The organism is Kribbella sp. NPDC026611 (assembly GCF_040638345.1).
Taxonomy (GTDB): domain Bacteria; phylum Actinomycetota; class Actinomycetes; order Propionibacteriales; family Kribbellaceae; genus Kribbella.
The window spans coordinates 1-54,887 of record NZ_JBEZYC010000006.1; the positions used below are offsets into that span (position 1 = coordinate 1).

At 68.7% G+C, this 54,887-nt stretch carries 55 protein-coding genes and 1 pseudogene (1 of these 56 running past the window's edge); 41 read left to right on the plus strand and 15 right to left on the minus strand.

Going from position 1 to position 54,887, the window contains the following annotated elements; translation table 11 throughout:
• Positions 1-433, plus strand: a pseudogene (locus AB0E69_RS24195) (hypothetical protein); the annotation flags it as partial.
• A gap of 49 nt (positions 434-482) precedes the next feature.
• Here AB0E69_RS24195 and AB0E69_RS24200 read toward each other — a convergent pair.
• The gene (locus tag AB0E69_RS24200; RefSeq protein ID WP_360150105.1) at positions 483-1,460 is read right to left on the minus strand and encodes an NmrA/HSCARG family protein; all 978 of its coding nucleotides are present in this window, start codon (positions 1,458-1,460) and stop codon (positions 483-485) included.
• A gap of 87 nt (positions 1,461-1,547) precedes the next feature.
• Here AB0E69_RS24200 and AB0E69_RS24205 point away from each other — a divergent pair, with 87 nt between their 5' ends.
• The 7 genes from AB0E69_RS24205 to AB0E69_RS24235 all read left to right on the plus strand — a co-directional run bounded on the left by AB0E69_RS24205 (position 1,548) and on the right by AB0E69_RS24235 (position 10,403).
• Positions 1,548-2,048: a MarR family winged helix-turn-helix transcriptional regulator gene (locus AB0E69_RS24205; RefSeq protein ID WP_360150108.1), complete on the plus strand. Its 501-nt coding sequence runs from the start codon at positions 1,548-1,550 to the stop codon at positions 2,046-2,048.
• A 100-nt stretch (positions 2,049-2,148) separates the two neighbouring features.
• Positions 2,149-2,427: a hypothetical protein gene (locus tag AB0E69_RS24210; RefSeq protein ID WP_360150111.1), complete on the plus strand. Its 279-nt coding sequence runs from the start codon at positions 2,149-2,151 to the stop codon at positions 2,425-2,427.
• Positions 2,424-3,332, plus strand: coding sequence for an FAD:protein FMN transferase (locus AB0E69_RS24215; protein ID WP_360150114.1), 909 nt, complete (start codon positions 2,424-2,426; stop codon positions 3,330-3,332). Before AB0E69_RS24210 ends, AB0E69_RS24215 begins: the two co-directional genes overlap by 4 nt.
• Entirely contained in the window at positions 3,332-3,871 is a 540-nt protein-coding gene (locus tag AB0E69_RS24220) for a hypothetical protein (protein WP_360150117.1), read from the plus strand. Before AB0E69_RS24215 ends, AB0E69_RS24220 begins: the two co-directional genes overlap by 1 nt.
• Complete coding sequence (locus AB0E69_RS24225; protein WP_360150120.1) at positions 3,868-5,064, plus strand: NADH-ubiquinone oxidoreductase-F iron-sulfur binding region domain-containing protein; 1,197 nt, start codon at positions 3,868-3,870, stop codon at positions 5,062-5,064. The genes AB0E69_RS24220 and AB0E69_RS24225 overlap by 4 nt, the downstream gene beginning before the upstream one ends.
• Entirely contained in the window at positions 5,061-5,267 is a 207-nt protein-coding gene (locus AB0E69_RS24230) for a ferredoxin (RefSeq protein ID WP_360150123.1), read from the plus strand. Before AB0E69_RS24225 ends, AB0E69_RS24230 begins: the two co-directional genes overlap by 4 nt.
• Positions 5,268-5,540: 273 nt before the next feature.
• Positions 5,541-10,403, plus strand: a complete 4,863-nt coding sequence (locus AB0E69_RS24235; RefSeq protein WP_360150126.1) for an NAD-glutamate dehydrogenase — start codon at positions 5,541-5,543, stop codon at positions 10,401-10,403.
• 44 nt (positions 10,404-10,447) lie between these two features.
• On the opposite strand, the gene AB0E69_RS24240 is transcribed toward AB0E69_RS24235, so the two are convergent.
• Entirely contained in the window at positions 10,448-11,185 is a 738-nt protein-coding gene (locus AB0E69_RS24240) for a GntR family transcriptional regulator (protein WP_360150129.1), read from the minus strand.
• Between the two features lie 149 nt (positions 11,186-11,334).
• Here AB0E69_RS24240 and AB0E69_RS24245 point away from each other — a divergent pair, with 149 nt between their 5' ends.
• The 13 genes from AB0E69_RS24245 to AB0E69_RS24305 all read left to right on the plus strand — a co-directional run bounded on the left by AB0E69_RS24245 (position 11,335) and on the right by AB0E69_RS24305 (position 25,721).
• Entirely contained in the window at positions 11,335-12,333 is a 999-nt protein-coding gene (locus AB0E69_RS24245) for a Gfo/Idh/MocA family oxidoreductase (protein ID WP_360150132.1), read from the plus strand.
• A 44-nt stretch (positions 12,334-12,377) separates the two neighbouring features.
• Positions 12,378-13,262, plus strand: coding sequence for a sugar phosphate isomerase/epimerase (locus tag AB0E69_RS24250; protein ID WP_360150135.1), 885 nt, complete (start codon positions 12,378-12,380; stop codon positions 13,260-13,262).
• Positions 13,259-13,381: a hypothetical protein gene (locus AB0E69_RS24255; protein ID WP_360150138.1), complete on the plus strand. Its 123-nt coding sequence runs from the start codon at positions 13,259-13,261 to the stop codon at positions 13,379-13,381. Before AB0E69_RS24250 ends, AB0E69_RS24255 begins: the two co-directional genes overlap by 4 nt.
• Positions 13,381-14,322 (plus strand): 5-dehydro-2-deoxygluconokinase, encoded by a 942-nt coding sequence (gene iolC / locus AB0E69_RS24260; protein ID WP_360150141.1) that lies wholly within the window; start codon positions 13,381-13,383, stop codon positions 14,320-14,322. Before AB0E69_RS24255 ends, iolC begins: the two co-directional genes overlap by 1 nt.
• 1,232 nt (positions 14,323-15,554) lie before the next feature.
• Positions 15,555-16,439, plus strand: coding sequence for a deoxyribose-phosphate aldolase (locus AB0E69_RS24265; protein ID WP_360151639.1), 885 nt, complete (start codon positions 15,555-15,557; stop codon positions 16,437-16,439).
• A complete protein-coding gene (gene iolB, locus AB0E69_RS24270) occupies positions 16,436-17,329 on the plus strand; it encodes a 5-deoxy-glucuronate isomerase (RefSeq protein ID WP_360150144.1) in 894 nt (297 codons plus the stop codon). Before AB0E69_RS24265 ends, iolB begins: the two co-directional genes overlap by 4 nt.
• Complete coding sequence (gene iolD, locus AB0E69_RS24275; RefSeq protein WP_360150147.1) at positions 17,326-19,239, plus strand: 3D-(3,5/4)-trihydroxycyclohexane-1,2-dione acylhydrolase (decyclizing); 1,914 nt, start codon at positions 17,326-17,328, stop codon at positions 19,237-19,239. Before iolB ends, iolD begins: the two co-directional genes overlap by 4 nt.
• The gene (locus tag AB0E69_RS24280) at positions 19,239-20,123 is read left to right on the plus strand and encodes a TIM barrel protein (protein WP_360150150.1); all 885 of its coding nucleotides are present in this window, start codon (positions 19,239-19,241) and stop codon (positions 20,121-20,123) included. Before iolD ends, AB0E69_RS24280 begins: the two co-directional genes overlap by 1 nt.
• 80 nt (positions 20,124-20,203) lie before the next feature.
• A complete protein-coding gene (locus AB0E69_RS24285; RefSeq protein ID WP_360150153.1) occupies positions 20,204-21,199 on the plus strand; it encodes a sugar ABC transporter substrate-binding protein in 996 nt (331 codons plus the stop codon).
• A gap of 8 nt (positions 21,200-21,207) precedes the next feature.
• A complete protein-coding gene (locus AB0E69_RS24290; RefSeq protein ID WP_360150156.1) occupies positions 21,208-22,254 on the plus strand; it encodes an ABC transporter permease in 1,047 nt (348 codons plus the stop codon).
• A complete protein-coding gene (locus AB0E69_RS24295; protein ID WP_360150159.1) occupies positions 22,251-23,123 on the plus strand; it encodes an ATP-binding cassette domain-containing protein in 873 nt (290 codons plus the stop codon). The genes AB0E69_RS24290 and AB0E69_RS24295 overlap by 4 nt, the downstream gene beginning before the upstream one ends.
• Entirely contained in the window at positions 23,120-24,184 is a 1,065-nt protein-coding gene (locus AB0E69_RS24300) for a Gfo/Idh/MocA family oxidoreductase (RefSeq protein WP_360150162.1), read from the plus strand. The genes AB0E69_RS24295 and AB0E69_RS24300 overlap by 4 nt, the downstream gene beginning before the upstream one ends.
• A gap of 34 nt (positions 24,185-24,218) precedes the next feature.
• A complete protein-coding gene (locus tag AB0E69_RS24305; RefSeq protein ID WP_360150165.1) occupies positions 24,219-25,721 on the plus strand; it encodes a CoA-acylating methylmalonate-semialdehyde dehydrogenase in 1,503 nt (500 codons plus the stop codon).
• A gap of 20 nt (positions 25,722-25,741) precedes the next feature.
• On the opposite strand, the gene AB0E69_RS24310 is transcribed toward AB0E69_RS24305, so the two are convergent.
• Complete coding sequence (locus tag AB0E69_RS24310; protein ID WP_360150168.1) at positions 25,742-26,395, minus strand: response regulator transcription factor; 654 nt, start codon at positions 26,393-26,395, stop codon at positions 25,742-25,744.
• Positions 26,392-27,534, minus strand: a complete 1,143-nt coding sequence (locus AB0E69_RS24315) for a histidine kinase (protein ID WP_360150171.1) — start codon at positions 27,532-27,534, stop codon at positions 26,392-26,394. Before AB0E69_RS24315 ends, AB0E69_RS24310 begins: the two co-directional genes overlap by 4 nt.
• A 154-nt stretch (positions 27,535-27,688) precedes the next feature.
• Here AB0E69_RS24315 and AB0E69_RS24320 point away from each other — a divergent pair, with 154 nt between their 5' ends.
• Both AB0E69_RS24320 and AB0E69_RS24325 read left to right on the plus strand, forming a co-directional pair.
• The gene (locus AB0E69_RS24320) at positions 27,689-29,755 is read left to right on the plus strand and encodes an MMPL family transporter (protein ID WP_360150174.1); all 2,067 of its coding nucleotides are present in this window, start codon (positions 27,689-27,691) and stop codon (positions 29,753-29,755) included.
• Between the two features lie 158 nt (positions 29,756-29,913).
• Positions 29,914-31,065 carry a phosphotransferase gene (locus AB0E69_RS24325; RefSeq protein WP_360150177.1) on the plus strand — a complete coding sequence of 384 codons (1,152 nt, stop codon included), beginning with the start codon at positions 29,914-29,916 and terminating at the stop codon, positions 31,063-31,065.
• Here the strand turns inward: AB0E69_RS24325 and AB0E69_RS24330 are convergent.
• Entirely contained in the window at positions 31,062-31,919 is an 858-nt protein-coding gene (locus tag AB0E69_RS24330) for a LysR family transcriptional regulator (RefSeq protein ID WP_360150180.1), read from the minus strand. The two genes, AB0E69_RS24325 and AB0E69_RS24330, sit on opposite strands and share 4 nt — an antisense overlap.
• Positions 31,920-31,994: 75 nt before the next feature.
• On the opposite strand from AB0E69_RS24330, the gene AB0E69_RS24335 reads away from it, so the two are divergent.
• Complete coding sequence (locus AB0E69_RS24335) at positions 31,995-32,729, plus strand: hypothetical protein (protein WP_360150183.1); 735 nt, start codon at positions 31,995-31,997, stop codon at positions 32,727-32,729.
• Here AB0E69_RS24335 and AB0E69_RS24340 read toward each other — a convergent pair.
• Positions 32,684-33,685 carry a Gfo/Idh/MocA family oxidoreductase gene (locus AB0E69_RS24340; RefSeq protein ID WP_360150186.1) on the minus strand — a complete coding sequence of 334 codons (1,002 nt, stop codon included), beginning with the start codon at positions 33,683-33,685 and terminating at the stop codon, positions 32,684-32,686. The two genes, AB0E69_RS24335 and AB0E69_RS24340, sit on opposite strands and share 46 nt — an antisense overlap.
• 247 nt (positions 33,686-33,932) lie before the next feature.
• Between AB0E69_RS24340 and AB0E69_RS24345 the strand changes: the two genes are divergently transcribed.
• Positions 33,933-34,676: a GntR family transcriptional regulator gene (locus tag AB0E69_RS24345; protein ID WP_360150189.1), complete on the plus strand. Its 744-nt coding sequence runs from the start codon at positions 33,933-33,935 to the stop codon at positions 34,674-34,676.
• Positions 34,677-34,686: 10 nt separating this feature from the next.
• On the opposite strand, the gene AB0E69_RS24350 is transcribed toward AB0E69_RS24345, so the two are convergent.
• Together AB0E69_RS24350 and AB0E69_RS24355 are read right to left on the minus strand one after the other, a co-directional pair.
• Positions 34,687-35,379: a hypothetical protein gene (locus AB0E69_RS24350; protein WP_360150192.1), complete on the minus strand. Its 693-nt coding sequence runs from the start codon at positions 35,377-35,379 to the stop codon at positions 34,687-34,689.
• 15 nt (positions 35,380-35,394) lie between these two features.
• Positions 35,395-35,901: a SigE family RNA polymerase sigma factor gene (locus AB0E69_RS24355; protein WP_360150195.1), complete on the minus strand. Its 507-nt coding sequence runs from the start codon at positions 35,899-35,901 to the stop codon at positions 35,395-35,397.
• A 177-nt stretch (positions 35,902-36,078) separates the two neighbouring features.
• Between AB0E69_RS24355 and AB0E69_RS24360 the strand changes: the two genes are divergently transcribed.
• From AB0E69_RS24360 to AB0E69_RS24390, 7 genes are read left to right on the plus strand one after another with little or no spacing between them, the layout of a single operon-like run.
• A complete protein-coding gene (locus AB0E69_RS24360; RefSeq protein WP_360150198.1) occupies positions 36,079-37,356 on the plus strand; it encodes an ATPase, T2SS/T4P/T4SS family in 1,278 nt (425 codons plus the stop codon).
• Entirely contained in the window at positions 37,356-38,216 is an 861-nt protein-coding gene (locus AB0E69_RS24365; protein ID WP_360150201.1) for a type II secretion system F family protein, read from the plus strand. Before AB0E69_RS24360 ends, AB0E69_RS24365 begins: the two co-directional genes overlap by 1 nt.
• A complete protein-coding gene (locus tag AB0E69_RS24370) occupies positions 38,213-39,151 on the plus strand; it encodes a type II secretion system F family protein (protein WP_360150204.1) in 939 nt (312 codons plus the stop codon). The genes AB0E69_RS24365 and AB0E69_RS24370 overlap by 4 nt, the downstream gene beginning before the upstream one ends.
• 17 nt (positions 39,152-39,168) lie before the next feature.
• Positions 39,169-39,366, plus strand: coding sequence for a hypothetical protein (locus tag AB0E69_RS24375; protein WP_360150207.1), 198 nt, complete (start codon positions 39,169-39,171; stop codon positions 39,364-39,366).
• Between the two features lie 3 nt (positions 39,367-39,369).
• Entirely contained in the window at positions 39,370-39,753 is a 384-nt protein-coding gene (locus AB0E69_RS24380) for a TadE family protein (protein WP_360150210.1), read from the plus strand.
• The gene (locus AB0E69_RS24385) at positions 39,750-40,199 is read left to right on the plus strand and encodes a hypothetical protein (RefSeq protein WP_360150213.1); all 450 of its coding nucleotides are present in this window, start codon (positions 39,750-39,752) and stop codon (positions 40,197-40,199) included. Before AB0E69_RS24380 ends, AB0E69_RS24385 begins: the two co-directional genes overlap by 4 nt.
• Positions 40,196-40,621 (plus strand): Tad domain-containing protein, encoded by a 426-nt coding sequence (locus tag AB0E69_RS24390; protein WP_360150216.1) that lies wholly within the window; start codon positions 40,196-40,198, stop codon positions 40,619-40,621. The genes AB0E69_RS24385 and AB0E69_RS24390 overlap by 4 nt, the downstream gene beginning before the upstream one ends.
• A 40-nt stretch (positions 40,622-40,661) precedes the next feature.
• On the opposite strand, the gene AB0E69_RS24395 is transcribed toward AB0E69_RS24390, so the two are convergent.
• Positions 40,662-41,462, minus strand: coding sequence for an NAD(P)H-binding protein (locus tag AB0E69_RS24395; RefSeq protein ID WP_360150219.1), 801 nt, complete (start codon positions 41,460-41,462; stop codon positions 40,662-40,664).
• 69 nt (positions 41,463-41,531) lie between these two features.
• Between AB0E69_RS24395 and AB0E69_RS24400 the strand changes: the two genes are divergently transcribed.
• From AB0E69_RS24400 to AB0E69_RS24410, 3 genes are read left to right on the plus strand one after another with little or no spacing between them, the layout of a single operon-like run.
• Positions 41,532-42,143, plus strand: coding sequence for a helix-turn-helix domain-containing protein (locus AB0E69_RS24400; RefSeq protein WP_360150222.1), 612 nt, complete (start codon positions 41,532-41,534; stop codon positions 42,141-42,143).
• 16 nt (positions 42,144-42,159) lie between these two features.
• A complete protein-coding gene (gene prfB / locus AB0E69_RS24405) occupies positions 42,160-43,281 on the plus strand; it encodes a peptide chain release factor 2 (protein ID WP_360150225.1) in 1,122 nt (373 codons plus the stop codon).
• Complete coding sequence (locus AB0E69_RS24410) at positions 43,265-44,032, plus strand: pentapeptide repeat-containing protein (protein ID WP_360150228.1); 768 nt, start codon at positions 43,265-43,267, stop codon at positions 44,030-44,032. The genes prfB and AB0E69_RS24410 overlap by 17 nt, the downstream gene beginning before the upstream one ends.
• On the opposite strand, the gene AB0E69_RS24415 is transcribed toward AB0E69_RS24410, so the two are convergent.
• Both AB0E69_RS24415 and AB0E69_RS24420 read right to left on the minus strand, forming a co-directional pair.
• Entirely contained in the window at positions 44,021-44,710 is a 690-nt protein-coding gene (locus tag AB0E69_RS24415; protein WP_360150231.1) for a polysaccharide lyase family 8 super-sandwich domain-containing protein, read from the minus strand. The genes AB0E69_RS24410 and AB0E69_RS24415 overlap by 12 nt on opposite strands.
• Positions 44,631-46,352: a polysaccharide lyase 8 family protein gene (locus AB0E69_RS24420; protein WP_360150234.1), complete on the minus strand. Its 1,722-nt coding sequence runs from the start codon at positions 46,350-46,352 to the stop codon at positions 44,631-44,633. Before AB0E69_RS24420 ends, AB0E69_RS24415 begins: the two co-directional genes overlap by 80 nt.
• A 126-nt stretch (positions 46,353-46,478) precedes the next feature.
• Here AB0E69_RS24420 and AB0E69_RS24425 point away from each other — a divergent pair, with 126 nt between their 5' ends.
• On the plus strand, positions 46,479-47,483 hold the full coding sequence (locus AB0E69_RS24425) for a LacI family DNA-binding transcriptional regulator (RefSeq protein WP_360150237.1): 1,005 nt from the start codon (positions 46,479-46,481) through the stop codon (positions 47,481-47,483).
• On the opposite strand, the gene AB0E69_RS24430 is transcribed toward AB0E69_RS24425, so the two are convergent.
• Entirely contained in the window at positions 47,480-48,910 is a 1,431-nt protein-coding gene (locus AB0E69_RS24430) for an MFS transporter (protein WP_360150240.1), read from the minus strand. The two genes, AB0E69_RS24425 and AB0E69_RS24430, sit on opposite strands and share 4 nt — an antisense overlap.
• Positions 48,911-49,011: 101 nt before the next feature.
• Between AB0E69_RS24430 and AB0E69_RS24435 the strand changes: the two genes are divergently transcribed.
• Positions 49,012-49,896 (plus strand): helix-turn-helix transcriptional regulator, encoded by an 885-nt coding sequence (locus AB0E69_RS24435; RefSeq protein WP_360150243.1) that lies wholly within the window; start codon positions 49,012-49,014, stop codon positions 49,894-49,896.
• Here the strand turns inward: AB0E69_RS24435 and AB0E69_RS24440 are convergent, their stop codons facing one another.
• Positions 49,897-50,802 carry a LysR family transcriptional regulator gene (locus tag AB0E69_RS24440; protein ID WP_360150246.1) on the minus strand — a complete coding sequence of 302 codons (906 nt, stop codon included), beginning with the start codon at positions 50,800-50,802 and terminating at the stop codon, positions 49,897-49,899. It lies immediately after the preceding gene.
• A 73-nt stretch (positions 50,803-50,875) separates the two neighbouring features.
• Between AB0E69_RS24440 and AB0E69_RS24445 the strand changes: the two genes are divergently transcribed.
• On the plus strand, positions 50,876-51,781 hold the full coding sequence (locus tag AB0E69_RS24445; RefSeq protein ID WP_360150249.1) for an EamA family transporter: 906 nt from the start codon (positions 50,876-50,878) through the stop codon (positions 51,779-51,781).
• A gap of 23 nt (positions 51,782-51,804) precedes the next feature.
• The gene (locus tag AB0E69_RS24450; protein ID WP_360150252.1) at positions 51,805-52,941 is read left to right on the plus strand and encodes a serpin family protein; all 1,137 of its coding nucleotides are present in this window, start codon (positions 51,805-51,807) and stop codon (positions 52,939-52,941) included.
• Here AB0E69_RS24450 and AB0E69_RS24455 read toward each other — a convergent pair.
• Both AB0E69_RS24455 and AB0E69_RS24460 read right to left on the minus strand, forming a co-directional pair.
• Positions 52,925-53,470, minus strand: coding sequence for a TetR family transcriptional regulator (locus AB0E69_RS24455; protein ID WP_360150255.1), 546 nt, complete (start codon positions 53,468-53,470; stop codon positions 52,925-52,927). The genes AB0E69_RS24450 and AB0E69_RS24455 overlap by 17 nt on opposite strands.
• 76 nt (positions 53,471-53,546) lie before the next feature.
• Entirely contained in the window at positions 53,547-53,960 is a 414-nt protein-coding gene (locus tag AB0E69_RS24460; RefSeq protein ID WP_360150258.1) for an SRPBCC family protein, read from the minus strand.
• Positions 53,961-54,056: 96 nt separating this feature from the next.
• Between AB0E69_RS24460 and AB0E69_RS24465 the strand changes: the two genes are divergently transcribed.
• Together AB0E69_RS24465 and AB0E69_RS24470 are read left to right on the plus strand one after the other, a co-directional pair.
• Positions 54,057-54,248, plus strand: coding sequence for a hypothetical protein (locus tag AB0E69_RS24465; RefSeq protein WP_360150260.1), 192 nt, complete (start codon positions 54,057-54,059; stop codon positions 54,246-54,248).
• Between the two features lie 89 nt (positions 54,249-54,337).
• On the plus strand, positions 54,338-54,887 hold the 5' portion of the coding sequence (locus AB0E69_RS24470) for a nitrilase-related carbon-nitrogen hydrolase (protein WP_360150263.1). It continues 293 nt past the right edge of the window; only the first 550 of its 843 coding nucleotides appear in the window; its start codon is at positions 54,338-54,340; the stop codon falls past the right edge of the window.

Genomic DNA, 54,887 nt, shown 5'->3' on the forward strand with positions numbered 1-54,887 from the left:
CGACGACCCGTCGACCTTCGCCCGGGTGGCGACCACGCTGCTGAAAGGACTCGAGCAACATCCATCGATCCGGCTCATCGTCATCGGCGGAACCGTGGAGATCAGCCCTGGCGTGGTCATGGCCGACCAGGCCCAGCAGATGCGTGCTGATCTGGAGAAGATCGGACTGCCGGGCGACTATATGGTCGCGGTCGAGGGACACCGGGCCGCGCTGAACACCTATCGCGTCTCCAACCGGCTCTGGACCTATCTCAGCCCGCCGGAGTATGCCTACCCCGGCGAACGCACAGGCCGCTTCCGGCTCGGTGGGGACCAACTGCTCACCGACTCGAACGGCCAGAGCCGCATCTCCTTCGAAGACCTCGCAGTCGCAGTGATCGACGAGGCCGAGCTGCCAACTCACACTCAACGGCGATTCACCGTCGCCTACTAGCAGTGGCGATCTCGGTGCTCAGGCCGCCCGCCGGGTGCAGCTGGAAGCCCTACTTTTGTGCGGCTTTCAGCTCCTCCGTGTGCTCACCGAGCCACGTTGCGAACGACTGCAGGTTCGGGTGCAGCTCGCGGACCTTGGCCAGGTCGCGGTCGCCGGTGAAGCGGGCGTTGTTTTCGGCGTAGTACTGGAACATGTTGGCCATTTCGACGGCGGTGGGGAAGCCGTAGGTGCGGAACTCGTCCCAGGTGGGGGGTTGGTAGGTGACGGGCTCGCCGAGGGCTTCGGTGAGGGCGGCGGCGTACTCGTCGCCGGTCAGGTGGTCGCCGGCGATGCTGACGGTTTCGCCGATCAGGTCGGGGTGCTTGAAGATCTCCAGGGCGGTGCGGCCGATGTCCTCGGAGGCGACGCCGGACAAGGGCTTGTCGGCCATCGGCATCGAGATCGTCAGCTTGCCGTCGGCGCCGCGGGTCGGGCCCATCGCGTTCAGGAACGCGTCGAAGTAGAATGTGGTCCGCAGGAACGTCGTCGGTACGCCGTACTTCGTGAACAGCTCGTCCGCCTCGCCCTTCGCGTCGAAGTGCGGGACCTTGTAGCGCCCGTCGTCCAGGCTCGGTACGTCGTCGCGCTCGCCGAAGAACTGCCGGGTGTCCTCGAGCGTCGACCAGATCACGTGCTTCACCCCGGCGTCGCGGGCGGCCTGCGCGGCGATGTCGGCCTGCGCCAGCTCCATCTCGGCGCGGGTCCGGGCGGCCTCCTCCTCGGGTGTCCGCTTGACCCAGTAGTCCGTCACGACGAACGCGCCGTACACGCCGTCGAACGCGGCTCGCACGCTGGCCTCGTCGTCGAGGTCGGCCGTGACCACCTCGGCGCCGGCCGCGGCCAGCTCCTTGGCCTTGGCCGAGTTCGCGTTCCGGGTCAGCGCCCGGACGGCGAACTCGCCGGACCGATCGGCCAGGATCGCGCGGACCAGGCCGCCACCCTGCGCCCCGGTCGCACCGACGACGGCGATCAGCTTCTTCTCACTCATAACAGAACTCCCGGAAGAGATTGAGTTGATGTGTCAACTCGTCCGAGAGTACTCCGTCGGGTTGATGTGTCAACCCGACCCGGTAGGATGGGTCTCGTGAGCAAGGAACCGTGGCTCGACGACGACGAGCAGAAGGCGTGGCGCAGCTATCTGCTGATGAACCGGACCCTGGAGACGCATCTCGAGCGGCACCTCCAGCGGGAGTTCGGCCTGTCCAAGTCGGACTTCGAGATCCTGGTCAACCTGTCCGAGTCGCAGTCCGGCCGGATGCGCGCCTTCGAGCTGAGTCGCGCGACGCAGTGGGAGAAGAGCCGGCTGTCGCACCACCTCAGCCGGATGGAGAAGCGCGGCCTGATCCGCAAGGAGTCCTGCGAGGCCCGCTACCCCGAGATCGCGATCACCGAGGAGGGTATGGCCGCGATCAAGGAATGCGCTCCGGCGCACGCGGCCCGGGTCCGCGAGTTCTTCGTGGACGTCTTCGGCCCCGACCGGCTGGCCGTCCTCGGCGAGGTCTCCGACGAGATCGTCGAAACCATCACCGCGCACTGCGACAACGACTGCCCACCCGAGGTCAGCGGTCAAAGCTGAACACCCCGTCCACTGTTCTCAGAGAGCTTTCAGGAAGACTTGACGGTCGCTTGATCTTCTCTTGGAGTGGGGCTTAGAGGGCTCGGGCGAGGGTGATTGCATGATCACCCCACAGGCATCCCAGTCACATCGGCGGAGCTGGTTGCGGCGCGCGTCGGCCGCCGCGATCGCGATCGCGACCGCGGTCCTCGGCCTCGGCGCCACCGGCATCTCGGTCGCGGTCGCGTCCAAGCACTCGAGCTCCGGTACGACGGCAACGTCGACCAGCTCGGACGACAACGGGTCCAGCAGCTCCAGCTCCAGCTCCGACGACGACTCGAGCGGCTTGGGTACGGCGGACTCCGGCTCGAGCTCGCAAGGCGGGAGCAACGGGTCATGAGTGCCTCCCGGACCTGGTCCGCCTGGAGCTGCACCGTCCGGTTGACCGTCGACGACCCCGCCGTACTGGGAGCAGCATGCGCCGAGCTCGAGGCGCTGATGGACCGCGTCGACAAGGCCGCCAGCCGCTTCCGTCCGGACTCCGAGCTGTCCCGGGTGAACGCTCGCCCCGGCGCGCTGATCCCGGTCTCCCGCCTGCTCGTCGACCTCGTCGACGTCAGCCTCGTCGCCGCACAGATGAGTGGCGGAGCGGTCGACCCGACCGTGGGCTCGGCGGTGATCGCCGCCGGCTACGACGCGGACATCGAAGAGGTACGGCGCCGCTTCCCGCAACCACCGGCTGAGCCGAAGCCGGTCGCCGGCTGGCAGCAGGTACGGCTCAACCGGAAGCTGGCGCTCCTCGGCGTACCCGAGCACGCTGCCCTCGACCTGGGCGCCACTGCTAAGGCCTGGACGGCGGACCGCGCCGCCAACGTGATCAGCAAGCGCTACGGCTGCGCAGTACTCGTCGAGATCGGCGGAGACCTCCGCGCTGCCGGCCAACCGGCCGAGCCGTGGGTCATCACGGTCGCGGAGCGCGCCGGCGAACCGGGTGTGAAGGTGACGCTCGCCCACGGCGGCCTGACCACCTCGACGCGGACGGTACGGCGCTGGCAGACCCCGACCGGCTACGCGCACCACGTGATCGACCCGCGCACCGGCCGCCCGGCCGAAGGCCCGTACCGCACCGCCTCCGTCTGGGCGCCCACCGCAGTACGCGCCAACACCTTCAGTACTGCGCTGGTCGCGACCGGCGAGGCTGCGCTCGGCCGGCTGAAGCTGGCTGGTCACCCGGCCCGGCTGATCGCCGACGACGGCGAGATCACCGAGTTGTCCGGCTGGCCAGCAGCAAGCAGGGCCGCCTGATGACGCTGTGGTACCTGGCCCGCGCCGCCGGCGTGGTCACGATGATCATGTTCACGGTCTCAGCAGCCCTGGGCATGGTCATGTCGCGTATCCGGCGGCCGGAGACTCGCTTCTGGCTGCAGTACGTCCACCGCTCGGCCGCAGTCACCGGCTTGATCCTCCTGGCCACCCACCTGGTCGCGGTGATCTCGGACAGCTACGTCAACATCGGTCTCTCGGTCCTGGCTTGGCCGTTCAGTTCTGGCTATAGGCCCTTCGCCATGGCCCTCGGTGCACTCGCCCTCTACAGCCTTGTACTAGCAGCAGTGGTCGGCGCAGCCCGCGGCCGTCTGGCCAGCTTTGAGACCTTCACCAAGTACTGGCGCAAGCTGCACATCGCGGCGTCGGTCGGCTGGCTCCTGTCCATCGGACACGCTCTGCTCGCCGGCACCGACCGCAGTACGCCGTGGATGCTCGCCATCACCGTCGCCTGTCTGACCGCCGTCGGAGCCGCCGGCGCGTACCGCCTGAACGCCGCGCCCGCTTGGAGGACCCAGTGAGAACCATCGAAGCCACCAGGGTGATCGGTGAGGCCAGAGTGCTCGCCGGCCTCGACCAGGGCCGCCTGGACCGCCAGCGTCACCTCTGGATCCACGGAGCGCCGCCCAGCCTGACCCGCGCGCAGTACACCGAGCTGGCCGAAGCCGTCGGTCTCCGAGGACGCGGTGGTGCCGCCTTCCCGGTCGCACTGAAGCTGAAGGACCTCCCGAACCGCGGTATCGAAGCAATAGTGGTCAACGGCTCGGAGAGCGAGCCGGTGAGCCGCAAGGACCGCCTGCTGCTTACCCAGTCGCCCCACCTCGTGCTGGATGGCGCGGTCGGTCTGGCTCACGCACTGGGAGCACCGCACGTGCTGCTCGCCATCCACGACGCCGCCGCGGCCACCTCGGTGCGCGAAGCGTTGATGGAACGCGACGACCGCTTGGCGGTCGAAGTGAGCGACACCCCGGGCCGGTTCGTCGCAGGGGAGGCCCGGGCCGTGCTCAGCGCGCTGGAGGGCGGTCCTGCCGTTCCACCTGGACGACGGGTGCTGCCGACGCGCAAGGGGTACCACCGGCGGCCGACGTTCCTGTCGAACGTGGAGACATTCGCGCAGCTCGCAGTACTCGCGCGGCTCGGGTCCCGCGGGTTCAGCAGCACCGGGCTGTCGAGCGAGCCGGGCACGCAGCTGCTCACGATCGACGGCGCCGTCCAGCGGCCAGGGGTGATCGAGACGCCGACCGGCGTACCTCTGGACACCGTGCTGCAGTTCGCGGGTGCGGAGCCCGGCCCGGTCCTGCTCGGTGGGTACCACGGCCGCTGGCTGCCGCAGACCGACGGGCTGACGCTCCAGCGACCGGAGGTGTCCGCTGGCATCGTCCTGGCGCTCGGCACCGACACCTGCCCGCTCGGCGAGGTTCAGCGGGTTGCCGAATGGCTGGCGAGTCAGTCGGCCGGCCAGTGCGGACCGTGTGTCTTTGGTCTCCCTTCCCTCGCCCACGACTTCGCCCGGATCGTCAGAGGGGAGCCGTCGGACGCCAAGCGGCACCTCATGCTCGTCTCCGGCCGAGGCGCCTGCGCCCACCCCGACGGTACGGCGCGGTTCCTGGCCTCGGCGCTCGCCGTCTTCGGTGACGACGTACGGCGGCACGCTGCTGGAGGCTGCGGCCGACCGGTTCTGGGCGTCCTTCCGCTACCTGGAGGTGCCTGGTGAACAAGGTGGAGATCGACTGGACCCGCTGCGACGGGCACGGCCTCTGCGCCACCCTGCTGCCCGACGACATCACCCTCGACGAGTGGGGTTTCCCGGTCCTCCGGGGCCGCGAAATCACCGGCCGTGAGCTACCGGATGCACGCCGCGCAGTCCTCGCCTGCCCAGCCCTGGCTCTCCGCCTCACCGATAAAGGACGTGTGTGATGGCTCCACGCCTACTGCGCGGCACTCGGCACGGCACCTCGCCGCACTGGAGCAAAGGCCACGATGAAACCACATCGAGGCCTTCACTCCAGCACGCCGAGGCACCGCACCGAGCACCTGCTCGCTACGGCGTGGAGCCACCACACACGTCCTAGTGACAGCCCCGTCCCGACACCACACCAGTGACAAAGGTGGACTAATCTCTGAGTGACCGCACAACGTCGTGCGGTCCGGCGGGAGCGACGCCGACGTCATGTGTGGAGACGGTGGGGAATGCAGAGCAAGCTGGACGTCCAGAAGGCCGATGTGCTGGCCAAGGCGGTGGCCGCGGGAACTCACGGGCACGACAAGTCGGTGGACCCGGACAAGCTGAAAACGTTCCTCGAGCAGTACTACCGGCACGTGGCCGCCGAGGACGTCGCCGAGCGTCAGCCGAGCGACTGCCTGGGCGCCGCGCGGCACCACTACAAGACCGCGATGTCCCGTCCGCAGGGGACGGCGAAGGTGCATGTCTTCACCCCGACCCTGCAGGAGCACGGCTGGTCGGCCGGCGGCCGGACCGTGATCGAGATCGTCATCGACGACATGCCGTTCCTGGTCGACAGCGCCTCGATGGCGATCACCGACCACAACCTCGAGCTCCAGCTGCTGATCCACCCGCAGTTCGTGGTCCGCCGCGACATGGCCGGCACCCTCCAGGAGGTCCTGGACGACAGCGCGGCCGCCGATGGGCACGACCTGGTCCGGGAGAGCTGGATGCACCTCGAGGTCGAGCGCATCCCCGACGTCGCCGAGCACCGCACCCTCGAGCAGGAGCTGCAGAAGGTCCTCAACGACGTCCGCGAGGCGGTCGAGGACTGGCCGAAGATGCACGAGAAGGCCGTCTCCATCGCCGCGAGCCTGGACGCCGCCAACCTCCCGGTCGGCGAGAGCGAGGTCGAGGAGGCCCGCGAGCTGCTGGAGTGGCTCGCCGACGAGCACTTCACCTTCCTCGGCTACCGCGAGTACGACTTCACCATGGAGGGCGAGCAGGGCATCCTGCGCGGCCGACCCGGGACCGGGCTGGGCATCCTCCGGCCGGACCCGAAGCCGGGTTCGGGCAAGCTGCCGCCGGAGGTGAGCGCGAAGGCGCAGGAGCGCAAGCTGCTCATCCTGACCAAGGCCAACTCCCGGTCCACCGTGCACCGGTCGACGTACCTCGACTACGTCGGCATCAAGCAGTTCGACGAGCAGGGCGAGCCGGTGCGCGAGTGCCGGTTCATCGGTCTGCTCTCGTCGACGGCGTACACCGAGAGCGTCATGCAGGTGCCTGTGCTGCGGCGCAAGGCGCTGGAGCTGTTCCGGCTGACCGGCTTCGACCCGAACAGCCACAGCGGCAAGGGCCTGCTCGACGTACTGGAGACGTACCCGCGCGACGAGCTGCTGCAGGCTCCGGTGGAGGACCTGCTGCCGATCGTGCAGTCCGTGCTGCACCTGCAGGAGCGGCGCGCGGTCAAGCTGTTCGTACGGCGTGACGTCTACAACCGGTACCTGTCCTGCCTGGTGTACCTGCCACGCGACCGCTACACGACCGCGGTCCGGCTGAAGATGCAGCAGATCCTCAAGGACGCCATCGGCGCCGAGTCGGTGACCTACGCGGCCTACGTGACCGAGTCCGTGCTCGCGCGCGTGCACTTCGTCGTCCGGATGAAGCAGGGCGAGACCGTCGGTGAGTACGACGCGGACCTGCTCGAGCAGCAGGTCATCGAGGCGACCCGCGCCTGGCAGGACGACTTCGCCGCGGCCCTGCACGCGCAAGGCGGCGACGTGGCGGTGACCAGGTTGGCGGCCCGGTACGGTCAGGCGTTCCCCGAGGCGTACAAGGAGGACTTCGACGCGCGCGTCGCGGTCAACGACGTCCACGTGCTCGAGAGCCTGCCGGCGGAGAACGGGCTTGCCATGTCGCTCTACAGCCCGCTCGACGAGGAGTGGGAGGGTGAGCGCCGGTTCAAGGTCTTCCGGACCGGGTCGCCGCTGTCGCTCTCGCAGGTGCTGCCGCACCTGTCGTCGATGGGCGTCGAGGTGATCGACGAGCGGCCGTACGAGATCCGCTGCGAGGACGGCGCGATGGCGTACATCTACGACTTCGGTCTGAAGGCGCCGGAGAACACCGACGAGCGCGAGGAGCTGCGCCGCCTGTTCTCCGAGACGTTCCGGGCGGTCTGGGAGGGCCGAGCCGAGTCCGACAAGCTCAACGCGCTGGTACTGCGGGGCAGCCTGAGCTGGCGGCAGGTGTCGATCCTGCGCGCGTACCAGCGTTACATCCGCCAGGGCGGGACGCCGTTCAGCCAGGACTACATCGAGAACACGTTCCTCAACCACGTCGACGTGGCCGGTCTGCTGGTCCAGCTCTTCGAGGCCAGCTTCGACCCGGCCCGCGGCTCGGCCGACGACCCGGACCGGACCGCGCAGTGCGACCTGCTGGAGAAGGAGATCCTGGCCGCGCTCGACACCGTGCAGAGCCTGGACGAGGACCGGATCCTGCGGTCGTACCTGACCGTGATGAAGGCGACGCTGCGGACGAACTACTTCCAGCCGGGTCCGGACGGGCAGCCGCGGTCGTACATCTCGCTCAAGCTCGAGCCGAAGGCGATCCCGGACCTGCCGCAGCCGCGGCCGGCGTACGAGATCTTCGTGTACTCGCCGCGGGTCGAGGGTGTGCACCTGCGGTTCGGCGCGGTCGCTCGTGGTGGGCTGCGCTGGTCGGACCGCCGGGAGGACTTCCGGACCGAGGTGCTCGGGCTGGTCAAGGCGCAGATGGTGAAGAACTCGGTGATCGTGCCGGTCGGCGCGAAGGGCGGGTTCTACGCCAAGCAGCTGCCGGACCCGTCGGTGGACCGGGACGCGTGGCTGGCCGAGGGCATCGCGTCGTACAAGACGTTCATCTCCGGGCTGCTGGACATCACCGACAACATCGTCGCCGGTGAGATCGTGCCGCCGCGTGACGTGGTGCGGTACGACGGTGACGATGCGTATCTCGTGGTCGCGGCGGACAAGGGGACGGCGACGTTCTCCGATATCGCGAACGGGGTCGCGAAAGAGTACGGCTTCTGGCTCGGCGACGCGTTCGCGTCCGGTGGCTCGGTCGGGTACGACCACAAGGCGATGGGCATCACCGCGCGTGGGGCGTGGGAGTCGGTGCGGCGGCACTTCCGGGAGATGGGCCACGACTGCCAGAGCGAGGACTTCACGGTCGTCGGCGTGGGTGACATGTCCGGTGACGTGTTCGGCAATGGGATGCTGCTCTCGGAGCACATCCGGCTGGTGGCCGCCTTCGACCACCGGCACATCTTCCTGGACCCGGAGCCGGACGCCGCCACCTCGTTCGTGGAGCGGAAGCGGCTGTTCGAGCTGCCGCGGTCGTCGTGGGCGGACTACGACGCGTCGCTGATCTCAGCCGGCGGCGGGATCTACCCGCGGACCGACAAGGCGATCCCGATCTCGGCCGAGGTCCGTTCCGCGCTCGGCATCGAGAGCACTACGCCGACGATGACGCCGGCCGAGCTGATGAACGCGATCCTCAAGGCGCCGGTCGACCTGTTCTGGAACGGCGGCATCGGCACCTACGTGAAGTCGACGAGCGAGTCGAACGGCGATGTCGGCGACAAGGCGAACGACGCGATCCGGGTCAACGGCAGCGAACTGCGCGCGCGTGCGGTCGGTGAGGGCGGCAACCTTGGCTTCACCCAGCTCGGCCGGATCGAGTACGCCGCGGCCGGTGGGCGGATCAACACCGACTTCATCGACAACGTGGCCGGGGTGGACACCTCGGACCACGAGGTCAACATCAAGATCCTGCTCGACAAGGTGGTCGCGGACGGCGACCTGACCGAGAAGCAGCGCAACGACATCATCGCGTCGATGACCGACGAGGTCGGGGCGCTGGTGCTGAAGAGCAACTACCGGCAGAACATCGCGCTGGCGAACGCGACCGCGCAGGCGCCGGCGCTGCTGCACGTCCACCAGGACTGGGTGCGGCGGCTAGAGAAGCAGCGCCTGCTCGACCGCGAGCTGGAGTTCCTGCCGAGTGTCAGCGAGTTCAAGCGGCGCAAGGCCGAGGGCCGGGGGCTGACCTCGCCGGAGCTGTCGGTGCTGATCGCGTACTCGAAGATCGTGATGGAAGCCGAGCTGCTGAAGACGACGCTGCCGGACGACTCGTTCCTGAAGCACAAGCTCGCTTCGTACTTCCCGAAGGCGATCCAGGAGCGGTTCCCGGACCAGGTGCAGAGCCACCAGTTGCGGCGGGAGATCATCACCACGCAGGTCGTGAACGAGTTCGTGAACACGTCCGGCATCACGGCGTTCCACCGGCTCTCGCTGGAGACCGGCGGGACGGTCGAGGACGTCGTCCGCGCGAACCTCGCGGCGTCGCGGATCTTCGCGCAGCCAGAGCTGCTGGCGCGGAACGCCGAGCTGGACAACATCGTGGACGCCGCGACGCAGACCGGGATGCGGCTGGAGACGCGCACGCTGGTCGAGCGGGCGACCCGCTGGCTGGTGTCGAACCGGCGGCCACCGGTCGACATCGCGGAGCTGATCGAGTTCTTCGGTCCTGGGATCGCGAAGCTCTCGACGGCGCTTCCGGAGGTACTGCGGGGTCGCGAGCTGGCGTTGTTCGAGCAGCGTCGGGAGGCGCTGGTCCGGAAGGGTGTCGCCGAGGACTTCGCGTCCCGGATCGCGGTGCTGCCGCCGGCCTATGCCGGGCTGGGGATCGTGGAGACCGCGTCCCGTGACGACATCGACATCCTCGAGGTAGCGAAGGTGCACTTCGCCCTGGGCGAGCGCCTGCAGCTGGGCGTCTTCCTGGAGCGCATCGTCGGCCTGCCACGCACGGACCGCTGGCAGACGATGGCCCGCGCAGCCCTCCGGGACGACCTCCACGCCGTCCACGCGCGGCTGACTCGCCAGGTCCTAGCCACGACCGACGCGACTGCCGACCCGGAGGAGCGCGTCATCGCCTGGCAGGACCAAAACGCGACGGCCCTGGCCCGAGCCGCCACCATGCTCGAGGAGATCGTGGAAACCGAGGGCCCGGAGCTCGCGCACCTCTCCGTAGGCCTGCGTCTGGTCCGCACTCTGATCGCCAACCAGGCCTGATCAGCCGAGGCAGCTGGGTGGCCTGGTCGGTCACCCAGCTCGGGTCAGCGTTCGGAGACGACTACGTCTACTGAGTACTGGTCGGCGCGGTAGCAGTGGTTGCCGTACTCGACGGGGGAGCCGTCGGCGGCGTAGGCGGAGCGGGTCATGGTGACGAGGGGCTCGGCCTTGGACATGTGGAGGGTACGGCGTTCTTCGGCAGTGGCGTTGCGGGCGCCTATGCGTTGGCGGGCGACCGTGGGGCGGATACCGCGAGCTCGTAGGACCGCGTAGAGGCCGTCTTTCGTCAGGGCTTCTGGGGTGAGGTCGTTGAGTGCCGGGGGCAACCAGTTGCGCATGATGGCCAGCGGTACGTCGTCGGCGTACCGCAGTCGGACGATCGACACAAGCGGGGTCCCCGGCGGCAGCTCCAGCACGGCTGCGGCTCGATCGTCCTGTGCTTCACAGTCGAGCGAGATCACCTCGGTCCGCGGCGTACGCCCTTCGCGCTCGAGGTCGTCGTACAGGCTCGTGAGCTCGGCCCGGCGATGCACCATCTGGTTCGCCACGGTGGTGCCGATGCCGCGGCGGCGTACCAGCAGGCCCTGGTTGACCAGCTCGGAGATCGCCCTCCGGACCGTCGGCCGGGACAGGCTGAGCCGGTCCGACATGCCGATCTCGTTCTCGAACGGGTCGCCGGGCCGCAGCCGCCCGTCCGTGATGGCGGCGGTCAGCTGCTCGGCCAGTTGGTGGTAGAGCGGCACCGGGCTGGTGCGATCGAGCTGGATCGGGACCGCGGTCATGGCGGGATGTTACAACGTGAGTGTATGTATGTCCCGACGTGAGAATGTGTTAACAAACTATTGACACCCCCGCAGGCGCCGGGAAAGCTGACGGTCAACCAGCGCGCCGCGATGCTGTGGCGCGCTCACGGTCGAGAGAGGCAGCGCGGATGCGGATCGGGTTGGTCGGGGTCGGGCGGATCGGCGCATTCCACGCCGCGACGCTGAAGGGTTTGCCGGCGGTGGATCAGGTGGTCGTCGCCGACGCGGACCCCGGGCGGGCCGAGGTGGTCGCGAAGGAGCTGGGGCTGGAGTACGCCGCGGACGTGCCGGCGCTGCTCGACTCCGGGGTCGACGGATTCGTGATCGCGGCGGCGACGTCCGCGCACGCCGGGCTGATCGAGGCAGGGCTGGCGGCCGGCGTACCGACGTTCTGCGAGAAGCCGGTCGCGCTCGACCTCGAGGAGACTTCGCGAGTGGTGGCCCTGGTCGAGGGTTCGACTGTCCCGGTACACATCGGCTTCCAACGACGGTTCGACGCCGGCTATCAGGCCGCGCGGGAAGCCGTTGCGACGGGTGAGCTCGGCTTCGTGCACCACGTGCGGGCGAACACGAACGACGCGTTCCCGCCGCATCAGTCGTACATCCCGCAGAGCGGCGGCTTCTTCCGCGACTGCACGGTCCACGACTTCGACATCATCCGGTACGTAACTGGCCGCGAGGTCGTCAGCGTGTACGCCGCCGGCGCGAACCGCGGCGAGGCGTTCTTCGGCGAGTACGGCGACGTCGACTCCGCGGCCGCGCTGCTGACGCTCGACGACAGCACGTTCGTGGCCGTCAGCGGGACGCGGTACAACGGCGCGGGCCACGACGTACGGATGGAGCTGCACGGCAGCCTCGGCTCGATCGCCGTCGGGCTCGACTCGCACACTGCGCTGCGATCGGCCGAGCCCGGGGTCGCGTTTCCGGACGGGCAGCCGCACATGACGTTCATGGACCGCTTCCAGCCGGCGTACGTGGCCGAGCTGACCGCGTTCACCGAGGTGGTCGCGGGAACGCGCGAGGTGCCGTGCACCGTGCGGGACGCGCTGGCCGCCTTCCGGATCGCGGAGGCTTGTGAGCTGTCGCGGCACGAGAACCGGCTGGTCACGCTGGACGAGATCGCCTGACGTTGTTGTCTTTCTGTGCTGAGGAGAGCTGAGGAGACTGTCTGATGACTGAGCTTGTGCACCGGATCGCCGGCGCGCCGATCTCGTGGGGAGTCTGCGAGGTCCCGGGGTGGGGCTACCAGTACGACGCCGAGACGGTCCTTGCCGAGATGCGCGCCGTCGGGCTGGCCGCGACCGAGTTCGGACCGGACGGGTTCCTGCCGGACGACCCGGCGGACAAGGCCAAAACCCTTGCCGACGTGGGCCTTCGGGCCGTCGGCGGCTTCATCCCGGTCGTCCTGCACGACCCGTCGCACGATCCTGGGCCTGAGGTCGCTTCGGCTCTCGAGGGTTTCGTCGCCGCCGGCGCGACGACGCTCGTACTCGCGGCCGCGACCGGCCAGAACGGGTACGACGACCGCCCGGTGCTCGACGAATCCGGGTGGGCCACGCTCCTGGGCAACCTCGACAAGCTCGCCTCGCTGGCGGCCGCCCGCGGGATCCTTGCGACCGTCCACCCGCACGTCGGCACGATGGTCGAGAACGCTGCCGACGTGGACCGGGTGCTGTCTGGCTCGAGCATCGGGCTCACCCTCGACACCGGCCACCTGCTGATCGGCGGCGTCGACCCGGTCGCGCTGACGGTCGCGCACACCTCGCGCATCCGCCACACGCACCTGAAGGACGTCGACGCCTCGTGGGCTCGCCGGGTGCAGAGCGGGGAGGTGACGTACACCGACGCCGTGCGGGACGGGATGTACCGTCCGTTGGGCGGTGGCGACATCGACATCCGGACGATCGTGAGCACGCTGGAGCAGTCGGGCTATGACGGTTGGTACGTGCTGGAGCAGGACACCATCCTCCCGGACCGCCCGTCCGACGAGGGCCCGGTGGTCGACGTACGCGTCAGCATCGCTCACCTGCACGAGATAGCAAACTCCCTCCGATGAAGGTCTTTCAGTTCTCCGGCGTGGCCGGGGACGGACGGAGGATCGCGGGGACGAGTGCGAACCTCTGGTGTGCTTGCGTGGGGGTTGTTGGCTCGGTGCTGATGGATGAGGTGGACTGATGGTGGACGACGTACTGACGATCGGGCGGATCGGGGTGGACCTGTACCCGTTGCAGCTCGGGACGCACCTCGAGGACGTGACGTCGTTCGGGAAGTTCCTCGGCGGGAGCGCGACGAACGTGGCGGTCGCGGCGGCACGGCACGGACGGAAGTCGGCTGTCATCAGCCGCACCGGGAACGACCCGTTCGGAACGTTCATCCACCGCACGCTGGGTGAGCTCGGCGTCGACGACCGGTTCGTGTCTCCGGTGGACGGGCTGCCGACGCCGATCACGTTCTGCGAGATCTTCCCGCCGGACAACTTCCCCTTGTACTTCTACCGTTTCCCGAAGGCGCCCGACCTCGTCATCAACCCCGAAGAGCTCGACCTGGACGCGATCCGCGACGCGCGCATCTACTGGTCCACCGTCACCGGCCTGTCCGCCGAACCCTCCCGCTCCGCCCACTTCGCGGCCTGGGAAGCGCGCGGACGGAAGCCGATCACGGTGCTCGATCTGGACTACCGGCCGATGTTCTGGGCGGATCCGAGCGAGGCTCACGAGCAGGTCTCGCGGGCGTTGGAGTACTGCACGGTTGCTGTGGGCAACCGTGAGGAGTGCGAGGTGGCCGTCGGCGAGACCGATCCGGACAAGGCGGCGCAGGCGCTGCTCGACCGCGGACTCGACCTCGCCGTCGTGAAGCAGGGACCGCGCGGGACGCTTGCTCGCACGCGCGACGAGCGGGTGGAGGTGCCGCCGTTCCCGGTCGAGGTGGTCAACGGGCTTGGGGCTGGTGACGGCTTCGGTGGTGCTCTGTGCCACGGGCTCCTCTCCGGCTGGCCGCTGGAGAAGATCATCCGCTTCGCAAACACCGCCGGCGCAATCGTCGCCTCCCGCCTCGAATGCTCCACCGCCATGCCAACTACCGAAGAAGTCCTCTCCCAACTGGGAGGCCCCTCATGACCAGACGCACCCCCGACCCGTATCCCGAAGAAGCCCGCCCAATCCCCATCCACCGCCCCACCCCAGAAGAAACTGCTCGGCCCGGCCCGGCTGACTCGGCGGTAGTTGGCCGCCAAGCGGGCGCGGATGAGCCGACGGTGATTGCCCGGCAAGCCGGCGTGGACGACCCGAGGGTGGTTGCTCGGACGGCTGGTCCCGACGATGCCACGGAGGTTGCGTACCGGCCCGGGCCGGATGACTCGACGGTGATTGGTCGCCAAGCGGGCGCGGATGAGCCGACGGTGATTGCCCGGCAAGCCGGCGTGGACGACCCGCGGGTGATTGGTCGTCAGGTGGGTGCGGATGAGCCGACGGTTGTTGCGCGGTCGGCGGGGATTGGCGCAGGTGGGCATCTGAGGGGCGGCGCGGACGAGGTCCTTCAGGCGGGACCGAACGATGCCACGATCCTGCACGTACGTCCGAGCGATCCCACAGTCGCCGCCCACCGACAGGCTCCAGTCGAATCGGCTGGTACGGCGGTTGCGACGCACCAGCCCGTAGTCGGCCCGGACGAACCGACCGTGTTCGTACAGCAGGCAGGGTCTGCGGGCGCCGGTGGACAAGCACTCGTCGGCGCGGACGACCCAACCGGCGGCTACCCGGTCCTCGGTGCGGACGACATCGGCGCGGATGATCCGACGGGTGGCTATCCGGTGGTTGGTGCGGGTGGCCTCGGTGCGGATGAGCCTGCCGGCGACTACCCGGTGCGCGGTGCAGATGGCGTTGGTCCGGATGACCCGACCGGTGGCTACCCGGTGCCGGGTGCGGACGAGTCGGCGGGTCGTGGTGAGCTGGATGATGGTGGCGAGCCGACGGTTGAGTCGGCGCAGCAGGTGGGTGGTCGGACGCCGGACTCGGCTGATGGTCAGTCGACGGTGATCGCCGACCTGGACCTCCCCGCCGAACAGCCCGCAGCTGACCTGCAGACCCACGAGACCGAACAGGCCCGGCAGGCGCAGCAGACGTACCAGCCCGAGCGGGCAGAGCAGGCTGAGCAGGCATACGGCGGCCAGCAGGCGCAGCAGGTCGAGGCGGCGCAGGAGGTCCGGGAGGTCGCGGCGGTTCGGCAGGGGGAGGGCCTACGGCAGGGCCAGCAGGGCGAGGTGGGTCGGCAGGGCGTGGGGGCTGGGTGGCAGGGGACGGGTGAGGGTGGGGAGTTGGGGTTTGGTGGGGTGGGGTGGGATGGGTTTTCGGTGCGGTTGGGGGAGTTGACTGAGGTTCGGGTTCGGCATCCGGAGCGGGTGGCTGAGGGGTGGTTGCAGCGGCGGACTCGGGCGTTGGTGGGGGATGATGGGCGGCTGTTGATCGTGGCTGCGGATCATCCGGCGCGGGGTGCGCTGGGGGTGCGGGGTGATCGGATGGCTATGGGGCGGCGGTCGGAGCTGATTGCTCGGCTGGTGATCGCCTTGCAGCGGCCGGGTGTGGACGGCGTGCTGGCTACTCCGGATGTGCTGGAAGACCTCCTGTTGCTGGGAGCGTTGGAAGGCAAAGTCGTCATCGGTTCGATGAACCGCGGCGGCCTCCAAGGGGCTGCGTTCGAGTTGGATGATCGGTTCACCGCCTACCGGTCCGCGGACGAGATCGCCGCGCGCCGGCTCGACGGCGGGAAGATGCTGACCAGGATCGACCTCGGCGATCCAGGCACCGTCGTGACCCTGGAGAGCGCCGCCGCAGCCGTGACCGGGCTCGCCGAGCACAAGCTGATGGCGATGGTCGAACCGTTCTGGTCGACGCGCACCGAGGACGGGCGGGTCACCAACCTGCTCGATCCTGACTCGGTGATCAAGTCCATCCACGTCGCCTCCGGGCTCGGCGCGACCAGCGCTTACACCTGGCTCAAGCTGCCGGTCGTCGACGACCTGGAACGGGTGATGGAGGCAACGACCCTCCCGACCCTTCTGCTCGGCGGCGATCCGACGGTCGCGCCCGAGGCCACCTACGCCACGTGGGGCAAGGCGCTCACCATCCCCTCGGTCCGCGGCCTGGTCGTCGGTCGCGCGCTGCTCTTCCCACCGGACGGCGACGTCGCGTCGGCCGTCGACCACGCCGCCGCGCTCGTCCATGGAGGCACCGAATGACTGAATGGTTCCGTCCCGCTGGTACCGCGGCGCACGGCGGCTTCGAGGTGGCGGTCCGGCCAGGAGAGCAGGACTGGCACCACACGGGCTTGCTGGTGCGGACGCTTCGTCCGGGCCAGTCGATTGAGTTGGACACCGGTGCATGTGAGTACCTCGTGCTTCCGTTGAGTGGGTCTGCGGAGGTGATCGTCGACGGCGAGACGGTCCCGCTGGGCGGTCGTGCGGACGTCTTCGCCGGCCCGACCGACTTCGCGTACGTCCCGCGGAACACCACCGTCGCGGTCACCAGCGCAGGTGGAGCGCGCATCGCGTTTCCGCATGCGAAGGCGGACGGAGATTTCCTGTTCCGGCGGATCGGCGTCGAGAACGTGGAAACCGAGCTGCGCGGCGCCGGTGTCGCCTCCCGGCAGGTCCGGAACTTCGGTACGCCGGGAGTCCTCGACGCCGACTCGATCATCGCCTGCGAGGTGCTCACCCCGGCCGGCAACTGGTCGTCGTACCCGCCGCACAAGCACGACGAGCACCGGCCGGGCAAGGAGAGTGTGCTCGAGGAGATCTACTACTTCGAGCTGCAGCTGTCCGACGACGTACCGGAAGGTGTCAAGGGCAACGATCCGATCGGGTACCAGCGGGTCTACGGGACCGAGGACCGGCCGATCGACGTACTCGCGGAGGTCCGCAGCGGCGATCTGGTCCTGGTACCGCACGGTTGGCATGGTCCGGCAATGGCGCCTCCTGGCTATGACATGTACTACCTGAACGTGATGGCCGGCCCGGGCAGCGAACGTCAGTGGCTGATCACCGACGATCCACAGCACGCGTGGGTCCGGGAACTCTGGCAAACCCAGCAGATCGACTCTCGCCTACCTTTCGGAGGGGAAGACTCATGACGGTGCGTCTCACGGTCGCGCAGGCCCTGGTGCGATTCCTGAGCGTCCAGTACTCCGAACGCGACGGCCAACGGCAGCGCCTGTTCGCCGGCTGCCTCGGCATCTTCGGTCACGGCAACGTCGCCGGTCTCGGACAGGCCCTGTTGCAGGCCGAGCTCGAGGACCCGGAGAAGCTGCCGTACATCCTGGCGCGCAACGAGCAGGCCATGGTGCACACCGCGGCCGCCTTCGCCCGCACCCGCGACCGGCTCCAGGCCTACGCCTGCACGGCAAGCGTCGGTCCGGGGTCGACCAACATGGTGACCGGCGCGGCGCTCGCGACGATCAATCGGCTACCGGTGCTGATCCTCCCTTCGGATGTGTTCGCTACCCGGGTGGCCACGCCGGTCCTGCAGGAGCTGGAGAGCTTCACCGCCGGCGACATCTCGGTGAACGACGCCTTCCGCCCGGTCTCGAAGTACTTCGACCGGGTCTGGCGGCCCGAGCAGTTGCCGTCGGCACTCATGAACGCGATGCGGGTGCTGACCGACCCGGTCGAGACCGGTGCGGTCACCCTGGCCCTGCCGCAGGACGTGCAGGCCGAAGCCTACGACTGGCCGGACGAGCTCTTCACTGAGCGCACCTGGTACGTCGCACGACCCTTGCCCGAGGCATCAATTGTCGAGAAGGCGGCAGAGCTGCTACGGTCCGCGCACCGCCCGTTGATCGTCGCGGGCGGCGGCGTCCACTACTCCGCCGCCGAGGAAGCGCTGCGCGAGTTCGCCGAGCGCACCGGCATCCCGGTCGCGGAAACCCAAGCAGGTAAGGGATCGCTCCGCTACGACCACCCGCAGTCGGTGGGCGCGGTCGGCTCGACCGGGACCACGGCAGCCAACGCTCTGGCCCGGGACGCCGACGTCGTGATCGGTGTCGGGACGCGCTACAGCGACTTCACGACGGCGTCGCGGACCGCCTTCCAGAACAGCGAAGTACGGTTCCTCAACATCAACGTGGCGCGCTTCGACGGTGGTAAACATGCCGGCCTCCCGGTCGTCGCGGATGCACGGGAAGCCCTTGTTTCCTTGGGCTCCGCGCTCGGCGGTTGGTCTGTTGACGCCAAGTACACCGCCACGGCCACGGACCTCGCAAGGAACTGGGACGGAACTGTCCACGCAACTTACAGCCCTCCGGCCGAGGTGACGGCGAAGCTGGCCGACGGAGTGCTCACCCAGGGCCAGGTTCTCGGTGCCGTCAACGAATTGTCGGCGCCGTCTGATGTGGTGGTGTGTGCGGCCGGTTCGATGCCCGGCGACCTGCACAAACTCTGGCGGACCAGAGATCCGAAGGGATACCACGTCGAGTATGGCTACTCCTGCATGGGTTACGAGATCGCCGGCGGCCTCGGTGTCCGCCTCGGCGCGCCCGATCGCGACGTGTTCGTCCTGGTCGGCGACGGGTCGTACCTGATGATGTCCAGCGAGCTCGCGACCGCGGTCCAGGAGAACCTCAAGATCATCGTGGTTCTCGTCCAGAACCACGGCTTCGCGTCGATCGGTGCCCTGTCGGAGTCGCTCGGTTCGCAGCGCTTCGGGACGGCGTACCGCAAGCGCACCGGCGACGGGCGGCTCGACGGCGACTACCTCCCGGTCGACCTGGCGGCGAATGTGCGCAGCTTCGGCCTGGAGGTGATCGACGTCCGCAGCCGCGAAGAGCTGGAGAAGGCGATTCACACCGCGAAGGCGGCGACCGGTCCGATCGCGATCCACGTCACCACGGATCCGCTGATCGGCGGCCCGGACAGCGACTCGTGGTGGGACGTCCCGGTCAGCGAGGTCTCCGAGCTGCATTCCACCCAGTCCGCCGCGGCGTCCTACGAGGCGAGCAAGAAGGCTCAGCGCCCGTACCTGGCTCCCGCTGAGGGGGACCGCTGATGGGCAAGGTCAGCATCGGTACCGCGCCGGACTCGTGGGGAGTCTGGTTCGCCGACGACCCCAAGCAGACCCCCTGGACCCGGTTCCTCGACGAGGTCCAGACGGCCGGCTACACCAAGATCGAGCTCGGTCCGTACGGCTACTTGCCAACCGATCCGGTTCGGTTGAAGGACGAGCTGGATCAGCGCGGCCTCACGATGACTGCTGGCACGACGTTCGAACACGTGCATCGCCCCGGCGGGCTGGAGTCGACCTGGCAGGACGTCTTCGAGACGGCCGAGCTGACGGCCGCGATGGGCGCCAAGCACCTGGTTGTCATGCCTTCGATGTGGCGTGGCGAGATCGTCGAGGAGCGCTTCGACCACCAGGGGCAGGCTGAGCACGGTCGCGCGGTGACCGAGCTGGGTCGCCGGCTGGCGGAGGAGTTCGGGCTGCAGACGCAGTACCACCCGCACGCGGACGGGCACGTGGACACGCAGGACACCGTCGAGCGCTTCCTCGAGGAGACCGACAGCGCGTTCGTGAACCTGTGCCTCGACACCGGCCACATCAGCTACTGCCGCGGCGACAACCTCGAGCTGATCCGGAAGTACCCGGACCGGATCCGGTACGTGCACCTCAAACAGGTCGACCCGAAGATCCTCGACGAGGTCGAGGCGGAGGGCCTGAGCATGGACGAGGCGGTACGGCGAGGCGTGATGTGCGAGCCGCCGAACGGCGTACCCGATCTGCCGCCGGTGCTGGACGCGCTGGCCGGGCTCGACGTGGACCTGTTCGCGATCGTGGAGCAGGACATGTACCCGTGCCCACCCGACGTACCGCTGCCGATCGCGGAGCGGACTTTGGCCTATCTGAACTCGCACGGGGGTGGCGGATCGAGATGACGGCCACGGGAGTATGACACTCTCTGGTCCCACGCAACTCCGCGGAGTGGCCGCGGTTTCCCTGAAAGGCTGGTTGAGTCATGGTTCGGTGGCAGAGGAAGGTCGTGGCCGGTGCCACGGCGCTGGTGCTCGCCGCGGCACTGGCCGCGTGCAGCTCCTCCGGGGGCAAGCAGAAGGAGGAGAGCTCCAGCGGCAGCGGCGGGGGCGTCGCCGACACCCCGAAGATGAAGGTCGCCCTGATCACCCACTCGGGGCCTGGTGACACCTTCTGGGACATCGTCCGCCGCGGCGCCGAGGCGGCCGCGAAGAAGGACAACATCGAGCTGCAGTACTCCGCCGACCCGGACGGCGCCGCCCAGGCGAACCTGGTGCAGACTGCGATCGACTCCAAGGTCGACGGCATCGCGGTGACGCTGAACAAGCCCGACGCGGTGATCCCGAACGTGAAGAAGGCGATCGCGGCCGGGATCCCGGTGACCGTCCTCAACGGCGGCCTGGACCAGTGGAAGAGCAGTGGCGCGATCGGGTACTTCGGTCAGGACGAGCGGATCGCCGGCCAGGCGACCGGCGAGAAGCTGAAGCAGCTCGGCGCCAAGAAGGTCCTCTGCGTGATCCACGAGCAGGGCAACGTCAGCCTGGAGGCCCGCTGCCAGGGCATCAAGGACAAGTTCGGCAACGTCGAGAACGTGAACGTCAACGGTACCGACCAGCCGGGCACGCAGGCGACACTGACCTCGAAGCTGCAGCAGGACAAGACGGCAGACTACGTCGTCGCGCTGAACGCCGGGATCGCGCTGACCGCGGTGACGGCGGCCAAGGACGCCGGCTCCGCGGCCAAGGTCGGCAGCTTCGACATGAGCAAGGAGATGGCCAAGGCGGTCCAGGACGGCACCGTGCAGTTCGCCGTCGACCAGCAGCCGTACCTGCAGGGTTACCTGGCCGTCGACGCGCTCTGGCTCTACAAGAACAACGGCGACACCATTGGCGGTGGCGAGGCCACGCTGACCGGGCCTGCCTTCATCGACAAGTCCAACATCGCGGCAGTGCAGAAGTACGCCGAATCCGGAACGCGCTGAGGTAGACCATGGCATCGACCATCACCTCACCCGTCTCGGCGGACGACCGCGTCTCGGCCCGGTCCCTCGGTGCCCGGCTGCTCAGCCGGCCCGAGATCGGATCGCTGGTCGGCGCGGCCGTCATCCTGGTGTTCTTCCTGATCGCCGCGCCGCCGTTCCGCGACATCAACAACACCGGCACGATCCTGTACCAGGCCGCCCTGATCGGTGTGATGGCGGTGCCGGTCTCGCTGTTGATGATCGGCGGCGAGTTCGACCTCTCGGCCGGCGTCGCGGTGACGACGTCCGGCCTGACCGCCGGCCTGTTCGCCTACCAGTTCAGCCTCAACGTCTGGGCCGGCATCGTGGTCGCCCTGGTGTTCTCGCTGGCGATCGGGGCGTTCAACGGCTGGCTGCTGATGCGGACCGGCCTGCCCAGCTTCCTGGTGACGCTGGGCACGTTCTTCATCCTGCAGGGCCTCAACATCGCGGTCACCCGGCTCGCGTCCGGCGCCGTCGCGTCGAACTCGATCAGCGACATGGACGGGTTCTCCGGGGCGAAGGCGATCTTCGCCTCGGAGTTCAAGCTCGGCGGCGTGACGATCAAGATCATCGTCGTCTGGTGGATCGCGTTCGTCGCGCTCGCCGCGTGGGTGCTGCTCAAGACCCAGATCGGCAACTGGATCTTCGCGGTCGGCGGCGACGCGGCGGCGGCCCGCGCGGTCGGCGTACCGGTCCGGAAGGTGAAGATCGGGCTGTTCATGGCGGTCGGGTTCTTCGCCTGGTTCACCGGTATGCAGCTGCTGTTCGTGCAGAACGGTGTGGTCCAGTCCGGGGAAGGTGTCGGGAAGGAGTTCCTGTACATCATCGCCGCGGTCGTCGGCGGGTGCCTGCTCACCGGCGGTTACGGGTCCGTGGTCGGCGGGGCGGTCGGCGCGCTGATCTTCGGCATGGTCCAGCTGGGCGTCGTCTACGCCGGCTGGAACCCGGACTGGTTCAAGGCCTTCCTGGGCGCGATGTTGCTGCTGGCAACCATTGTCAACCTGGTCGTGAAGAAGCGGGCGGAGGCGCGATGACCACCACGGAGACGTTCGCCGACGAGGCGTCCGCGAGCCCGAACTCGCCGATCGTCCTGCTCGAGGACGTCGGCAAGAGCTACGGCAATGTCCAGGCGCTGCGCGGGGTGTCCCTGGCGGTGCGGCAGGGCGAGATCACCTGCGTGCTCGGCGACAACGGCGCGGGCAAGTCGACGCTGATCAAGATCATCGCCGGCTTACACGACTACACCGCGGGCAGGATGTCGGTGAACGGCGAGGAGCGGCACTTCGGCTCGCCGCGCGAGTCGCTCGACGCCGGTATCGCGACGGTCTACCAAGACCTCGCGCTCGCGCCGCTGATGTCGGTCTGGCGGAACTTCTTCCTCGGCAACGAGATCACCAAGGGACCGTTCCGGCAGCTGGACGCGGCGGCGATGAAGCGGATCGCGCAGGAGGAGCTGACCAAGATGGGGATCTCGATCCCCAACCTGGAGCAGCCGGTCGGGACGCTCTCGGGCGGTCAGCGGCAGTGCGTCGCGATCGCTCGGGCGATCCACTTCGGTGCGAAGGTGCTGATCCTCGACGAGCCGACCGCTGCCCTCGGCGTGAACCAGTCCGGCGTGGTGCTGAAGTACGTCGTGAAAGCGCGGGACGCCGGGATCGGGGTCATCTTCATCACCCACAACCCGCACCACGCGTATCTCGTCGGCAACCACTTCGTCGTACTGAAGCTCGGCCGGGTCGCACTGGATACGCACCGGGCCGACATCACGCTCGAGCAGCTGACGACGGAGATGGCCGGCGGCTCCGAGCTGGAGGCGTTGAGTCACGAGTTGAGGGGTGTCAACCCCGCGATGGTTGTCGACGCACCGGTGCAAGATGAGGTGGGGGAGAAGGAGGGGACGTGAGCGAGCTGCGGGTTGGGGTGGTCGGCGTCGGGATCATGGGCGCCGACCACGCGGAGCGGGTGGCCAGGCAGACGTCCGGGGCCCGGCTGGTGGCGGTGTCGGACCCGGACACGGCCCGAGCCGAGGCCCTGGCGGCTCGACTCTCCGGTACGGCGGGAGCCTCGGGCGCGGCGGGCTTCGGGGGTGCGCCGGGTAACGGACCGGTCCGGGTCATCAACGATCCGCTGGAGCTGATTGCGGCGGCGGACGTCGACGCGGTGATCCTGGCGTCGCCGGGCTTCGCGCACGCGGAACAGCTGTTCGCGTGTCTCGAGCACGGGAAGCCGGTGCTCTGCGAGAAGCCGCTGACCATGGACGCGGCGTCGGCGCTGCAGGTGGTCGAGGCCGAGCACAAGGTCGGCCGGCAGCTGATCCAGGTCGGGTTCATGCGCCGCTTCGACCCGGAGTACGCCGAGCTGAAGCAGCTGCTCGACTCCGGCGAGCTCGGGCGGACGCTGCTCCTGCACAACGTGCACCGCAACCAGTCCGCGCCACCGGGATTCCGCAGCGAGATGATCGTCCGGGACTCGATGGTGCACGAGGTCGACATCGCCCGCTGGCTGCTCGATGCGGAAATCACCCAGATCACTGTGCAGGCTCCGAAGCCGAGCAGCCTGGTCGACGACGGCGTACGGGATCCCCAGCTCGCGGTCTTCCAGTTGGCGAACGGGACGATGGCCGACGTGGAGGTGTTCGTGAACTTCCAGGTCGGGTACGAGGTCCGATGTGAGGCGGTCGCCGAGCGCGGCAGCGCGACCATCGGGCTGGGATCCGGCGTGTTCACCCGGGCCGACGGGCAGTGGGGTGGCGCGATGCCGGCGGACTTCCGGGTGCGGTTCGCCCGGGCGTACGACATCGAAGTACAGCGGTGGGTCGACGCCACGGTCCGTGGCGAGATCGACGGGCCGACCGCCTGGGACGGGTACGCCGCGGCGGCGGTTTGCGAAGCCGGTATCGAGTCGCTGACCAGCGGGCGGCCGGTGGACGTGACGCTCGCGGACAAGGACGAGGTCCTCGGATGACAGAACTGCAGGTCGAGGTAGTGAGGAAGGCATCGTGAGCACTGACATCAAGCGGATCACCCACCTGGTCGGCGGCGGGTCCTGGACCGGCGTCGCCGAGCGGACCAGCAAGGTCTACAACCCGGCGACCGGGCAGGTCACCGGCGAGCTCGACCTGGCCTCGGCCGCCACCGTCGACGAGGTCGTCAAGGTGGCTCACGACGCGTCGAAGGAGTGGGCCGGCACGTCGCTGACCAAGCGGACCCAGATTCTGTTCAAGTACCGCGAGCTGGTGAACCAGCACAAGGAAGAGATCGCCGCGATCATCACCGCCGAGCACGGCAAGGTGCTGTCCGACGCGGTCGGCGAGGTGACCCGCGGGCTCGAGGTGATCGAGTTCGCCTGCGGCATCCCGCATCTGCTCAAGGGCGGCTACAGCGAGGGCGTCTCGACCAACGTCGACGTGTACTCGATCCGCCAGCCGCTCGGCGTCAGCGCGGTGATCTCGCCGTTCAACTTCCCGGCCATGGTGCCGATGTGGTTCGTGCCGATCGCGGTTGCCTGCGGCAACAGTGTGGTGATCAAGCCGTCCGAGAAGGACCCGTCCGCGGCGAACGCGATGGCCGAGCTGTGGAAGGAAGCCGGGCTGCCGGACGGCGTCGTGAACGTCCTGCACGGCGACAAGGAGGCGGTCGACCGGCTGCTCGAACACCCCGACATCAAGTCGGTCTCGTTCGTCGGCTCGACGCCGATCGCGCGGTACGTGTACGAGCGCGGTACGGCGAACGGCAAGCGGGTGCAGGCGCTCGGCGGCGCGAAGAACCACATGATCGTCCTGCCGGACGCGGACCTCGACCTGGCCGCGGATGCGGCCGTCAACGCCGGCTTCGGGTCGGCGGGTGAGCGGTGCATGGCGATCTCCGCGCTGGTCGCGGTCGAGCCGGTCGCCGACGAGCTGATCGGCAAGATCAAGGACCGGATGGCGAAGCTCCGCACCGGCGACGGGACCCGTGGGTGCGACATGGGCCCGCTGGTCACGGGCCAGCACAGGGACAAGGTCGCCGGGTACGTCGAGGCCGGGGTTGAGGCGGGTGCCGAGCTGGTGGTCGACGGGCGGGCCGGGGAGTTCGACGGCGCGGACGACGGCTTCTGGCTGGGCCCGACGCTGTTCGACAAGGTCACGCCGGAGATGTCGATCTACACCGACGAGATCTTCGGCCCGGTGCTGTCGGTCGTGCGGACCACGTCGTACGACGCGGCGCTCGAGCTGGTGAACTCGAACCCGTACGGCAACGGGACGGCGATCTTCACCAACGACGGCGGCGCGGCGCGACGGTTCCAGAACGAGGTCGAGGTCGGCATGGTCGGGATCAACGTGCCGATCCCGGTGCCGATGGCGTACTACTCGTTCGGCGGCTGGAAGAATTCGCTGTTCGGCGACACCCACGCGCACGGTGCCGAGGGTGTGCACTTCTTCACCCGCGGCAAGGTCGTCACGTCCCGCTGGCTCGACCCGTCCCACGGCGGTATCAACCTGGGCTTCCCGACGCACGACTGAGCGAGCGAGACCCGCCGCGCCTACTTCACGCGGCGAGTCTCGTACGCCCACATGGCGATCTCGACCCGGTTCCGGGCGCCGATCTTCCCCATCACCGCAGTGATGTGGGTCTTCACGGTGCTGAGGCTGATGTGGAGATCGCCGGCGATCTCGGCGTTCGTCCGGCCGCCGGCCACCGCGGTCAGTACCTGCTCCTCGCGGCTGGTGAGCGGATCGATCGGCTGAACCGGCGCCCGGTCGCTGGGCAGATCGGAGAAGGCCGCGAGCAGCCGTGCGGTGATTCGCGGCGCGATCAGCGCATCACCGTTGGCCGCGGCGTGGATCGCCTGCACCAGCAGCTCGGGTCCCGCGTCCTTGAGCAGGAATCCGCGGGCGCCTGCCTTCAGCGCGCCGTACACGTACTCGTCCAGGTCGAAGGTGGTGATCACCACCACCGCCATCGGGTCGTCGACACCGGGACCGGCGAGCGCGCGGGTCGCCTCGATCCCGTCCATCCCGGGCATCCTGATGTCGAACAGGCACACGTCAGGCCGAAGCCGGCGGGCGAGCTCCAGCGCCTCCCGTCCGTCGGCCGCAGTACCGGCCACCTCGATCCCCGGCTGCGCGCCGAGAATCATCGCCAACCCGGTGCGGACGAGGTCCTGATCATCGGCGATGAGGACCCGGATCGTCATCGGCCGCCTGCCTTTCGCGGCAGGATCACGTCGACGGTCCACCCCTGGTCGAGACCCGGCCCAGCGACGAGCGAGCCGCCGAGCAGGGTCGCCCGCTCGGTCATCCCGACCAGGCCGTATCCAGGCGCGTTCCTGGGCAGCGCACTCGCTTCCCCGTCGTCGCGCACGGTCAGCCGTACGGCGTCCCCGTCCGCCGACACTCGTACGTCGATCCGCGTCGCCTGCCGCGCATGCCGTACGGCGTTCGTGATCGACTCCTGCGTGATCCGGTAGATCGCCCCGCCGAGCGCCGGTCCGAGATCGTCGAGGTCACCCGACAGGTCTACGTTGACCCGCGGATCGCCGCTGCGAGCGAGCCGCTCCAGGTCGGCCACCCCCGGCTGCGGGACCAGCGCCGCGGCCGTGTCGTCACGCAGTACGCCGACCATCGTCCGCATCTCGGCGAGCGTCCGGGTTCCCTCCGCCTCGATCACGACCAGCGCGTCGAGTGCGGCCTCGGGGCTGGCGGCCGCGACGGCGCGGCCTGCCTGCGCGCGGATGACGATGGCCGAGACGTGGTGCGCGACCGTGTCGTGCAGCTCGCGGGCCAGTTGCTCGCGCTCCCGGAGCCGGACCTGGTCCAGCTCGCGGGTCCGGGCGGTCGACCGGTAGCGGATCGCGGCTCCGAGGGTGGCCGGGGAGAGCAAGAACATGCTGCCGGCGACGGCTTCGCCGTACCCAGGGAAGTCGCTGACGAGTCCCAGGATCAACGCGACGAGGATGATCACCAGGCCGATGCCGATCTCGCGGCCGGATCCCCAGCGCACGAGGGAGTACGGCAGCAGGACCACGCAGATCATCGAGCTCAGCCCGAAGGATCCGGCACCGGTGATCAGGGCCGCGATGTTGATCGCGATCAGGACGCCGAACACCCCCGCGACCACAGCCAGTGGATGGGTACGCCGCCACGGCAGCGCGCAGACGACGGCCACCGCAAGCACGATCGCCAGGGGTTTCCAGACCAGGTTGGTGCGGAACACGGCCTCGGCGGCGATCGCCGCCAGCAGCCCCGCGACCAGGACCCAGTCGCGCCACACCCGCCGCGGCGGATGGGGCACACGCGGCTCGGCGAGGAGCGAGCGAACGTCGGTTCTGACCATGCCCACAGCGTAGGGACTCCGACAGCTCGGCGGATCGGCTCAAAGTACGGGACGCGGTTCGGACCATCGGCCAGGAAAAGACCGCCTGATCGACCGAGGTGAGGGCCGACCCCTCGCCAGCACGATGAAGCAACTCGTGCTGAAGGAGATTGTGATGAGGTCGAACCTGTACAAACTGGGCCGGTACGCTGCACGCCGGCCGTGGGTGGTCATCGGGGCATGGCTGGTGCTGGCGGCGATAGTGGTCGCCGCGTCCGGTGCGTTTGGCAAGAAGCTCGAAGAGTCGTTCGGGGCACCGGGCGTCGATTCGCAGTACGCAACCGACCTGCTGTCGGCCGCCGGGGCCGACCAGGCCGGGCTGACCGCAGAGGTCGTTGTGACCCCGCGGGACCACAATGCGCCGCTGACCGTGCCGGCCATGGAGCAGGTGCGGTCGGTGGCCGCTGCACTGCCGCATGTGCTCGGAGTGAGTCATCCGGTCTTCTCGGCCGACGGCCGCGTCGGTCTGATCCGGCTGCAGTACCCGGTGCTCGACAAACTCGATCCGAGCGATCTGGACGCGGTGAAGACGCTGGCGACGCTTGACTCGCCCCTGCGGATCGAGCTCGGCGGCGACTTGTTCTACGCGTTCGAGCAAGGCCAGACCGGCGTCGGTGAGCTGGTCGGTCTGCTCGTGGCCGTGGTCGTACTGCTACTCGCCTTCGGCTCTGTCATCGCCATGGGTCTTCCGATCGGGATGGCGCTGCTCGGCCTCGCGCTGAGTGTCAGTTCGCTGTCGCTGGTGACCTACCTGGTCGAGCTGCCGACCTGGGCGCCGGTGCTCGGCAGCATGGTCGGTCTCGGGGTTGGCATCGACTACGCACTGATCGTCGTCACCCGGCACCGCGAGTTCCTCGCCAGTGGGATGAGCGTCGAGGAGTCGGTCGGCCAGGCTGTGGCTACCGCAGGTCGGGCTGTCTTGTTCGCCGGCGGCACGGTGGTGGTCGCGATTCTCGGGCTGGCTGTGGCCGGCGTGCCGTTCATGACCGCTGGTGGCATCGCCATCTCGTTGATCGTGCTGGTCATGGTGCTCGCCTCGCTGACGCTACTGCCGGCCTTCCTAGGCCTTGCCGGTCCGTGGATCAACCGCCTCCGGGTACGGCGCATGCCCGCTGCCGCCGGTCTGGGCTGGCAGCGCTGGGCCCGGCACGTCTCGAGGCACGCGGCCGCGTACGCCGTCGCCGCTACGGTCCTGCTGCTGGCGCTCGCAGCGCCAGTGTTCGCGCTGAGGGTCGGTACGCCGGACGCGGGCACGCTTCCAGCGCAGCGGACCGAGCGCCGCGCGTACGACCTGGTCGCCGCTGGATTCGGCGCTGGTAGCAACGGTCCGCTGGTGGTTGCGGTCGACATCTCGAAGGATCGCGGAGTCGTGCAGCCGCTGTTCGATGCGGTGACTGCCGATCCGGGGATCGCGTCGGTCGCGCCTCCTGAGGTCAACACGGCCGCGGGCGTGGCGACGCTGATCGCCGTACCGACGACGGGCCCGCAGGACGACGCCACGATGACCACAGTGAAGCGGCTCCGCTCCGAGGTATTTCCCGCAGTACTGCGCAACAGTCCGGCCAAGGCCCACGTCGGCGGTCAGACGGCGACGCTGGCCGACGTCGGCGCGAAGGTCAACGACCGGCTGCTCTGGTTCATCGGCGCGGTGATCCTGCTGTCGGTCCTGCTGCTGGCGATCGTCTTCCGGTCGGTCGTCGTACCGCTCAAGGCCGCGCTGATGAACCTGCTCAGTATCGGCGCCTCGTTCGGCGTCATGGTGATGGTCTTCGAGTGGGGCTGGGGCGGGCGTCTGATCGGCCTCGAGTCGACCATCCCGGTGCAGCCCTTCATCCCGATGTTCATGTTCGCCGTGGTCTTCGGGCTGTCGATGGACTACGAGGTCTTCCTGCTCACCCGGGTGCGTGAGGAGTACCTGCGAACCGGCGACACCACCACGTCGGTGGTCCACGGCCTGGCCGGCACCGGCCGCGTCATCACCTCCGCGGCGCTGATCATGATCGCGGTCTTCGTGAGCTTCGGCCTCGGCGACGACCCAACCACGAAGATGTTCGGCCTCGGCCTAGCCGTCGCCGTACTCATCGACGCGACCATCGTCCGCCTGATCCTCGTCCCAGCCCTGATGAAACTCCTCGGCCGAGCCAACTGGTGGTTCCCCCGCCGCCTGAGCCCGCAACGGTAGGGGCTTGTGCCCGCAGGCGCCGCTTGGGTACCTTCAAGGGGCGCGTGAGGGCGCACCGAGACTCGCCGAAAGGCTGGAAGCCACCTCAATTCCTTTGCTGAGTGCGGTTGTCGACGCTCTCTTGATGCCCGTGCGAGTCCGGGCGCGAGAGGAGCGTTGTGAAGCTGCTGCCAGATCGACCGAGTATCGAGTTCCTGCGCAAAGAGGCCAAGGATCTGTTGGGCGCGCTGCGAGAAGCCGCGCCGGAGGCGTCGCTGGCGGATGCGCAGCGGGCACTGGCCGGGGAGTACGGGCTGCGGGACTGGCCCGCGTTGAAGGCTGAGGTCGAGCGCCGGCTCGCAGTGTTGCCCACGGCACCTAGTGGGCTCGCTGTCGAGCTGGCGCGGGCGTTCGGGCTGGGACAGGTGACTGGGCCGGCACGCGCGGTTTCGTTCACCGCGATGGGTCGGTGCTGGGAGCTCAGCACCGATCGCGGACGCTGGCTTGCGGTCACGGTGTTCGACTGGATCACGGAAGAGCAGGCGGCGCTGGGCGGGCGCCTGCGGGACGCAGCTGTTGGCGCGGGCATCGTGGCTCCGGTCGCTCACAAGAGCCCTGCAGGGCGGGTGATCGAGACCGTGCGGGGTGAGAACTGGCGGGTGAACGAGTGGCTCGAGGTCGGGCCGACGCCGGCGTTGCCGGTGTCCGCCGCGCTGGCGAGGCGGCTCGGGTCGATCTACGGGACGCTGCACTCGTTGGAGCTTCCGAGTGAGACGCCGATGAACCCGTACCACGTTTGGCGACGGGAGGAATCCGGGTGGTACCAGCTACGGGACCGGGCACGAGCTGCCGGGAAGCCGTGGGCTGGGCGTCTCGACGAGGTGCTGCCGCTGTGGTTCGACCTGCAGACGATCGAGACCGATGTCGACGCTGCGGCGCTGATGCTCTGCAACAGCAATATCAACCCGACGCACGTGCGACAGGGGCGGGACGGCGAGCTGGTCCTGATGGAGTGGGACTTCGCGGGGTCGATGACGCCGGAGCTCGAGCTCGGGTCGGCGTTGACGCAGTGGGTGATGCGGCCGGCGGTCAACCCGCGGGCGATCGTGGCGTTCCGGGACGGGTACGGCGCGGTCCGGGAGTGGCCGAAGCTCCGGCTGGAGTCCTTCGGCGTGGCGATCACCGGGTGGCTGAACTGGGCGCACAACTCGATCTGCGAGGCGATCAGCCCGGAGGACGCCGATCATGCGGAGTTCGCGGAGCGGGAGGCCGTCGGGGTGCTCGAGCGACCGATGACCCGGGCTGGGCTGGAGCAGGTGCTCGACGTCTAGGTGAGTGCGGCGGTCAGGGCGGCGGCAGCCGCGTCGGGTAGGGCGCCGTGGAGGAGCTCTGTGCGGTGTACGAGGCGTGGCGTGGTCACGGGGATGGTGGCCACGCCGCGTGTCGTGACTGATGCCGGGAGTACGGCGAGGCCGTGGCCGGCGGCGATCAGGGTGAGCAGGGTGTGGAGGTCTGTGCCGGTGTAGGTGAAGGCGCAGCGGAACGCGTCCGAGTCGGTGGCGGCGCGGAGGGTGGTCAGCGGGGCGGCGACGTCCGGTGCGTCGATCCAGCGGGCGTCTGCAAGGTCGTGCAGAGACAGTCCAGTCCTGCTGGCCAGCGGATGGTTGTTGGGCAGGGCTACGGCTAGCGGTTGGTGGGTCAGCGCGGTGGTGCGGAGAGGGACGGCGAGGTTGAGCGGGTCGCTGGGTGCGGCCACGCCGTCGACCAGTCCCAAGGAGAAGGAGCCGTCCGCTACGCCGGCCACCACTGCGTCGCGGGGGCAGACGGTCAGGTGGACGTCGGTTCCGGGGTGGAGCCGCCTCACAACAGCTAACGCTTTCGCTACGTCGCTGAGGGGAGTGATGGCCACGATGAGGGTGGTGGGGAGCGTGGCTGCGAGGCGTTGGAGGTCGGCTCGGGCTGTTGAGATGCGGAGGAGGATGGGAGCGGCGTGTTCCAGCAGGCGCCTGCCGGCGGGAGTGGGAGTTACTGGGCGGCGGTGGAGGAGTTGGGTGCCTAGGTCTGCTTCCAGGGCGGCTATGTGTTGAGAGACGGCTGACTGGGTGTAGCCGAGGTGGGTGGCGGCGGCCGAGAAGGAGGCATGTTCGGCGACGGTGACAAAGGTGCGGAGCAGATGGGGATCCACGGGATCAGTGTTGCTTATGGACCATGCAGAGATCATCGTTGGCGCTGATCACAGCCTGTCCCCGACGATGATGGCATGACGGCTTACATTGCGCTGGTAGGGGATCGATCCCCGCACGTGAGGTCGCACAACCGGGTCCCTGGTCTGCTGGAGAGGATGCGGGAACGCGACCAGCTCGACCTCGACGTGTACTGGGTGGCGACCAATGAGGTCGACGATGCGCTGAAGAGCTTCGACGGCATCTGGGTCCTGCCCGGCAGCCCGTACCGCAGCGAGTCCGGCGCCATCGCAGCCATCCAGACGGCCCGCGAGCACCAGATCCCGTTCCTCGGCACCTGCGGCGGCTTCCAGCACGCGATGCTCGAGTTCGCGCGGAACAAGGCCGGCGCACTCCAGGTCCAGCACGGCGAGACCACACCGGACGCCGACGACCTCCTGATCGTCCCGCTCGCCTGCTCGCTCGACGGGCACGAGGGCGCGATCAACGTCGTACCCGACACGCGAGCAGCCCAGCTGCTGGGCGCAGAGCGTTCAATGGAGCGCTACCACTGCAGCTACGGCCTCGACAGCTCACGTCTGGAGCTGCTGACCGAGCACGGCATGGTGTTCAGCGGGTATGACGACGACAACGACGCGCGGATCGCCGAACTACCAGACCACCCGTTCTACCTCGCCAGCCTGTTCCAGCCGGAGCTGTCCGGCGATGGCACGCGCCCACACCCGTTCGTCCAGGCGTTCGCGCGCGCCGCCGCCGACCACAGCTGTCAGATCGTCGAGGTTGGCCGGACTGACATCCCAGCGGCCAGGTAGCACGCGTCGATCAGTTCCATCGTCGCTACCGCGTCGTCGGCATCTGTCAGCACCGGAGCGCCGTTGCGCACCGCACCGGCGAACGCGTCCAGTTGGTACGCGTACGACGTCCGCGTGCCCAGGTGTTCGACCCAGGTGTCTTCCTTGGTTGTGACCCGCACTCTGTCGTCCTGGTGCGGCAGCACGAAGAAGGGGGCGAACGCCTCGCCTCGGCTGCCGACCACCTTCAGGCTGAACTCGAACTCCTCCGAGCCCATGCTGGTCCGCACGGTGCCGGTGACGCCATCAGGGAACTCCAGAGTCGCGTTGAGCCACTCGTCCACACCAGGCATGCGCTTCCGCTCGCCGGCGCGGGCGCTGACTACCTTCGGCGCGCCACCGGCGTACTGCGCGAACATGCGCTGTGCATGCAGCGCGTAGCAGCCCACGTCCATCACCGCACCGCCGGCGAGCGACAGGGACCAGCGCGGGTCGTTGTCGGGCGGCGGGCCCATCACCATCGTCGCCTCGACGTGCTGCAGGTCGCCGAGCTCACCCTTGGCGACCAGCTCCAGCATCCGCCGCATCACCGGGTGGTACGGGTAGTGGAACGCCTCCATGAACACCAGCCCGGACTCCCGCACGGCGTCCCGGACCTGCACCGCCTCGGCAGCGTTCGCGGCCGAGGGCTTCTCGCTCAGCACGTGTTTGCCCGCGGCAAGGGCGCGCAGGTTCCACGGAGCGTGCAGCCCGTTCGGCAGCGGGTTGTAGACGGCCTCGATCTCCGGGTCGTCCAGCACGTCCTGGTACGACGCGTGCACGCGCTCGACGCCGTGCTCTGCGGCGAAGGCCTCGGCGCGGCCGGCGTCCCGCGCGGCGACCGCGACCAGCCGGGCGCCGGTCAGCTTGGCCGGCGCGACCAGGGCCCGGTCCGAGATCCGGGCGGCACCGAGAATCCCGATCCGCAGCGGTTCCATGCCATCTCCTTCGGTCGGCCGTAAAACAGGGGAACGCGCCATCCTGCCTGACGATCGGCCCATCGGGACACCGCTTGCCCGTGATCCGGACCGGGTTCACCGAACGTTCACGCGTTCCTGACGGCAATCTGACGGCATCCTGACACCGCAGCAGGTTGATCGATCCAACTGCGGTCAGTAACACAGGGATCTGATCAAATCGGGTTCCCGGGTCGACTGGAACAGGCCGAGGCTTCAGGATGTCCGCATGAGTACCGTCCAGGTCCGGGTCGATCGGAACAGCCGTACGCCGTTGCACGTGCAGTTGGCGCAGCAGCTCGAAGCGGCGATCCAGGGCGGTGAACTGCCGGTCGGCTCGCGGCTGAGCAACGAGGTGGACCTGGCCGAGGCGTACGGGCTGAGCCGGCCGACGGTCCGGCAGGCGATCGCCCGCCTGGTCGACCAGGGCCTGCTGGTCCGCAAGCGCGGCGTCGGCACCCAGGTCGTGGGCAACTCCGGCCAGGTACGGCGCTCCCTCGAGCTCACCAGCCTGTACGACGACCTCGCCGCGGCGCATCGCAAGCCGGAGACCGACGTACTGCGCTTCGGTATCTCGCCCGCGACCGCAGAGGTCGCCACTGCACTCCAGTGCGAGCTAGGCGATCGGGTACTGCGTCTGGAGCGCCTACGCCGGGCGGATGGCGAACCGCTGGCGATCATGCGCAACTGGCTACCGCCAGAGCTCCTGGAGACGGACCCAGCCACCCTGGCCGAACGTGGTCTCTACCAACTGCTCCGGGCCGAGGGCGTGCGCCTCAAGGTTGCGCACCAAACCATCTCCGCCATCCCAGCGTCACCAGAGCACGCACGTCTGCTCGCCGAGGAGCCAGGTGCGCCCCTCCTTGCCACCAACCGCATCACGTACGACGACCACGGACAGCCGGTCGAGTACGGCTCACACCTCTACCGCGCCAGCCGCTACGCCTTCGAGCACACCCTCGTGCACCGCTAAGCAGGCACCGCTAATCAGGCGGGTACACCCACAGCTTGCTGCGGGCGATCTGCGTCAGCTGGGCGACCGACAAGATCGGCTGCGGCCGCGTGTGCTCGACACCGTCGTCCTTCGGTGCGTTGTAGTTGCTGATACTGATCTGCCGGCCGTCCGGGTAGAACAGCTCGACGGTTGCGACGCGGACGCCGTACGGGTGCTTCTCGTAGGGGAACACTGGCAGGTTGTAGGCGACGTACACCGTGCCGTCCGGCTCGACTTTGCAGGTGCCCGGAGGCGATCCGTTGCAACTGGTGTTGGGCTCCACGGTCATCAGGCTGAGCGTGAGCATCGTCGCACCGCGGCCGTCGTGGAGCATGGCCGTCAGGATCCCGTCGGTCGTAGTGCCGCCGGACACGTGCACACCCGCAGGCAAGAGCTCTGCGAGGGTCGCCAGGGGCCCACGCGGACGTGGGTGGACTGGAGCAGTAGTGCGCGTGGAGGCCGGTGCCACGTCGCCGCTCGCGGTGTGCTGGAGCAGCTGAGTGCCACCCGCAACAACCGCCAGTACGGCGAATGCGCCGGACAGGCCTGCCAGCACCGCCCGGCGGCGGCGCAGGACCTTGCCGCGCCGAATGCCTCGGGCGACGAGCTCCAACGTGGGTGCGTCGACGTCGGCGGCAGCCTGGCGCATCCGGTCGGCGAGGGTGTCATGTAGGTCAGTCATCGGAGTGCTCCCGGATCAGAGGGCGGCCAAGTGGACGGCTTCGTCGCCCAGCACCGCGCGGAGGCGGTCCAGGGCTCGTGACGTCCGCGTTCTGATCGCACCGGCGTTCTTGCCCAGGTCACGGGCGACCTGGTCCGGACTGCGGTCCTCGAAGTACCGCAGCACCAGCACGGCTCGGTCGAGCGGCGCCAGCTCGGCCAGCGCCTGCATCAGGGACAGACGGAGCTCGTGGTCGTCCGGTCGGTACTCACGCTCCGGAGTCGAGGCCACTGGACGCTCGGTGGAGCTCTTCCGGCGCCGCTGGGAGATGTAGGTGCGAGCCAGCACGGTCTGTGCGTAGGCGGCCGGGTTCTCGGTCTGTTCGACCCGCCGCCAGGCCCGGTACAGCTTGGCCAGCGTTTCCTGGACCAGGTCCTCGGCCAGGTGGTGCTCACCGGCCAGCAGCCAGGCAGTGCGGTACAGCTGCGGTGTTCGCGCCTTCGCGAACTCTTCGAAGTCCAGCGTCGCCCGTGTCAAAGCCACCCTCCCGAACCGTGACCGATGCAGCTCCATCCGGTTCGACGCCGTGAGCGGCGAAGTTGTTACACCTCGGTTGTCCACAGGCGGCCGGAGTCGGGTGGCGCCGATGCCCGGCGGTTGAAAGGATGGTCGCGCATGGTGACCAGACGGTCGCCGGACGCGACACCCACGGGGAGATCGATGACAGCCGACAGACTCGACGCGCGACGGTCGGGCTGGGACGGCGCGGTCGAGCTGATCGACGCACAGGTGCGTGACGTGGTCCGGCGCGAGGGCATCGACCCGCTCCGCGATCCCGGTGCGGTGGACGCGATCGTCGCGCTGGTCGTGAAGGAATACGACGAGCGCAGCCTGACGGGAGTGGTGCCGCCGATCGGCGACCTGGCGGCGGTCAGCCGGGAGGTGCACGACCGGGTCGCGGGCTTCGGGCCCCTGCAGCGGTACCTCGACGACCCGGCGGTCGAGGAGATCTGGATCAACGAACCGAGCCGGGTGTTCATCGCCCGCGAGGGCCGGCACGAGCTGACCACGACCGTGCTGACCGAGGAGGAGGTCAGCGACCTGGTCGAGCGGATGCTCAAGACCACCGGCCGCCGGATCGACGTGTCCCAGCCGTTCACCGACGCGCGTCTGCCGGACGGCAGCCGGGTGCACATCGTGCTCGGCGGCATCACCCAGCGGTACGCCGCGATCAACATCCGGAAGTTCACCGTCCGGGCGACCCGGCTGAGCGACCTGGTCCAGCTCGGGTCACTGACGCCGCACGCGGCCGCGGTACTCGAGGCGTCCGTTGCCGTCGGCCTCAATGTATTGGTCTCCGGCGGCACGCAGGCCGGCAAGACCACGATGCTGAACGCGCTGGCCGGTTCGATCCCGGGCAGCGAGCGGGTGATCAGCTGCGAGGAAGTCTTCGAGATCAAGCTGCCGATCCCCGACTGGGTGTCGATGCAGACCCGGCAGGCCGGGCTCGAGGGCACTGGCGAGGTCCGGCTGCGCGACCTGGTGAAGGAGTCGCTGCGGATGCGGCCGTCCCGGCTGATCGTCGGCGAGGTTCGCGGCGAGGAGTGCCTGGATCTCCTGCTGGCGTTGAACAGTGGCTTGCCCGGCATGTGCACGATCCATGCCAACTCGGCGCGCGAGGCGCTGACCAAGATGTGCACGCTGCCGTTGCTGGCCGGTGAGAACATCGGCTCCCGGTTCGTGCTGCCGACCGTGGCGGGCTGCGTCGACATCGTCGTTCACCTGGGGATCGCGGCGGACGGACACCGGCGGGTGCGGGAGATCGTGGCGGTCACCGGGCGGGTCGAGGAGCAGGCGATGGAGACCGAGACGCTGTTCGGGACCGTCGACGGATATCTCCGCAGGGCCGAAGGGCATCTGCCGCACCCGGAGCGTTTCCAGCAAGCTGGGTACAACGTGGCCGGCCTGCTCACCGAGTTGCCGAGGGGGCCGGGCTGATGGGTCTCCTGCTCGGGCTGTTCTTCGGGATCGGGCTGCTGCTGATCATCGCGACGTTCGTCGCACCGGCCGACGCTGAGGCCGTCAAAGAGAGTCGCCTGCGCGCGAAGAGCCGGGAGTTGCTCGCGAGCGCAGGCATCGAAGGGATCACGCCGGGTGCGTTCATCGGCGCCTGCGTGATCACCGGTCTGGCCGGGTTCCTGCTCATGTTCCTGGTCTCCAAGGCGTGGCCGGTCGGCATCGTCTTCGGGCTGATGGCGGGCTGGATGCCGATCGCGTTGGTGCGCAGCAGGGCCCGGAAGCGGTTGGCGGAGTTCCGCGAGCTGTGGCCGGACGTAGTGGACAACATCGCCTCCGCGGTGCGTGCGGGTCTTTCGCTGTCCGAGGCGTTGGCGCAGGTGGGCGAGCGGGGGCCGGCTTCGCTACGGGAGCCGTTCCGCCGGTTCGGCGCGGACTACGCGTCCACTGGACGGTTCGCCGAGTCGCTCGATCGCCTGAAGGCTCGCCTCGCGGATCCGGTCGGCGACCGGGTGGTCGAGGCGCTGCGGATCGCGCGTGAGGTCGGCGGTGGCGACCTCGGCCGGTTGCTGCGTTCGTTGTCGAGCTTCCTGCGCGACGACGCGCGGACACGGTCCGAGCTCGAGTCCCGGCAGTCCTGGTCGGTGAACGGTGCTCGCGTCGCGGTCGCGGCGCCGTGGCTCGTCCTGGCGTTGTTGTCGTTCCAGGGCGATGTGATCCAGCGCTACAACTCGCCGCTGGGTGCCTTGATCATCGGCGTGGGCGCGTTGGTCTGTGTCGTCGCGTACCGGGTGATGTTGCGGATCGGCCGGTTGCCCGAGCCCGAGCGGGTGCTGCGATGAGCCCAGTGCTGATCGGTGCCTTCGTCGGCGCGCTGTTCGGCGCAGGCCTGCTGCTCGTCGTACTGCGGTTGCCGTTCCTGCGGAAGCCGACGATGGACGAGCGGATTTCGCCGTACCTGCGCGATCTCGGGGTGCCGGACGTGTTCGTCGGCGTGGTGGACTCGCGGTCGCCGTTCGCCGCGATCCTGCGGCTGTTTGGTCCGTCGCTGCGGTCGGCCGCGCAACGGCTGGAGCGGATCCTCGGTGGCGCGAACAGCATCCGCCGGCGGTTGCTGCGAGCCGGTCTGGAGCGGACGGTCGAGGAGTTCCGGATCGAGCAGCTGTTGTGGGGGACTCTGGCGTTCGGTGCCGGTCTCGTGGTGTCGGTGGTCGTCCTGACGTTCGGCGCCGGCGACCCGATCGGGATGCTGATGTTCTGCGCGATCTTCGGTGTGGTCGGAGTCCTTGGCCGCGACACCTACCTCACCGCGCAGGTGCAGCGTCGCGAGCGTCGGCTGCTTGCTGAGCTGCCAACGGTGGCCGAGCTGCTGGCCCTGTCGGTTGCCGCCGGTGAGGGTCCGGCTGCCGCGCTCGACCGGGTGACCAAGTCGTGCCGGGGCGAGCTGGCCGACGAGCTGAAACGGGTCCTGGCCGAGACCAGGGCGGGGGAGACACTCGTCCGCGCGCTCGACGCGCTGGCGGACCGCACGGGGTTGCTCGCGCTGTCGCGTTTCGCGGACGGTCTGGCGGTGGCGCTCGAGCGCGGCACGCCGCTGGCCGACGTACTGCGGGCGCAGGCCGGCGATATCCGTGAGGCGGGGCGGCGCGAGCTGATCGAGTCCGGCGCGCGCCGGGAAGTAGCCATGATGGTCCCGGTCATCTTCCTGGTGCTGCCGGTCACCATCGCCTTCGCCTTCTACCCGGGCGCTGTCGGAATCCGGCTGATCGCCGGATGAACTGAGGAGAGGTTCCGATGTCCTTGCTAATGACCAGAATGTTCCTGGGCGTGCTGCTGAAGCCGCGCCCGGCCGGGCGGGAGCGCGGCGACGTGCCCGGCTGGGTGCTGATCACCGTGATGACGGCCGGTCTGGTCGTCGCGATCTGGAAGCTGGCCGGCGACCAGCTCGCCGACATGCTGAAGACGGCGCTGAGCACGGTCTCGAACAAGTAGCCGATGCGGGCGCGCGTGGAGCGGGGCTCAGCGGTCGTCGACTTCGTCCTGGTGTCGACGCTCGTGGTTCCGTTGTTCCTCGGCATCCTGCAGGTCGGCCTGTTCCTGTACGTGCGGAACACCGTGACCGCCGCGGCCTCGGAGGGTGCGGCGTACGCAGCGGTGATCAACCGGACTCCGGCCGACGGCGAGGCGCGGACGCGCGAGCTGATCAGTGGGGTCGTCCGTGACCAGCTGATCGATGACGTCGCGGCGGAGGAGACCGACATCGACGGGCAGCCCGGGGTCGAGGTTGCGGTGCACGCGCACATGCCGCCGCTCGGGCTCTGGGGGCCCGGAATCTCTTTCACCGTTGAAGGACACGCGGTGAAGGAGACGGGTCAGTGAGGCGCCGGCTGGACGAGCGCGGGAGTGCGGTGGTCGAGTTCTCCTGGCTGGCGATCCTGCTGATGGTGCCGTTGGTCTACGTCATGCTCGCGGTGTTCGACGTCCAGCGAGCGTCGTACGGCGCGACCGCGGCGACCCGCGCGGCCGGGCGGGCGTTCATCATCGTGCCGGACGGGGTGTCCGAGGACGAAGCGCGGGCACGGGCATTCGCGGCCGCTCAATTGGCGATGCAAGACCAAGGCCTCCCACTCAGCCCGGGCCAGCTGAGCATCACCTGCAACCCGGCGTGCCTACAGCCCGGCTCGACCGTGACGGTCACGCTCGACACCGAAGTACGGCTGCCGCTCATCCCCGACGCGCTCGGCGGTGAGCCGCCGGCGATCCATCTCAGCGCCTCACACACCGAGTCGTACGGCGACTACCGGCAAGCCAAGGGCACCGGATGAGGAGGCTTCGGGACGAGGGCGGTCAGCTGACCGTGATGATCATCGGATTCACGTTCGTGATCGTGCTGATGATCGTCGTGGTCACCGACATCTCGAAGGTCTTCCTGGTCCGCCGCGACCTGGACGCGACCGCCGACGGCGCGGTCCTCGCCGCCGCCAACGGCCTCGCCGCCGTCTACGCCCAACCGGCCGGCGGCAACGCCGTCCTCGATCCGGACCAGGCCCGCCGACTGACCGCGGACTACCTCAACGAGGTTGCCGCCAGCAACCGTTTCGACGGCCTGAACTGGTCTGCCGACGTCGACGGTACAACGGTCACCGTCCGCCTCACCTCCACCGTCGAGCTCCCGTTCCACCCCCCTGGTTTCCAGCAATCCACCGACATCGCCGCCGAATCCGCAGCCGTCGTCCCCATCCGCTGACATCGAATGCGCCATACGAAGCCGCCGGAGATGGGCAAACCTAGGCGAACAGGTCTGGGTTGTTGGTTAGCCAGGTGGTGAAGGAGCGGGCGGTGTGGCCGGTGAGGAGTTCGACGCCGGGTTCGATTGGTTGCGGTGTGCCGACGCGGGACGCCCAGTAGGCCATCAGCGTGTCGAATTGGCCGGCGTCCCGCAGGCCCAGTTCCGATCGGGCCTGTTCGGGCGTGAGCTCGACCGCCTCGATCGGGACTCCGGTCGTCGAGGTGATGAGGCCGATCTGGTGCCGGCGCGTCATCGACTCGGGTCCGGTGAGCGGGTACGCGCGGCCGTCGTGGCCGTTGCCCGGACCGTCGAGCAGCACCCGGAGCGCGGCGTCGGCGATGTCGAGCTCGTGGATCGGCGCCTCCTCGGCGTCGAGGTACGGCAGCCGAATCTGACCGGTCTGCCGGACCTGGTACGACCAGTACTTCGCGTTGCTCATGAAGGCACCGGGCTGCAGCCGCGTAGTCGCGTACGACCCGGCGGTGACCACTCGCTCGGCCCGCGCGTGCGGATCCTCGGGACCGTCGGCGGCGGACAGCGACGACAGCATGACGACCTGCTTCACGCCAGCCGTCTCGGCGGCGGCGACAAAGGCGGGCGTCAACGAGTGGTCGGCGTACAGGAAGACCTGGCTGATGTCGCGGAGTGCAGGGCCCGGATCGGTGACGTCGTACGGCACCGCACCAGGCAAGTCCGACGGCTCGCGGCTGGCGATGCGGACGTCCTGGCCAGCGGCGATCAAGCCGGCAGTGACGGCGCGGGCGATCTTGCCGCGGCCGCCGGTGACGAGAATAGTCATTGGATGTGCTCCAAAAATGTAGTGACTACAAGATTGGAATCAGTAAAGCAGATGCCCTACGGTGTGGCAATGGAGCTCGGGCGCCGGGAGCGCAAGAAGCTGGAGACGCGGCGGCAGATCTCGGACGTCGCGACCCGGTTGTTCCTCGAGCGCGGGTTCGACACGGTCACGGTCGCGGAGGTCGCGCGGGCCGCGGATGTCGCCGTACAGACCGTGTTCAACCACTTCCCGGCCAAGGAGGACCTGTTCTTCGACGAGACGGGCTGGTGGGTCGGTCCGGCCAAGGCGATCCGTGAGGCGCCGGCCGACGCCGACCCGGTCGACGTGCTCGAAGCGCACTATCTGGCCGAGACCCGAAAGCGGTTCGCGGTCGGGCATCTGGCCACCTGGAAGCAGTTCTCCCGGACGATCGAGGGCAGCGAGGCGTTGCTGGCGCGGCGCCGGCAGACGGCTGAGCAGCTGGAGACGATGCTGACCGAGGCGCTGGACGAACGCTCGCCCGATCACCTGCGCAACCGGCTGACGGCTGCTTTGTACGCCGCGGCGCAGAAGGTGCTCGAAGCCGAGTTGATGCGCAACCTGCCCGACGACGCCTCGCCGCAGCAGCTCAGAGCGGGCCAGGACGACCTGGAGAAGGCCGTCGCCGAGGTTTTTGCCGTTCTTCGTCGAGGTCTCCGCTGAGGTACGCTGTTTCGTTGTGGCTGGACTGGATTTTGACGCGGAGCTCAAGCAGCTCGATGCGACGTTGACCTCGATCGAGAAAGTGATGGATCTCCCCGCCCTGCGCAAGGAGATCGCGGAGCTCGGTGAGGCCGTCGCTGCGCCTGACCTGTGGGACGACCAGGCGAACGCGCAGAAGGTGACGTCGCGACTTTCCAGCCTGCAGTCCGACGTCGAGCGGGTCTCCGGGCTGCGCAGCCGGATCGACGACCTCGGCGTGCTGATCGAGCTGAGCCGCGAGGAGAACGACGCGGACAGCCTGGCCGAGGCGGAGAAGGAGCTCGGCTCGCTGGCCAAGTCGATCCAGTCGCTCGAGGTCCGCACGCTGCTCTCCGGCGAGTACGACGAACGCGAGGCGCTGGTGACGATCCGCTCCGGCGCGGGTGGCGTGGACGCCGCCGACTTCGCCGAGATGCTGCAGCGGATGTACCTGCGCTGGGCCGAGCGGCACGGGTACCCGACCGAGGTCTACGACACGTCGTACGCCGAAGAGGCCGGGATCAAGTCGACCACGTTCGGGGTCAAGGCGCCGTACGCGTACGGCACGCTGAGTGTCGAGTCGGGAACGCACCGGCTGGTGCGGATCTCGCCGTTCGACAACCAGGGCCGCCGGCAGACGTCGTTCGCCGCGGTCGAGGTCGTCCCGGTGCTGGAGCAGACCGACGAGATCGACGTACCGGAAGAAGAGCTGCGGATCGACGTGTACCGGTCGTCCGGTCCGGGTGGGCAGAGCGTCAACACCACCGACTCCGCGGTCCGGATCACCCACCTCCCGACCGGCACGGTGGTCTCCTGCCAGAACGAGAAGTCCCAGCTGCAGAACAAGGCCAGCGCGATGGTCATCCTGAAGGCCAAGCTGCTCGCGCTGAAGAAGGCCGAGGAGCGGGCCCAGCTGGACGCGCTGCGCGGGGACGTCGCGGGCTCGTGGGGTGACCAGATGCGGTCGTACGTCCTGCACCCGTACCAGATGGTGAAGGACCTGCGGACGCAGTACGAGTCCGGTAACACGTCCGGAGTCTTCGACGGTGAGATCGACGAGTTCATCGAAGCCGGCATCCGCTGGCGCCGGACCGGCCAGACGGTTGCCGAGCAGAACTGAGCTGCGGGCCGACTGCGGTAGGTGCTTCGGCCTCTGCTGCGTCGCCCTGACCTTCAGCAGGTCGGCGGACTTCGCGATCGACAAGCCCGCCGGCGAGGCGTGCCCGAACCTTAGCGATGACTTCCGCTGCACGATCCACAACCGGCTGCGGTCTCAAGGCTTCCAGGGCTGCACGGTCTATGACTGCTTCGGCGCCGGGCAATCCCTGTCGGAGCGGGCAGGGAAGAGCTGGCGCGAGCAGCCGGGCGCGGAGATGTTTGCCGCCCTGCCGATCCTCCGCCAACTCCACGAACTCCTCTGGTACCTCGCCGAGGTGCTCGAGCACGACCAGAGCGACGACGTGTACGCAGCGATCGCGCGCGTCGAGAACGTGAGCCGTACGGCGGATCTGTCGGAAGTGGACGTCAACGCTGAGCGGGCCGTGGTCAACGTCCTGCTGCTGCGGACAAGCGAGAAGGTCCGCGGGACGAGCGGGAAGGACCGTCGCGGCGCCGATCTGATCGGCAAGAAGCTGAGAGACCTGCGCAAGGCGAACCTTCGTGGTGCCTACCTGATCGCGGCCGACCTGCGCGGTGCTGACCTCCGCCAGGCGGACCTGATCGGCGCCGACCTGCGCGACGCCGACTTGTGCGGTGCCGACCTCACCGGCGCGCTCTTCCTCACCCAGTCACAGGTGAACGCGGCCCGCGGCGACCGGTTCACCAAGCTCCCGGCCGCCGTGGAACGCCCCGCGCACTGGCTAGAGCTGTAGCGTCACGTACCGCGTGGCGCCGGCCGCACCGGTGACGTCGATCGTCACGTCGGCGCCCAGCAGCGTGCGGCGGACCGTGACGCCGTCATCCGCACTCGTCAGCCGCGCGCCGGGCGCCAGCAGTTGCAGGCGGAGCGAGGTCGCGAGCTGGGTCGGGTCCGAGACCCCGAGCTCCACGGTCCGGCCGTGGATTTGCCGGATCACCGAGCACGGGTTGTGCGCGACGATGCCGCCGATCTGGTCAGGCTCCCAGAAGTTCGCCAGCGTCAACCCCAGCCCGAGATGCGCCACCGCCTGCCGCTTCGCGCTGTTGCCAAGCACCAGCATGCCCGGGTCACGCGACAGGGCCTTGGTCTGAGCGGCGGTGGCACCCGGCGCCAGCAGGTAGCTGTAGGAGGCTGCTGAAGGGTCGACCCCGTGGTCCAGCCACATCGTCAGGTACCGCCGGGTGATCGCGCCGGTCGGCCCACCGGTGTTGATGTCCCGCCACGCCCCGGTCCGAGCCTCCCGCAGCAGCTTCACCTCTGCACCGCTCGGAAAGACATACCCTCCGACACCATCCAGGTGAGCCCACCGAGCATCGCTTACCGTCTCCGAGTCACCGAGTCCTGGGACCCGCGCCACGCCGTCGACCGTGAGTACATTCGTCCCACCACTGTGCAGATTCCGGTTCTCCACCCACGGTTTCGACCGGATAGCCGCTGCTCCCGGTGATCCCCGCACCAAGCGCCACGACGTACGAGTCGAAGCAGAACCACGACTTCCGCGCCCGCATCGGCGAGCTGGGCCCCTGCAGGTCCTGGCCCACCGCGGCGTACCCGTCGAGCGTGCTACCGCCCACCCAACTGCTGGTCGGCCGGGCGGCACCCCATTCACCACCCGCCTTCGGTGCGAGCGGCAACTTGTCGACGGTGATGCCCGGCAGTCGGTAGCGATCCACGGTCGGCCAGAAAACGTCGGCAAACTGCCCGTTGTCGTGGTCGTAGAGGTACGTCATCCCGGACCCGGCGTGCCACCCCTGGTCGTTCTCGCCGTTTCCGCACTCGTAGTGCGCGATCCGCCGGCTGGCCATCGAGATCGAGTACGCCCAACCGGACCGCCGATGCACCGACCGATCCATGCTCGCGAACAACGTGTGCCCGTCGACCTCGGCGAGCGGCGTCACGCCGGACAGGGACTTGATCAGCGCCACTCGCGGAATGCTTGCCCCTGACAACATGCTCCCGAACGTGTCCCGCTGCAACCAGCCCGCGACCGCGGCCCGCCAAGGTCCGGCCAGGGACGCGTCCACTCCCGCAGCGAGCCGGAGGATCGCCTCGGCAGCGGTGTAGCCGTCGTCGTGGTCGGAGCTGTTGTACCGGGACACCGCACGCCCACGGACGAAGTCCATCATCCGCAGATCGTGGACGACCGGCAGGTACGTCTTGGCGACCGAGTCGAACAGGATCTGCCGCTTCGGGTCCGTCACGGCCCACGGCGAGTCCGCCAGCAGAGCGAGGAGCTTCCCGATCCCACTGAGCAGGACGTGACCGTACGTCCCGGTGTAAGCAACCCACGTGTGCTGGATGAACGAGCCGTCGCGGTAGAACCCGTCGCCGGTGGTCACGTACTGCCAGACGTCGCTCAGCCCGTCCCGTGCATGCACGAGCTTCGCCTCGTCCTCGGTGATCAGCGAGCGCACGATGACGGCCTGGGTGAGGTCGACGCGGTTGGCTCCGGTGGATACGACCGCGCGGGCCGGCGGGAACATGTAGTACGGGTCCGGGACGAAGTGGTCGATCGCGGCGCAGTACCGCTGCCGGGCCTCGACCGGGAGTTCGTCGTACAGCAGGACCATGATGTTGGCGAGCGGGCGGGTCGCGCCGATCTCCCACGACCACCAGTTGCCGAACTCGGCCTGGGCCGGGTTGTAGATCAGCTGGTCCATCGACTCCAGTGCTGCCTGGATGTCGGCGAGCAGGCTCGCGCTGGAGTGGTACTGCGAACCCGGCGTCGCCCAGGCGGTCGCGAGCTGCTCGAGCCGGACATAGGTGTTCGCGACCGACGGATCCGCGCTGAGCGGGTAGTCGGTGAAGACCTGCCGGCGGCCGGCCGAGCGGTCCAGCTTCGCCAGGGCGGCGGTCACGCCGTTGTCGAGGCGGGTCAACGCGGCGGCGAAGTCAGGGTCGGTCGGGTCGAGTACGGCGCCACCGGTGAGGGCGGCGGCCCACTTGGCGCGCAGCGCGACGAAGTCGGCGGGAGCAGCGAAGGCTCGGTCCAGCGAGAGGGTCATAGCGGCGGCGGTAGCGGTCGAGGCGGCCAGGAACGTCCTGCGTTTCATGATGTCTCCTGCAGTGGCGGCGGAAGCACTGAGGGCTGATGACGAATGAGTCTGTGCCAAGTCATTCCCTTGGTCAACAGATTCATGCGAATGAATTTCCGGATTCATCCCGGTAGAGTCTGCGCCGTGACTGAGATCGCGCGGGGTCAGAAGGCGCGGTACCTGGCCGCCGAGCTGCGGCGCGGGATCGCGGAGCTGCGCTGGCCGGGCGGCAAGCTGCCGACCGAGCAGCAGCTCGCCACCGAGCAGGGCGTCAGCCTGAACACGGTCCGTCGCGCCGTCGACCTTCTGGTCCAGGACGGGCTCGTCTATCGCCGCCAGGGCTCCGGCATGTACATCGCGAGCCAGAAGACAGGCCCGCTGATCGGCGTCGCCGTCCCGTCGATGACGTACTACTTCCCGCGGATTATCGTCGGGATCGAACGCGCGCTGGCCGAGCAAGGCGCCCAGATGCTGCTCCGCAGCACCGAGTGGAGCCCAGCGGAGACCAGGCTGGCGATCGACGGGCTGATCAACGCTGGTGTGGCGGGGCTGATCGTCGCGCCGGACACGGCCGACTTCGAGGAGGTGGATCTCCCCGTGGTGCTCGTGGAGCGCGGCCTGGAGGACCCAGCCACCCTGCACGAGTTCGTCGGCACCAACCACGCCGCCGGCGCCCGCCTGGCGCTGACGCACCTGAGAGCCCTCGGTCACACCCGCATCGCCTACCTGGAACGCTCCAGCCCCCACACAGCGCCTCAGGTCAGCGCAGGGCTGGGTGATGTGCCGGTGCTGCGCCGCACTCTGGATCGCTGGACAGCGGCGGACGCGGAGGCGTTCCTGGCCGACGTACTGCGTGAGCGGGTCACGGCGGTAATCTGCTTCGCCGATCGCGAGGCCAACCTGTTCCTCAACGTCGCGCTGGCCCAGGGCATCGACGTACCGGGCCAGCTGTCCGTCGTCAGCTACGACGACGAGATCGCCGAGCTGTCCGACGTACCGCTGACCGCGGTGTCGCCGGTAAAGCTCGAGGTCGGCCGGCGCGCAGTCGACGTACTCCGGGCCCGTCTCGCGGACCCGGAGTCACCCCGCCGGCAGGAGTCGCTCGTACCGCGGCTGGTCGTCCGCGCATCAACCGGACCAGCAAGCTAGCGTCGGAGCAGGTTCGTCACCGGCGCCATGAGCAGGGAGATCGCAGCGATGCCCAGCGCTACTGCAGCGAGCGCACTTCCCTGTCCCCAGGACGTACCGGCCAGTGCCAGGAACGCCGTGCCGACCGTGGCCGCACCCAGGCCGATGGCCGTCTGCTGGCTGGTCAGCAGGATGCCGCTACCCAGGCCGGCTTGAGTCGGTGGCACCTGCCCGACGACAACGCCGATCAGTGGCACCATGACCAGCCCTGCGCCCACACCACCCACCAGCAGCGGCGCACCGATGGTGATCGGGTTGACGTGCGGCCACAGTGTCAGTGCGACGACACCTAGCAGGGCGTACCCGACCGCCTGCACCAGCCAGCCGCGGATGATGAGCCCAGCGCCGTACTTCTGCTGCAGCTTCGGTCCATAGATCGAGGTGATGAGGAACCCCACCGCCAACGGCAGCAGGCTCAGGCCGCCTTCCAGCGGAGACATGTGCGCTTCGCCTTGCGTAGCGAGCGCGAAGCAGAACATGAAGCCACCGAAGGTGCTGAAGAACGCCACAGCCAGCAGCAGGCCGATCCGCATCGGCTGCAGCCGCAGGACCGACGGCGGGATCAGTGGTGCATGTCCGGAGCGCTCAGCCCGGCGCTGGTGTACACCGAGCAGTGCGGTCGCCGGGATGACGGCAACCAGGCTCAGCCACGTCCAGAGCGGCCAGCCGAGTGGACGGCCCTCGGTGAGCGGCAGAAGCAGCAGCACGAGCGTCAGCGCCAGCAGGGCTGCGCCGACGAAGTCCACCCGGTGCGCCTTCTCGGCCTTGTTCTCGGGCAGGACCCGGAGCGCGACGACGAGCGCGATGATGCCGACCGGGACGAAGAACAGGAACACCGAGCGCCAGCCGAGGCCGAACAGGTTGGCCTCGATCAGCACCCCGCCGAGGATCTGGCCGAGCGCGGCGCCGACACCGTTCGCCACCCCGAACATCGCCATCCCGCGAGCGCGGTGCCGGCCGGTCAGGAGGCTGGTGATCGACGCCAGCACCTGCGGGGTGATCGCGGCTCCCGCGACGCCCTGCAGCGCCCGGGCGGCGAGCAGTACGCCGATCGTCGGCGCGATCGCGCAGATCAGCGCGGTCACGGTGAAGCCGGCGACGCCGATCAGGAACAGCCGGCGGCGGCCGAAGCTGTCGCCGAGCCGGCCGCCGACCACGAGCAGGGTGGCGACCGCGATGCCGTAGCAGCCGACGACGAGCTGGAGCTGACCGGCGTTCGCGTGCAGGTCGACAGCGATCGCCGGGAGCGAGACGTTGATCATGAAGAAGGAGATCATCGGCAGCAGCGAGCCGAAGAGAAGGGTCGTGAGGGCCACCGGTCCCAGGCCCGTCGCGGCTCGCGACGGGGCGGCGACCGGCGGGGAGATGGCTTGGGCCTGGTCTGTCATGGGACCAGCGTGTGGCCGATCCGACCCTGGTGGTGAGAGCCTGGTTATCCTATTACTGACACCACCTGGCACCCGGGTAGCTCCCGCGTCATGATGGCACCATGACCACCCTCCCAGCCAGCACCGACAAGATCGCTGAGGTCGCTGAGGAGTCGCAGCGCGACGGGGCCGCGCAGCAGCGGGAGCTGGGCGTGTTCCTCCGCAGCCGCCGCGAGCGGATCCGGCCGGACGAGGTCGGCTTCGCGCCGGGCGGACGACGCCGTACGCCGGGTCTCCGCCGGGAGGAGGTCGCGCTGCTCGCCGGAGTCGGAGTCACCTGGTACACCTGGCTCGAGCAGGGCCGCGACATCAACGTGTCGGCGCAGGTCCTGGACGCGATCGCGAACGCGCTGCGCTTCGACCGGCAGGAGCGCAATCACCTGTTCCGGCTGGCAGGGCTGCGCCTGGGCCCGGCGCCGGGAGCCTGTACGGCGCTGCCGCCGACGGTCCAGAAGACGCTCGACGCGGTCTCGCCGTACCCGGCGCTGGTGATGAACGACCGGTACGACATCCTCGCGTTCAACGAGGCCTACTGCAAAGTGGTGCTCGACCTGAAGCAGGTCCCGGTCGAGGAGCGGAACCTGCTCTGGCTGAACTTCGTCTCCGACGAGTGGAAGTGCAGCTTCGTCGATGCGGAGAGCACCAAGCTGCACATGGTGGCGGCGTTCCGGTCGGCGTCCGCGGACCACCTCGGCGAGGCGATGTGGCAGGAGCTGATCCAGGGCCTGCTGAGCAGCTCGCCGTACTTCGCCGAGCTCTGGGAGCGGTACGAGGTGGCCGCGCCGAGCACCCGGACCAAGGTGCTCGAGATCGACGGGACGGGGATCCTCCGGATCGACCCGATCAACCTGTGGCTGTCGCAGCTCGGACCGCTCCGGGTCACCATCTACACGGCGTTCGACGAGGAGACCGAAGCCAAACTCCGGCACCTCGTCGACGCAAGGTGATCAGGCCGTGTCACGGGACGGCCAGGCGGCTTTCAAGGTCTGCAGGGTGACGGCGATCGCCGGGCGGCGGGAGGTCGTCGTGCGCCAGACGGCGTACAGCCGGCGGCTCGGCGCGGGCTGCAGCGGTATGACGACGACGCCGTCGGGGACCGGGCCGCGGCCGAGACGCGGGAGCAGGCCGATCCCGAGGCCGCGGGCGAGCATCGCGAGCTGGGTCTGGTACTCCGCGACCGAATAGGCGACGTCCGGTTCGACACCGGCGCGGCGCATCGTGCGCAGCAACCATTCGTGGCAGATGGATCCGGCCACCTGGCAGATCCAGCGCTCACCGACCAGGTCCTCGGCGCGGACGAACTCTTTGCCGGCCAGGCGATGCGCCGCCGGAACCAGGACATCGGCAGGGTCCGAACCGAGCTTCGCCCGGGACAGGCCGTCCGGCAGGATCAGTGGGGTGTTGTGCCAGTCGTGGACGATGGCGATGTCGACCTCGCCCCGGTTGACCGCGGCAACGGCCTCGAACGGATCGGTCTCGATCATCCGGACGTCGAGATCCTGGTAGTCCTGCAGCCTGGTCAAGGCCGAAGGCAACAGTCCGCGGGCGGCCGTGGGGAAGGCCGCCAGCCTCAGCGTCCCGATCGGCTGTCCGCGGTGTTCCTCCAGAGTGAGCTCGGCGTCCTCGACCAGCTCGAGAATCCGGGCCGCCGTGCCGGCGAGCTGCTGCGCGGCGTCGGTGAGCGCGATGCCGCGGCCCTGCTTCTCGATCAGTGTGGTCCGGGTCTCGCGCTCCAGTTTGGCGAGCTGCTGCGAGACCGCCGAGGGGGTGTAGCCGAGGACCTCGGCCGCGCGGTTGACGGATCCGTACTGCGCGACCGCGTGCAGGGCGCGCAGCCGACCGAGATCAATCATGTAGCACTCCTACATCGATAGCAGTAGAAACCGGTGCTGGTCCTTAAGTGTACGGCGCCACACACTGGAGCGCATGAAGCCTCGTGACCTGCTCCTCGCCCTCGCGGTCGTGATCGTCTGGGGGATCAACTTCGTCGTGATCGAGGTCGGTCTGGAAGGCGTTCCACCGCTGCTGCTGTCCGCGCTGCGGTTCTTCCTCGCCGCTGTCCCGGCGATCTTCCTGCTCGGCAAACCGCGAGTGCCGTGGCGGTACGTCATTGGCGTCGGGCTCGCGCTCGGCGTCGCGAAGTTCGGTCTGCTCTTCATCGCGATGGATCACGGCGTCCCGGCCGGGCTGGCGTCGCTCGTGCTGCAGTCGCAGGTGATCTTCACTGTCCTGTTCGCGATCGCCGTACTGCGCGAGCGGCCGCGGCCGGCTCAGCTCACCGGCATCGTGATCGCCTGCGTCGGCCTGGCGTTGATCATCCTGGAGGGCGAGCTCGCCACGCCCGTCGGTGCGCTGCTGCTCGTGATCGCCGCAGCGGTCTTCTGGGGCATCTCCAACACGATCACCCGGTACGCCAAGCCGCCGGACACGCTGCGCTTCATGGTCTGGGTCAGTGCGGTGGCCGTCGTACCGCTGCTCGTTCTGTCGGCTCTGACCGAGGGGGTGAGCGCCGATCTCGAAGCCCTGCACCAGGTGAGCTTCAGCGAAATCGGTGCCATCGCCTACCTCGCCTACGCCGCCACACTCTTCGGTTTCGGCCTGTGGGGCTACCTGTTGCGGCAGTACGACGCGAGCACGGTCGCGCCGTTCTCGTTGCTGGTCCCGGTGGTCGGCATGGCTGCCGCGTGGGTACTGCGCGGCGAGCGGGTCGGACTGCAGCAGGGGATCGCCGCGGTGCTGATCATCGGCGGTATGGCCTGCACCGTCGTACGACGCCGTCCCCCGCGGAACGAGGTTGCTCACGGTGTAGCCGCCGAGGAAGCGGTTGTCTGAGAGGGGTGTGGCACTGTGGAGGTATGGACGCCGACGTGGTGCGCGCAGTCAACGATCTCACCACCCGCTGGGCGCGGACGCTCCCTTCCGGTGGCAACACTGTGGTGTCCGGGCTCGGCGTTTGGCCGCTGGTCGCGTTGCTGGCGACGGCTGCGGACGAGCCTGGCCGGTCCGAGCTGGCGGCTGCCGCGGGCGTCGACGCATCGAGGGCCGGGCAGGACGCGATCCGGCTGGTCGAGGCGATCGAGGGCTCGGCGGACCTGCACGGCGCGCTGGGCGTGTGGGTGAGTGAACAGCTGAAGCTGGCCGAGTCCTTCGACAGCGTGATGCCGGCGCCGCTGGTCGGGTTGCTGACCGGGAACGTGTCCGTGGACAAGGCGAAGCTCGACGCCTGGGCGGCCGAGCACACCGACGACCTGATTCGGGAGATGCCGGTCGCGCTGAATCCGGACGTGATGCTGGTGCTCGCGTCGGCGCTGATGCTGCGGACGACGTGGGTGCGTCCGTTCACCGAACAGGTCCGGCGGGTGTCCGGTGGTCCGTGGGCCGGGTCGTGGCACTGGCTCGAGCGGACGGACGGCGACCTGGATGCGGTACGGCGGTACGACGACCTGACCGTGGTCACCGTGCGCGGGGATGCGGATGTCGACGTACTGCTCGGGATCGGGTCAGCGGACGTGCTCGCTGGTTTGCTCGCTGCGGCGGCGCGGCCGGATGACGGCGTACCCGGTAGTGAGCTGATCTTGCAGGATCAGCCGGGGCCCGGGCTCAGGATCGGGCAGACCACGTCGGCTCGGCCGGATCTCAAGGTCGCGCTGCCGTCGTTCAGCATCGAGGTCGAGCACGATCTGCTGGAGTCGCCCGCGGAGGTCTTCGGGCTGGGGGCAGTCGCGTCGTCGCCTGGGCTGTTCAGTGCGCTGAGCCCCACGCCGTTGCAGGTCGGGGAGGCCCGGCAGAAGGTGCTGGCGCGGTTCTTCGCGACCGGGTTCGAGGCGGCGGCGGTGACGGCGATGGCGATGACGCGGGCCGCGATGGTCACCAGTCATGAGCGGCGGCTCGAGGTCGTCTTCGACCAGCCGTTCGCGTTCGCCGCCGTACTGCGCGAGTCGCGGCTGCCGATCGTGGCCGGATGGGTGGCGCGGCCTACCGAGCCGGCGTGAACAGGCGGTTGAGCAGCGCGGTCGCTTCATCCACCGCTGCTTGATCGCCGGTCAGCAGGAGGTCGAAGAGGAGACCGCGGGCCGCTGCCAGGCCGAGACGCGCGTACGCCGGTGCTTCGTCGGGCGGGATGCCGGCTCGCACGCAGAGCTCGGTCAGCGGCGGGAGCCAGACGTTGATCAGATCGGCCTTGAGCGCCTCGGTGTGCGGGAGGTCCTGCATCGCGTGGGCGCTGAGCTCGAAGAACAGCGGGCCGTAGATGAGGGTCGCCTCGGTGACCCGTCGCCAGAAGAGCTCGTTCTGCTCTGCCAGCGGCCGATCGGTCTCGGTGATCTCGGCCAGCAGGTCGCGTTGCTGCTGCTCGACGGTGCGGACCACCTCGGCGAGGAGGCCCTCGCGGGAGCCGAAGTGATAGATCAGCATCCGATGGCTGGTACCGACGGCCTGCGCGATGCTGCGCAGGCTGGCGTCGCCGATCCCGTTCTTGGCGAAGTGCTCTACCGCATCACTCAGTAGCGTCTCCCGACTCAACCACGTCCTCGCTTCGCTGCGGGCGCGGCTTCGCCGCGGGACGCTGTGCTTGCTGGAGTGAACTCGCTTCGCTCCTTCACTCGCAGGCCTCCTTCAGCTTCTGGGTCTCGATCGCGATGTAGCGCTTGGTCAGGTTCGCGTACAGCTTGCCGAAGATCCGGCCGAGCGGGCCCTCCTGGATGATCGTGGCGGTCGCGACCGTGCCGTCCGGCGTACCGGTCACGCGGTGGATGCCGGTGGTCCTGATGCCCGGGGCCTTCGAGACCCACTCGAAGTACTCGCCCTCCTTCAGCTCGGTCACCTCCCAGATCGCGACCGGGAGCTTCGGCTGGCGGATGCGGGTCCGGGCGCCGAGATGGATCCGGCCGGCGTCGAGCCGCTCGACCTGGTCGACGGTCGGGGTCCACTCGGGCCACCGCTCGACGTCGCTGAACACCTCCCACACCCGCTCGGGTGCGGCCTGGATCGTGCTCGAGTGATCGAATCTCATGTACCAAATGGTACATCGCCGAAAGGTTGACGCGACAGACGTTTTTGACGGGGTCTTAACCGGCGGCCGGCCGGGTGGGCGGTAGGGTCTGGGGCCATGGCTGACCAGAACGTTCCCGACGTGCAGAACGAGCAGGACCCCGGCGCGAGCACGCAGATGTTCCGCGCCTTCGTCAACGAGGGCGAGGCCGAGACCACCACCGAGCCCAAACTCAACGGCCGGATCCTCGCGATCATCGGCGCAGCGGTCATCCTGATCGCCGTCGTCGCAGCCATCGCCGTCTTCTGACCCGCCCCGCCCCACCCCGTCGCCGGGATCCGTTGACGGGTGTGGGGGAGCGGATGGAGCATGGGGGCTCGGCGACTTGGGAGGTTCCTGTGGCGGAGGTTGTCAGGGCTGCACTCGTTCAGACGTCGTGGACGGGTGACAAGGAGTCCATGATCAAGGCGCACGAGGAGTATGCGCGGCAGGCCGCCGGGCAGGGTGCGCGGGTGATCTGCTTCCAGGAGCTGTTCTACGGGCCCTACTTCTGTCAGGTGCAGGACACGGCGTACTACGAGTACGCGGAGTCGGTGCCGGGCCCCACCACCGAGCGGTTCGCGGCCCTGGCCAAGGAGCTCGGCATGGTGATGGTGCTGCCGGTGTACGAGCAGGAGCAGGCGGGCGTGCTCTACAACACCGCGGCCGTGATCGATGCCGACGGCACCTATCTCGGGAAGTACCGGAAGACGCACATTCCGCAGGTCAAGGGGTTCTGGGAGAAGTTCTACTTCCGCCCGGGCAACCTCGGGTACCCGGTGTTCGACACCGCGGTCGGGCGGATCGGCGTCTACATCTGCTACGACCGGCACTTCCCCGAGGGCTGGCGCGCGCTCGGGCTCGCCGGCGCCAAGATCGTGTTCAACCCGTCCGCCACCAGCCGCGGAC

What these genes read in the sequence shown, in the direction of transcription:
- AB0E69_RS24235 (WP_360150126.1), top strand. Translation starts at nt 5,541, where the DNA reads ATGCAGAGCAAGCTGGACGTCCAGAAGGCCGATGTGCTGGCCAAGGCG.
- AB0E69_RS24345 (WP_360150189.1), top strand. Translation starts at nt 33,933, where the DNA reads ATGAGTACCGTCCAGGTCCGGGTCGATCGGAACAGCCGTACGCCGTTG.
- AB0E69_RS24375 (WP_360150207.1), top strand. Translation starts at nt 39,169, where the DNA reads ATGTCCTTGCTAATGACCAGAATGTTCCTGGGCGTGCTGCTGAAGCCG.
- AB0E69_RS24465 (WP_360150260.1), top strand. Translation starts at nt 54,057, where the DNA reads ATGGCTGACCAGAACGTTCCCGACGTGCAGAACGAGCAGGACCCCGGC.
- AB0E69_RS24430 (WP_360150240.1), bottom strand. Translation starts at nt 48,910, where the DNA reads ATGACAGACCAGGCCCAAGCCATCTCCCCGCCGGTCGCCGCCCCGTCG.
- AB0E69_RS24340 (WP_360150186.1), bottom strand. Translation starts at nt 33,685, where the DNA reads ATGGAACCGCTGCGGATCGGGATTCTCGGTGCCGCCCGGATCTCGGAC.
- AB0E69_RS24350 (WP_360150192.1), bottom strand. Translation starts at nt 35,379, where the DNA reads ATGACTGACCTACATGACACCCTCGCCGACCGGATGCGCCAGGCTGCC.
- AB0E69_RS24380 (WP_360150210.1), top strand. Translation starts at nt 39,370, where the DNA reads ATGCGGGCGCGCGTGGAGCGGGGCTCAGCGGTCGTCGACTTCGTCCTG.
- AB0E69_RS24240 (WP_360150129.1), bottom strand. Translation starts at nt 11,185, where the DNA reads ATGACCGCGGTCCCGATCCAGCTCGATCGCACCAGCCCGGTGCCGCTC.
- AB0E69_RS24320 (WP_360150174.1), top strand. Translation starts at nt 27,689, where the DNA reads ATGAGGTCGAACCTGTACAAACTGGGCCGGTACGCTGCACGCCGGCCG.
- iolB (WP_360150144.1), top strand. Translation starts at nt 16,436, where the DNA reads ATGACTGAATGGTTCCGTCCCGCTGGTACCGCGGCGCACGGCGGCTTC.
- AB0E69_RS24255 (WP_360150138.1), top strand. Translation starts at nt 13,259, where the DNA reads ATGAAGGTCTTTCAGTTCTCCGGCGTGGCCGGGGACGGACGGAGGATC.
- AB0E69_RS24445 (WP_360150249.1), top strand. Translation starts at nt 50,876, where the DNA reads ATGAAGCCTCGTGACCTGCTCCTCGCCCTCGCGGTCGTGATCGTCTGG.
- AB0E69_RS24310 (WP_360150168.1), bottom strand. Translation starts at nt 26,395, where the DNA reads ATGACGATCCGGGTCCTCATCGCCGATGATCAGGACCTCGTCCGCACC.
- AB0E69_RS24250 (WP_360150135.1), top strand. Translation starts at nt 12,378, where the DNA reads ATGACTGAGCTTGTGCACCGGATCGCCGGCGCGCCGATCTCGTGGGGA.
- AB0E69_RS24400 (WP_360150222.1), top strand. Translation starts at nt 41,532, where the DNA reads ATGGAGCTCGGGCGCCGGGAGCGCAAGAAGCTGGAGACGCGGCGGCAG.
- iolD (WP_360150147.1), top strand. Translation starts at nt 17,326, where the DNA reads ATGACGGTGCGTCTCACGGTCGCGCAGGCCCTGGTGCGATTCCTGAGC.
- AB0E69_RS24245 (WP_360150132.1), top strand. Translation starts at nt 11,335, where the DNA reads ATGCGGATCGGGTTGGTCGGGGTCGGGCGGATCGGCGCATTCCACGCC.
- AB0E69_RS24220 (WP_360150117.1), top strand. Translation starts at nt 3,332, where the DNA reads ATGACGCTGTGGTACCTGGCCCGCGCCGCCGGCGTGGTCACGATGATC.
- AB0E69_RS24335 (WP_360150183.1), top strand. Translation starts at nt 31,995, where the DNA reads ATGACGGCTTACATTGCGCTGGTAGGGGATCGATCCCCGCACGTGAGG.
- AB0E69_RS24435 (WP_360150243.1), top strand. Translation starts at nt 49,012, where the DNA reads ATGACCACCCTCCCAGCCAGCACCGACAAGATCGCTGAGGTCGCTGAG.
- AB0E69_RS24295 (WP_360150159.1), top strand. Translation starts at nt 22,251, where the DNA reads ATGACCACCACGGAGACGTTCGCCGACGAGGCGTCCGCGAGCCCGAAC.
- iolC (WP_360150141.1), top strand. Translation starts at nt 13,381, where the DNA reads ATGGTGGACGACGTACTGACGATCGGGCGGATCGGGGTGGACCTGTAC.
- AB0E69_RS24290 (WP_360150156.1), top strand. Translation starts at nt 21,208, where the DNA reads ATGGCATCGACCATCACCTCACCCGTCTCGGCGGACGACCGCGTCTCG.
- AB0E69_RS24360 (WP_360150198.1), top strand. Translation starts at nt 36,079, where the DNA reads ATGACAGCCGACAGACTCGACGCGCGACGGTCGGGCTGGGACGGCGCG.
- AB0E69_RS24395 (WP_360150219.1), bottom strand. Translation starts at nt 41,462, where the DNA reads ATGACTATTCTCGTCACCGGCGGCCGCGGCAAGATCGCCCGCGCCGTC.
- AB0E69_RS24440 (WP_360150246.1), bottom strand. Translation starts at nt 50,802, where the DNA reads ATGATTGATCTCGGTCGGCTGCGCGCCCTGCACGCGGTCGCGCAGTAC.
- AB0E69_RS24285 (WP_360150153.1), top strand. Translation starts at nt 20,204, where the DNA reads ATGGTTCGGTGGCAGAGGAAGGTCGTGGCCGGTGCCACGGCGCTGGTG.
- AB0E69_RS24215 (WP_360150114.1), top strand. Translation starts at nt 2,424, where the DNA reads ATGAGTGCCTCCCGGACCTGGTCCGCCTGGAGCTGCACCGTCCGGTTG.
- AB0E69_RS24370 (WP_360150204.1), top strand. Translation starts at nt 38,213, where the DNA reads ATGAGCCCAGTGCTGATCGGTGCCTTCGTCGGCGCGCTGTTCGGCGCA.
- AB0E69_RS24205 (WP_360150108.1), top strand. Translation starts at nt 1,548, where the DNA reads ATGGGTCTCGTGAGCAAGGAACCGTGGCTCGACGACGACGAGCAGAAG.
- AB0E69_RS24450 (WP_360150252.1), top strand. Translation starts at nt 51,805, where the DNA reads ATGGACGCCGACGTGGTGCGCGCAGTCAACGATCTCACCACCCGCTGG.
- AB0E69_RS24315 (WP_360150171.1), bottom strand. Translation starts at nt 27,534, where the DNA reads ATGGTCAGAACCGACGTTCGCTCGCTCCTCGCCGAGCCGCGTGTGCCC.
- AB0E69_RS24420 (WP_360150234.1), bottom strand. Translation starts at nt 46,352, where the DNA reads ATGAAACGCAGGACGTTCCTGGCCGCCTCGACCGCTACCGCCGCCGCT.
- AB0E69_RS24280 (WP_360150150.1), top strand. Translation starts at nt 19,239, where the DNA reads ATGGGCAAGGTCAGCATCGGTACCGCGCCGGACTCGTGGGGAGTCTGG.
- AB0E69_RS24210 (WP_360150111.1), top strand. Translation starts at nt 2,149, where the DNA reads ATGATCACCCCACAGGCATCCCAGTCACATCGGCGGAGCTGGTTGCGG.
- AB0E69_RS24365 (WP_360150201.1), top strand. Translation starts at nt 37,356, where the DNA reads ATGGGTCTCCTGCTCGGGCTGTTCTTCGGGATCGGGCTGCTGCTGATC.
- AB0E69_RS24460 (WP_360150258.1), bottom strand. Translation starts at nt 53,960, where the DNA reads ATGAGATTCGATCACTCGAGCACGATCCAGGCCGCACCCGAGCGGGTG.
- AB0E69_RS24390 (WP_360150216.1), top strand. Translation starts at nt 40,196, where the DNA reads ATGAGGAGGCTTCGGGACGAGGGCGGTCAGCTGACCGTGATGATCATC.
- AB0E69_RS24200 (WP_360150105.1), bottom strand. Translation starts at nt 1,460, where the DNA reads ATGAGTGAGAAGAAGCTGATCGCCGTCGTCGGTGCGACCGGGGCGCAG.